The organism is Nonomuraea zeae (genome assembly GCF_005889725.1).
In the GTDB taxonomy this organism is placed as follows: domain Bacteria; phylum Actinomycetota; class Actinomycetes; order Streptosporangiales; family Streptosporangiaceae; genus Nonomuraea; species Nonomuraea zeae.
Genome location: NZ_VCKX01000030.1, coordinates 1 through 54,540, shown reverse-complemented (window position 1 = coordinate 54,540; position 54,540 = coordinate 1). Strand labels below are relative to the sequence as shown.

Annotated in this window: 58 protein-coding genes and 2 pseudogenes (1 of these 60 only partly in view); 40 read left to right on the top strand and 20 right to left on the bottom strand. The window is 71.4% G+C overall.

Annotated elements, in window-relative coordinates; translation table 11 throughout:
• Positions 1 to 395, top strand: partial view of a universal stress protein gene (locus tag ETD85_RS12895; protein WP_138689899.1) — the end only. It extends 457 nt beyond the left edge of the window; the window shows 395 of its 852 coding nt (coding positions 458-852); its start codon lies beyond the left edge, outside the window; it ends in the stop codon at positions 393 to 395.
• 503 nt (positions 396 to 898) lie between these two features.
• Here the strand turns inward: ETD85_RS12895 and ETD85_RS12890 are convergent.
• From ETD85_RS12890 to ETD85_RS12875, 4 genes are all read right to left on the bottom strand, one after another.
• Positions 899 to 1,594 carry a CBS domain-containing protein gene (locus tag ETD85_RS12890; protein ID WP_240779118.1) on the bottom strand — a complete coding sequence of 232 codons (696 nt, stop codon included), beginning with the start codon at positions 1,592 to 1,594 and terminating at the stop codon, positions 899 to 901.
• Positions 1,591 to 2,193, bottom strand: a complete 603-nt coding sequence (locus ETD85_RS12885) for a CBS domain-containing protein (RefSeq protein ID WP_138689898.1) — start codon at positions 2,191 to 2,193, stop codon at positions 1,591 to 1,593. Before ETD85_RS12885 ends, ETD85_RS12890 begins: the two co-directional genes overlap by 4 nt.
• A 2-nt stretch (positions 2,194 to 2,195) precedes the next feature.
• A complete protein-coding gene (locus ETD85_RS12880; protein WP_240779117.1) occupies positions 2,196 to 2,876 on the bottom strand; it encodes a CBS domain-containing protein in 681 nt (226 codons plus the stop codon).
• Between the two features lie 87 nt (positions 2,877 to 2,963).
• Complete coding sequence (locus ETD85_RS12875) at positions 2,964 to 5,549, bottom strand: bifunctional acetate--CoA ligase family protein/GNAT family N-acetyltransferase (protein WP_138689897.1); 2,586 nt, start codon at positions 5,547 to 5,549, stop codon at positions 2,964 to 2,966.
• 284 nt (positions 5,550 to 5,833) lie between these two features.
• Between ETD85_RS12875 and ETD85_RS12870 the strand changes: the two genes are divergently transcribed.
• Together ETD85_RS12870 and ETD85_RS12865 are read left to right on the top strand one after the other, a co-directional pair.
• Positions 5,834 to 6,673 (top strand): universal stress protein, encoded by an 840-nt coding sequence (locus ETD85_RS12870; RefSeq protein WP_170246649.1) that lies wholly within the window; start codon positions 5,834 to 5,836, stop codon positions 6,671 to 6,673.
• A 195-nt stretch (positions 6,674 to 6,868) separates the two neighbouring features.
• Complete coding sequence (locus ETD85_RS12865; protein ID WP_138689895.1) at positions 6,869 to 7,240, top strand: hypothetical protein; 372 nt, start codon at positions 6,869 to 6,871, stop codon at positions 7,238 to 7,240.
• Between the two features lie 49 nt (positions 7,241 to 7,289).
• On the opposite strand, the gene ETD85_RS12860 is transcribed toward ETD85_RS12865, so the two are convergent.
• Positions 7,290 to 8,006, bottom strand: coding sequence for a CBS domain-containing protein (locus tag ETD85_RS12860; RefSeq protein WP_338087140.1), 717 nt, complete (start codon positions 8,004 to 8,006; stop codon positions 7,290 to 7,292).
• 189 nt (positions 8,007 to 8,195) lie between these two features.
• Between ETD85_RS12860 and ETD85_RS12855 the strand changes: the two genes are divergently transcribed.
• The 3 genes from ETD85_RS12855 (at position 8,196) to ETD85_RS12845 (ending at position 12,078) form a co-directional block, all read left to right on the top strand.
• Positions 8,196 to 10,634, top strand: a complete 2,439-nt coding sequence (locus tag ETD85_RS12855; RefSeq protein WP_138689894.1) for a cation-translocating P-type ATPase — start codon at positions 8,196 to 8,198, stop codon at positions 10,632 to 10,634.
• An 88-nt stretch (positions 10,635 to 10,722) separates the two neighbouring features.
• Positions 10,723 to 11,454, top strand: coding sequence for a universal stress protein (locus tag ETD85_RS12850; RefSeq protein WP_138689893.1), 732 nt, complete (start codon positions 10,723 to 10,725; stop codon positions 11,452 to 11,454).
• Between the two features lie 105 nt (positions 11,455 to 11,559).
• Positions 11,560 to 12,078 carry a flavodoxin family protein gene (locus ETD85_RS12845; RefSeq protein ID WP_138689892.1) on the top strand — a complete coding sequence of 173 codons (519 nt, stop codon included), beginning with the start codon at positions 11,560 to 11,562 and terminating at the stop codon, positions 12,076 to 12,078.
• Between the two features lie 119 nt (positions 12,079 to 12,197).
• Here ETD85_RS12845 and ETD85_RS12840 read toward each other — a convergent pair whose 3' ends face one another.
• Entirely contained in the window at positions 12,198 to 12,698 is a 501-nt protein-coding gene (locus ETD85_RS12840; RefSeq protein WP_206058273.1) for a hypothetical protein, read from the bottom strand.
• Between the two features lie 282 nt (positions 12,699 to 12,980).
• On the opposite strand from ETD85_RS12840, the gene ETD85_RS63050 reads away from it, so the two are divergent.
• From ETD85_RS63050 to ETD85_RS12805, 8 genes are all read left to right on the top strand, one after another.
• Positions 12,981 to 13,118, top strand: a complete 138-nt coding sequence (locus tag ETD85_RS63050) for a hypothetical protein (RefSeq protein ID WP_170246648.1) — start codon at positions 12,981 to 12,983, stop codon at positions 13,116 to 13,118.
• A complete protein-coding gene (locus ETD85_RS12835; protein ID WP_138689891.1) occupies positions 13,115 to 13,822 on the top strand; it encodes a 4'-phosphopantetheinyl transferase family protein in 708 nt (235 codons plus the stop codon). Before ETD85_RS63050 ends, ETD85_RS12835 begins: the two co-directional genes overlap by 4 nt.
• Before the next feature lie 304 nt (positions 13,823 to 14,126).
• A complete protein-coding gene (locus tag ETD85_RS12830; protein WP_138689890.1) occupies positions 14,127 to 14,453 on the top strand; it encodes a carboxymuconolactone decarboxylase family protein in 327 nt (108 codons plus the stop codon).
• A gap of 8 nt (positions 14,454 to 14,461) precedes the next feature.
• A complete protein-coding gene (locus ETD85_RS12825) occupies positions 14,462 to 14,767 on the top strand; it encodes a cupin domain-containing protein (protein ID WP_138689889.1) in 306 nt (101 codons plus the stop codon).
• Positions 14,768 to 14,780: 13 nt separating this feature from the next.
• Positions 14,781 to 15,803: a zinc-dependent alcohol dehydrogenase family protein gene (locus ETD85_RS12820; RefSeq protein WP_138689888.1), complete on the top strand. Its 1,023-nt coding sequence runs from the start codon at positions 14,781 to 14,783 to the stop codon at positions 15,801 to 15,803.
• Positions 15,804 to 15,962: 159 nt separating this feature from the next.
• Complete coding sequence (locus ETD85_RS67475) at positions 15,963 to 16,334, top strand: SDR family oxidoreductase (RefSeq protein WP_206058277.1); 372 nt, start codon at positions 15,963 to 15,965, stop codon at positions 16,332 to 16,334.
• Between the two features lie 5 nt (positions 16,335 to 16,339).
• Positions 16,340 to 16,804: a hypothetical protein gene (locus tag ETD85_RS12810; protein WP_138689887.1), complete on the top strand. Its 465-nt coding sequence runs from the start codon at positions 16,340 to 16,342 to the stop codon at positions 16,802 to 16,804.
• Between the two features lie 167 nt (positions 16,805 to 16,971).
• Positions 16,972 to 17,160 (top strand): hypothetical protein, encoded by a 189-nt coding sequence (locus tag ETD85_RS12805; protein ID WP_138689886.1) that lies wholly within the window; start codon positions 16,972 to 16,974, stop codon positions 17,158 to 17,160.
• Positions 17,161 to 17,289: 129 nt separating this feature from the next.
• Here the strand turns inward: ETD85_RS12805 and ETD85_RS12800 are convergent, their stop codons facing one another.
• Positions 17,290 to 18,189 (bottom strand): AMIN-like domain-containing (lipo)protein, encoded by a 900-nt coding sequence (locus tag ETD85_RS12800; RefSeq protein ID WP_138689885.1) that lies wholly within the window; start codon positions 18,187 to 18,189, stop codon positions 17,290 to 17,292.
• Between the two features lie 221 nt (positions 18,190 to 18,410).
• On the opposite strand from ETD85_RS12800, the gene ETD85_RS12795 reads away from it, so the two are divergent.
• Entirely contained in the window at positions 18,411 to 19,226 is an 816-nt protein-coding gene (locus tag ETD85_RS12795; RefSeq protein ID WP_138689884.1) for a universal stress protein, read from the top strand.
• 82 nt (positions 19,227 to 19,308) lie between these two features.
• On the opposite strand, the gene ETD85_RS12790 is transcribed toward ETD85_RS12795, so the two are convergent.
• The gene (locus ETD85_RS12790) at positions 19,309 to 20,358 is read right to left on the bottom strand and encodes a zinc-dependent alcohol dehydrogenase family protein (RefSeq protein WP_138689883.1); all 1,050 of its coding nucleotides are present in this window, start codon (positions 20,356 to 20,358) and stop codon (positions 19,309 to 19,311) included.
• 200 nt (positions 20,359 to 20,558) lie between these two features.
• Here ETD85_RS12790 and ETD85_RS12785 point away from each other — a divergent pair, with 200 nt between their 5' ends.
• From ETD85_RS12785 to hypE, 6 genes are all read left to right on the top strand, one after another.
• Positions 20,559 to 20,972 (top strand): Hsp20/alpha crystallin family protein, encoded by a 414-nt coding sequence (locus ETD85_RS12785; RefSeq protein WP_138689882.1) that lies wholly within the window; start codon positions 20,559 to 20,561, stop codon positions 20,970 to 20,972.
• Between the two features lie 144 nt (positions 20,973 to 21,116).
• Positions 21,117 to 21,962, top strand: coding sequence for a universal stress protein (locus ETD85_RS12780; RefSeq protein ID WP_138689881.1), 846 nt, complete (start codon positions 21,117 to 21,119; stop codon positions 21,960 to 21,962).
• Positions 21,963 to 21,988: 26 nt separating this feature from the next.
• The gene (gene hypF, locus ETD85_RS12775; RefSeq protein WP_138689880.1) at positions 21,989 to 24,256 is read left to right on the top strand and encodes a carbamoyltransferase HypF; all 2,268 of its coding nucleotides are present in this window, start codon (positions 21,989 to 21,991) and stop codon (positions 24,254 to 24,256) included.
• Positions 24,247 to 24,480 (top strand): HypC/HybG/HupF family hydrogenase formation chaperone, encoded by a 234-nt coding sequence (locus tag ETD85_RS12770; protein ID WP_138689879.1) that lies wholly within the window; start codon positions 24,247 to 24,249, stop codon positions 24,478 to 24,480. The genes hypF and ETD85_RS12770 overlap by 10 nt, the downstream gene beginning before the upstream one ends.
• Positions 24,464 to 25,567 (top strand): hydrogenase formation protein HypD, encoded by a 1,104-nt coding sequence (gene hypD / locus ETD85_RS12765; protein ID WP_138689878.1) that lies wholly within the window; start codon positions 24,464 to 24,466, stop codon positions 25,565 to 25,567. Before ETD85_RS12770 ends, hypD begins: the two co-directional genes overlap by 17 nt.
• Positions 25,564 to 26,613 (top strand): hydrogenase expression/formation protein HypE, encoded by a 1,050-nt coding sequence (gene hypE / locus ETD85_RS12760; protein WP_138689877.1) that lies wholly within the window; start codon positions 25,564 to 25,566, stop codon positions 26,611 to 26,613. Before hypD ends, hypE begins: the two co-directional genes overlap by 4 nt.
• Before the next feature lie 2 nt (positions 26,614 to 26,615).
• On the opposite strand, the gene ETD85_RS12755 is transcribed toward hypE, so the two are convergent.
• The 8 genes from ETD85_RS12755 to ETD85_RS12720 form a co-directional block, all read right to left on the bottom strand.
• A complete protein-coding gene (locus tag ETD85_RS12755) occupies positions 26,616 to 27,065 on the bottom strand; it encodes a hydrogenase maturation protease (RefSeq protein ID WP_138689876.1) in 450 nt (149 codons plus the stop codon).
• Positions 27,058 to 28,341, bottom strand: a complete 1,284-nt coding sequence (locus tag ETD85_RS12750) for a Ni/Fe hydrogenase subunit alpha (protein WP_138689875.1) — start codon at positions 28,339 to 28,341, stop codon at positions 27,058 to 27,060. The genes ETD85_RS12755 and ETD85_RS12750 overlap by 8 nt, the downstream gene beginning before the upstream one ends.
• Complete coding sequence (locus ETD85_RS12745) at positions 28,331 to 29,080, bottom strand: NADH-quinone oxidoreductase subunit B family protein (RefSeq protein ID WP_138689874.1); 750 nt, start codon at positions 29,078 to 29,080, stop codon at positions 28,331 to 28,333. The genes ETD85_RS12750 and ETD85_RS12745 overlap by 11 nt, the downstream gene beginning before the upstream one ends.
• Positions 29,077 to 29,880: an FAD/NAD(P)-binding protein gene (locus ETD85_RS12740; protein ID WP_138689873.1), complete on the bottom strand. Its 804-nt coding sequence runs from the start codon at positions 29,878 to 29,880 to the stop codon at positions 29,077 to 29,079. Before ETD85_RS12740 ends, ETD85_RS12745 begins: the two co-directional genes overlap by 4 nt.
• Positions 29,877 to 30,950 (bottom strand): 4Fe-4S dicluster domain-containing protein, encoded by a 1,074-nt coding sequence (locus ETD85_RS12735; RefSeq protein ID WP_138689872.1) that lies wholly within the window; start codon positions 30,948 to 30,950, stop codon positions 29,877 to 29,879. Before ETD85_RS12735 ends, ETD85_RS12740 begins: the two co-directional genes overlap by 4 nt.
• 1 nt (position 30,951) lies before the next feature.
• Positions 30,952 to 31,344: a CBS domain-containing protein gene (locus ETD85_RS12730; protein ID WP_240779116.1), complete on the bottom strand. Its 393-nt coding sequence runs from the start codon at positions 31,342 to 31,344 to the stop codon at positions 30,952 to 30,954.
• A gap of 49 nt (positions 31,345 to 31,393) precedes the next feature.
• Positions 31,394 to 32,074, bottom strand: coding sequence for a CBS domain-containing protein (locus ETD85_RS12725; protein ID WP_240779115.1), 681 nt, complete (start codon positions 32,072 to 32,074; stop codon positions 31,394 to 31,396).
• Positions 32,075 to 32,225: 151 nt separating this feature from the next.
• Complete coding sequence (locus tag ETD85_RS12720) at positions 32,226 to 32,495, bottom strand: DUF1876 domain-containing protein (RefSeq protein ID WP_138689870.1); 270 nt, start codon at positions 32,493 to 32,495, stop codon at positions 32,226 to 32,228.
• 175 nt (positions 32,496 to 32,670) lie between these two features.
• Here ETD85_RS12720 and ETD85_RS12715 point away from each other — a divergent pair, with 175 nt between their 5' ends.
• The 4 genes from ETD85_RS12715 to ETD85_RS12705 all read left to right on the top strand — a co-directional run bounded on the left by ETD85_RS12715 (position 32,671) and on the right by ETD85_RS12705 (position 35,447).
• Positions 32,671 to 32,904 carry a hypothetical protein gene (locus ETD85_RS12715; protein WP_138689869.1) on the top strand — a complete coding sequence of 78 codons (234 nt, stop codon included), beginning with the start codon at positions 32,671 to 32,673 and terminating at the stop codon, positions 32,902 to 32,904.
• Positions 32,901 to 33,659, top strand: coding sequence for an NAD(P)/FAD-dependent oxidoreductase (locus ETD85_RS12710; RefSeq protein ID WP_138689868.1), 759 nt, complete (start codon positions 32,901 to 32,903; stop codon positions 33,657 to 33,659). The genes ETD85_RS12715 and ETD85_RS12710 overlap by 4 nt, the downstream gene beginning before the upstream one ends.
• A gap of 159 nt (positions 33,660 to 33,818) precedes the next feature.
• Positions 33,819 to 33,941 carry a hypothetical protein gene (locus tag ETD85_RS66805; RefSeq protein ID WP_276617220.1) on the top strand — a complete coding sequence of 41 codons (123 nt, stop codon included), beginning with the start codon at positions 33,819 to 33,821 and terminating at the stop codon, positions 33,939 to 33,941.
• Between the two features lie 57 nt (positions 33,942 to 33,998).
• Positions 33,999 to 35,447, top strand: a complete 1,449-nt coding sequence (locus ETD85_RS12705; protein WP_138689867.1) for a wax ester/triacylglycerol synthase domain-containing protein — start codon at positions 33,999 to 34,001, stop codon at positions 35,445 to 35,447.
• 122 nt (positions 35,448 to 35,569) lie between these two features.
• On the opposite strand, the gene ETD85_RS12700 is transcribed toward ETD85_RS12705, so the two are convergent.
• Both ETD85_RS12700 and ETD85_RS12695 read right to left on the bottom strand, forming a co-directional pair.
• On the bottom strand, positions 35,570 to 36,232 hold the full coding sequence (locus ETD85_RS12700) for a helix-turn-helix domain-containing protein (RefSeq protein ID WP_240779114.1): 663 nt from the start codon (positions 36,230 to 36,232) through the stop codon (positions 35,570 to 35,572).
• 142 nt (positions 36,233 to 36,374) lie between these two features.
• Positions 36,375 to 37,278, bottom strand: a protein-coding gene (locus ETD85_RS12695; RefSeq protein WP_206058276.1) for an IS5 family transposase whose coding sequence is annotated in 2 segments (ribosomal slippage) — positions 36,375 to 36,753 and positions 36,752 to 37,278 — 906 coding nt in all. Because the reading frame shifts where the segments join, the coding sequence is not laid out codon by codon here.
• A gap of 395 nt (positions 37,279 to 37,673) precedes the next feature.
• Between ETD85_RS12695 and ETD85_RS12690 the strand changes: the two genes are divergently transcribed.
• Complete coding sequence (locus ETD85_RS12690; protein WP_138689866.1) at positions 37,674 to 38,933, top strand: carotenoid oxygenase family protein; 1,260 nt, start codon at positions 37,674 to 37,676, stop codon at positions 38,931 to 38,933.
• 19 nt (positions 38,934 to 38,952) lie between these two features.
• Complete coding sequence (locus tag ETD85_RS12685; protein WP_138689865.1) at positions 38,953 to 39,822, top strand: TetR/AcrR family transcriptional regulator; 870 nt, start codon at positions 38,953 to 38,955, stop codon at positions 39,820 to 39,822.
• Between the two features lie 369 nt (positions 39,823 to 40,191).
• Here the strand turns inward: ETD85_RS12685 and ETD85_RS12680 are convergent, their stop codons facing one another.
• Positions 40,192 to 40,662, bottom strand: coding sequence for a hypothetical protein (locus ETD85_RS12680; RefSeq protein ID WP_138689864.1), 471 nt, complete (start codon positions 40,660 to 40,662; stop codon positions 40,192 to 40,194).
• A 430-nt stretch (positions 40,663 to 41,092) separates the two neighbouring features.
• Here ETD85_RS12680 and ETD85_RS12670 point away from each other — a divergent pair.
• Positions 41,093 to 42,432 (top strand): annotated as a pseudogene (locus ETD85_RS12670) (IS256 family transposase).
• An 80-nt stretch (positions 42,433 to 42,512) separates the two neighbouring features.
• Here ETD85_RS12670 and ETD85_RS12665 read toward each other — a convergent pair.
• On the bottom strand, positions 42,513 to 43,244 hold the full coding sequence (locus ETD85_RS12665) for an SDR family NAD(P)-dependent oxidoreductase (RefSeq protein WP_138689861.1): 732 nt from the start codon (positions 43,242 to 43,244) through the stop codon (positions 42,513 to 42,515).
• Positions 43,245 to 43,334: 90 nt separating this feature from the next.
• Here ETD85_RS12665 and ETD85_RS12660 point away from each other — a divergent pair, with 90 nt between their 5' ends.
• From ETD85_RS12660 to ETD85_RS67265, 12 genes and pseudogenes are all read left to right on the top strand, one after another.
• On the top strand, positions 43,335 to 43,760 hold the full coding sequence (locus ETD85_RS12660; RefSeq protein WP_206058272.1) for a MarR family winged helix-turn-helix transcriptional regulator: 426 nt from the start codon (positions 43,335 to 43,337) through the stop codon (positions 43,758 to 43,760).
• Positions 43,761 to 44,001: 241 nt separating this feature from the next.
• Positions 44,002 to 44,247: pseudogene (locus ETD85_RS12655) on the top strand (integrase core domain-containing protein); the annotation flags it as partial.
• A 274-nt stretch (positions 44,248 to 44,521) separates the two neighbouring features.
• Positions 44,522 to 45,178, top strand: coding sequence for a CBS domain-containing protein (locus tag ETD85_RS12645; RefSeq protein WP_138689860.1), 657 nt, complete (start codon positions 44,522 to 44,524; stop codon positions 45,176 to 45,178).
• Between the two features lie 153 nt (positions 45,179 to 45,331).
• Positions 45,332 to 45,772 carry a nitroreductase family protein gene (locus ETD85_RS64605; RefSeq protein ID WP_206058271.1) on the top strand — a complete coding sequence of 147 codons (441 nt, stop codon included), beginning with the start codon at positions 45,332 to 45,334 and terminating at the stop codon, positions 45,770 to 45,772.
• Positions 45,773 to 46,131: 359 nt separating this feature from the next.
• Positions 46,132 to 46,656 (top strand): hypothetical protein, encoded by a 525-nt coding sequence (locus ETD85_RS12635; protein WP_138689919.1) that lies wholly within the window; start codon positions 46,132 to 46,134, stop codon positions 46,654 to 46,656.
• A gap of 178 nt (positions 46,657 to 46,834) precedes the next feature.
• Complete coding sequence (locus tag ETD85_RS12630) at positions 46,835 to 47,800, top strand: sigma-70 family RNA polymerase sigma factor (protein WP_170246646.1); 966 nt, start codon at positions 46,835 to 46,837, stop codon at positions 47,798 to 47,800.
• A 26-nt stretch (positions 47,801 to 47,826) separates the two neighbouring features.
• On the top strand, positions 47,827 to 48,306 hold the full coding sequence (locus tag ETD85_RS12625; RefSeq protein WP_138689858.1) for a nitroreductase/quinone reductase family protein: 480 nt from the start codon (positions 47,827 to 47,829) through the stop codon (positions 48,304 to 48,306).
• Positions 48,307 to 48,405: 99 nt separating this feature from the next.
• On the top strand, positions 48,406 to 49,308 hold the full coding sequence (locus tag ETD85_RS12620) for an ABC transporter ATP-binding protein (RefSeq protein ID WP_138689857.1): 903 nt from the start codon (positions 48,406 to 48,408) through the stop codon (positions 49,306 to 49,308).
• The gene (locus ETD85_RS12615) at positions 49,305 to 50,906 is read left to right on the top strand and encodes an ABC transporter permease (RefSeq protein WP_138689856.1); all 1,602 of its coding nucleotides are present in this window, start codon (positions 49,305 to 49,307) and stop codon (positions 50,904 to 50,906) included. The genes ETD85_RS12620 and ETD85_RS12615 overlap by 4 nt, the downstream gene beginning before the upstream one ends.
• A 62-nt stretch (positions 50,907 to 50,968) precedes the next feature.
• On the top strand, positions 50,969 to 53,266 hold the full coding sequence (locus tag ETD85_RS12610; RefSeq protein ID WP_138689855.1) for a phosphoketolase family protein: 2,298 nt from the start codon (positions 50,969 to 50,971) through the stop codon (positions 53,264 to 53,266).
• A 169-nt stretch (positions 53,267 to 53,435) separates the two neighbouring features.
• Positions 53,436 to 53,627: a DUF1918 domain-containing protein gene (locus ETD85_RS12605; RefSeq protein WP_138689854.1), complete on the top strand. Its 192-nt coding sequence runs from the start codon at positions 53,436 to 53,438 to the stop codon at positions 53,625 to 53,627.
• On the top strand, positions 53,624 to 54,540 hold a 917-nt coding region (locus ETD85_RS67265; protein WP_138689853.1), incomplete at its 3' end, for an ATP-dependent metallopeptidase FtsH/Yme1/Tma family protein. The genes ETD85_RS12605 and ETD85_RS67265, both read left to right, overlap by 4 nt.

Sequence of the window (54,540 nt, the reverse complement as noted above, 5' to 3'; positions counted from 1 at the left end):
CACCGCAGGCACACCGGGTGCTGGAGTCCGCCTTCGCCGAGGCCGAGCTGCGCGGCGCGGTGCTGCGTACGGTGCGCGCCTGGGCCTGGCCGCACGTGAGCGGGTTCGAGCCCGCCGACGCCGAGGACGAGCGCCACCAGCTGCTCGATCTGAAGCAGACCATCGCCGGCCATCGAGAGCGCCACCCGGACGTGGTCGTCGTGGCGGAGGTCATCCACGGCCACCCGGTCGCGGTGCTGCGCGAGGCCGCGCAGGGGGCCGATCTGCTCGTGGTCGGCTCGCACGGGCACGGCACGTTCGCCGGGATGCTCCTCGGCTCCGTCAGCCAGGCGCTGGTGCAGCAGGCTCCCTGCCCGCTGATCGTGGTGCGCAGGGAGACGGTGGAGCAGAGCTGAGCCCGCGCGCGGCCGTGCGCGGGCTATGAGCCTGGTCAGTACGGCAGCGGACGCCCGGACGGCGTACGCAGATCGAGGTCCGGCCGAGGGCGAGCCGGTTTCGGGCGCAGCATCACGCGGGTGGTTCGCATCTCGGTCAACTCCTCGGTGGTTCGCTCCTTTGCTTGCTCGCTACTCTGCCGTGCGCCGGTCGCCGGCGGCAGGTGCCAACGACCTCGGAGCGGACGGCCCTTCGGCCCCGGTCCGCTGGGACTTCCGGCCCGAGTCAGACGGCCCGAGTCACGACGGTTCGAGTGAGACGTCCTGAGCCACGACGCGGAGGTTACGCCGTGGTGCGACGCCTTGGGGCCCTGGTGGCCGCATGCGAACGCCGCCGGTGACGGCGGCGTTCGCGGGCTTCGACGGGCGCCGAGCGGGGCTCGGAAGGGGCGCCTGGCCGGGACCGGCCGGGTCCCGGGCGGGCTCCCACAGGGTGCCGGTCGGCGCCGAGCAGGCCGGTCATGTCATGCGCCGCCCCAGACCGGCAGGTCGGCGATGTCGTCGTGCTTCCAGGTGAGCGTGTCGTGCACGGCCACGACGCCGTCCACGTTCTCGGCCAGCCGTCCCGCGGTGACCGCCTGGCTGTGCTCGGCCAGGGTGCCGGACAGGGTGACGATGCCGTCGGCGACGGTGACGTCCATGCTGTGCAGGTCGGTGCGGACGGCTTCTCGTACGTCCTGCTCGATGTCCCGGTCCGGGCGGAGGAAGACCTTGATGAGGTCGCGGCGGCTGACGATGCCGATCAGGCGGCCGTCGGGGTCGACGACGGGCAGGCGTTTGACGCCGTAGCGGTCCATGAGCCGGGCGGCGGTGACGACGGGGGCGTTGGCGTCGGTGACGTGGGCGGGTGAGGTCATCAGGTCGCCGGCGGTTTCGCCGAGTGATTTGCGGAAGCCGCTGCCTTCGCTGCCGGCGGTGTGGCGGATGCGGGCGCGCAGGGGTGGGCGGTAGTCGTCGCCGTAGTAGCGTTCTTTGAATTCTTCCTTGGCCAGCAGGTCGGCTTCGGAGACGATGCCGATGACGTGGTTGTCGTCGTCGAGCACGGGCATGCCGCTGACGCCTTTGCTGATGAGGAGTTCGGCGACGGTGTGGAAGGAGGCGGTCTGGTTGACGGCGGCCACGTCGGTGGTCATCACGTCCTGGACGGTTGATCTCATCATGTCCTCCTGAGATGCCTGACCCGGACGATGCCGGGCACGGTGCGGGCGAGCACGTCGGCGATGCGGTCGGCGTGCTCGTGTGGCGGCCCGCTCAGCTCGGCGACGCCGTTGTGCACGGCGACGTCCCAGCTCGGGCCGAACGGGTACTGCTCGTGCAGCGCGGCGACGACGGCCAGGCGCAACTCGTCGTCGGGACGGGCCAGCATGGCCATCAGATCACGACGGCTGACCACTCCGACGATCACCTCGCCGCGCAGGACGGGCAGGCTCTTGATGCGCTTGCCGACCATCAGGTTGATCACCGTGGTGACGTCGGTGGTCTCGGTGACCGTGAGGACGTCGCGCGTCATGACCTCCATGACGCGCCTGGGCGGCGGCTCGTGAGCCGCAGGGACGGGCCGCGCGGTGGCGCGAGGATCGGGCTCGAACTCGCCTCGCAGCAGGTCGAGCTCGCTGACCACGCCGACGAGGCGGTCGCTGTCGTCGACGACGGGGGCGGCGGTGATGTCATGGCTGTACAGGACCCGGATGGCCTGCCGCACCGGGTCGGTGCGGCGGACGGTGATGGCCGGGGCGGTCATGACCTCGCGTACGAGCATGGCTATCGGGCCTCCCACTTCGAGTCGTCGGTCTTCCAGGTCAGCTGGTCGACGACGTCGATCACGCCGTTGACGCGGGCGGTCATGCGGCAGGCGATGCCGCACTCGGTGCGGCGGTCCAGCCGGCCGGACAGGGTCACGACGCCCCGGCTCACCTCCACCTCCACGCCGCCGGCGTGCACCCACAGGGCGCGGCCGAGGATGTCGTCACAGACTTCCGCGGCGATCTCCTCGTCAGGGCGCACGAAGAGCTTCACGAGGTCGCGACGGCTGACGATGCCCTGCAGCCGGCCGTAGGGGTCCACGACGGCCAGCCGCTTGACGTCGCGCTCGTCCATCAGCCGGGCGGCGGTGATCACGGAGGACCGGGGGGTGATGACGACGGCGGGGCTGGTCATGAGCTCGGCGGCGGTGTCGCCGGCGGCCTTCTGCCGGCCCTTGGGGTGGCGCAGCCGGGCGCGCAGCGGCGGGCGGTAGCCCTCGCGGTAGAACTGCTCGCGGAACTCCTCCTTGCGCAGCAGGTCGGCCTCGGAGACCATGCCGATCACGTGGTTGTCGTCGTCCAGCACCGGCACGGCGCTGATGCCGCCGGCGATGAGCGCTTCGGCGATGTCCTTGAACGGGGTGGCGGCGGCGACGGAGACGACCTCGTCGGTCATCACGTCCGCGACGGTCATACGCATGCGTGCCTCCTTTGTCGCTGCCTTCATCAGAGCGTCCGCACGGCCCGGGAGGTAGAGGCGGAAGTCCCGGGACGTGACGGTCGTTGGTCAGCGCAGGCGGCGCAGCAGGGGAGAGGGCGGCGGATCGCAGGGGGCCACCCGGACGCGGGCGTCCACCGTGGTCGCGCCGTCCGCCGTGACGATGACCGGGTTGAGGTCGAGCTCGGCCACCTGCGGCAGGTCGTCGAGCAGCCGGCCGATGCGCGTGATCTGCTCCGCCAGGGCGGCGACGTCGGCGGGCTGCGTGCCGCGGTAGCCGTGCAGCAGCGGCGCGCAGCGCAGCTCGCCGATCATCGCGGCCGGGTCGGTGACGGGGGGCACGCGGAAGGCGCGATCGGCCAGCAGGTCGGCCATGACGCCGCCCATGCCGACCATGACGAGCGGGCCGAACACCGGGTAGTTGACGCCCCCGACGATGATCTCCACCCCGCCGGGCAGCATGCGCTGGACGATGGCCCCGCGGATCCCGAGGCGCCGCGACATGTCGAGATAGGCCTGCCGCGCCTCCTCCGAAGAGCGCAGGTCCAGCCGGACACCGCCGACGTCGCTCTTGTGCACCGGGCCGACGGCCTTGAGGACGACCGGCGGCCCCAGCCGTTCGGCCGCCACCGCGGCGGCGTCGGGGCCGTCCACGTCCACCGACTCCACCAGCGTGACGCCGTAGCAGCCGAGCAGCCGGGCGGTCTCCGCGGGGGAGAGCCAGCCGCCGTCGGAGTGCGCCGCCAGGCCGGCCTTGACGATCTCGCGCGCCTCTTCGACGCGGGCGGCGAAAGCCGGGGCGGCCGGTCCGGCGGGCCGGTCCCGCCACTCGGCGTAGCCCACCGCGTGCGAGAGGGCCTCGACGGCCTGCTCGGGGAACGCGTAGCTGGGCACCCGGCCGCCGATCATCCCGTCGTGGCCGACGACGCAGGCCAGCACGGTCTTGGGGGAGTTCTCGGCCGCCCGGGCGATCGCCTGGCGCGTCTCCTCCAGCCCTGAGCCGAAAGGCGGCGTATAGACGACGAGGACCACGTCGACCTCGGGTGAGGTGGTGAGGGCCGCGACGGCGGCGCCGATCTCGTCCGCCGACGCGTCCGCGGTCAGGTCGACGGGGTTGCCCAGCGCGGCGGACGTACGGGCCGTCAGCAGGCCGGGCGGCAGTTCGGGGACGCTCAGGCCGTGGCGCTCGCACGCGTCGGCGGCCATCGCCTGCGGCCCGCCCGAGTTGCCGACGATCGCGACCCGGCGTCCGGCCGGCAGCGGCCGGCTCGCCAGCAGCCGGGCGGTGTCGATCAGCTCGTGCACGCTGTCGAGCCGGATCACGCCGGAGGCGCGGGCCAGCGCGTCCACCGCCACGTCCGGGGTGGCCGCGGCGGCGGTGTGGGAGCGCACCGCCCGGTCGCCGGCCCCGCTACGGCCGCTCTTGACCAGCAGGATCGGCTTGCGCGCGCCGACGCGGCGCGCGATGCGGGCGAACTTGCGCGGGTTCCCGAACGACTCCAGATACAGCGCGATCACATCCGTGTCAGGGTCGTCCTCCCAGTATTCGAGCAGGTCGTTGCCGCTGACGTCGGCCTTGTTGCCGACGGACACGAACGTCGACACCTCCAGCCGCTCCAGCAGCGCCGCTCCCACGGCGCCCGACTGCGACAGCAGCGCCACCCGGCCCTGGACCGGGCGGTGCGGCAGGAAACTGGCGTTCAGCCGGGCCGCGGTGTTGACCACGCCCAGGCAGTTCGGGCCGATCAGGCGCATTCCGGCCGTGCGGCAGATCTTCCGCAGCTCCGTCTCCGCATCCGGCCGGCCGGCCTCGGCGAAGCCGGACGTCAGCACCACCAGCCCGGCCACCCCGGCCTCCGCGCAGTCGCGGGCCACCTCCAGCACGTGGCGGGCGGGCACCGCGACCACGGCCAGGTCCGCGCCCGCGGGCACCCTCGCGTGGCAGGCGAGCCCGGCCACCTCGGCCGCGTTCGGGTTGACGGGGTAGAGGGGGCCGGGGAAGCCGCCGTCGATGAGGTTGCGCAGCACCTTGTGCCCGACGGCGCGCTCGTCCCGGCTCGCGCCGATCACCGCGACCGAGCGCGGGGCCAGCACCCGGGCCAGCGACGCCCGCCCGGACTCGTGGTCGCGCGCCTCGATGCCCGCGCGCAGGCGGGGCGTGGCCGTGGCGGCGATGTCGAGGTGCAGCATGCCGCCCTCGAAGCGCTGCGTGAGGTCCAGGCCGAGATCCCGCAGCACCCGCAGCATCGGCTGGTTCTCGGCCAGCACGTCGGCGACCAGCTCGCGCACGCCGTGCGCGGCCGCGTCCAGGGCGAGGTGTTCGAGCAGGAGCGTGCCGAGGCCGTGCCCGTGCACGCCGTCGTCGATGAGGATGGCCAGGTCGGCCGCGCCGTCATCGCCGGGGATGTACTCGGCCACCGCCACCAGCCGCCCCTTCATGACGGCCACCAGCGCGCGGCCGGGATATTTGTCGCCGGTGAGCCGGTCCATGTAGGAGTGCGCGGTCTTCCTGCCGCCGGTGAAGAAGCGCAGGTAGGCCGAGCGCTCCGACGAGCGCTCCACCAGCTCGTGCAGCGCGGGGCGATCGGACGGGCTTAAGGGACGGACGTGCGCCATCCCACCGTCGCGCAGCAAAACGTCGTATCCCTCGGACATGCCGGATCATCCCTTCGCACGGTGCGGATCTCACCTCCGAGGCTGTCCCGGCGGCCGTTTCGCAGGCAGTGCCGTACGACCCGCGCCCGCAGGCCGAAGGTCCCCGCCCCCCGCCGGGCAGCTCGTCTTCGTGCCTGAGGCGTACGGCAGGAGCACTCGCTCCTTCAGCCCGGCACCGCGAATCCGCGACGGGGACCAAAGTCCCGACGATGGGAGAGGGAGGACTCTGCTCGGCGTCGCGGGCGCGATCGAAGGTGAAAGGGGGAAACGGCGAGGAGGCAGCCATGACGGAGCAGCTCGGTGTGGTGGTGGGCTATGAGGACTCGCTCTCGGCGAGGCAGGCACTGCGCTGGGGAGCGTACGAGGCCGCGCACCGGAAGACACCCTTGACCGTGTGCCACGCCTGGGAATGGCCGTATCACGAATGGCCGGGAGAGCTGGTGCCGTACCAACTGGCACGCCGCCCGGCACGGCGGCTGCTCAGGCACGCCGCGGCGTGGGTCGGGCGCCACTACCCCGACGTCCCGGTCAACACGCTGATCGACAGGGGGTCACCGTCGGACCTGCTGTCCGAGCTGTCCTGGGACGCCGAGCTCGTGGTGGTGGGCACGCACGGCCGCGGCACCCTCGAAGGGCTGCTGGCGGGCTCGGTGAGCGCCCACGCCGCGGCGCACGCCCGGTGCCCGCTGGTCGTGATGCGCGGGGAGCCCGGCGCACGCGACGCGCACCGGGTGATGGTCGGCTTCGACGGATCTCCGCCGTCCGTGGCCGCCCTGGGCTTCGGCGCCGTGGAGGCGCACCTGCGCGGCGCACCGCTCACTGCGGTGATCGCCCACCCGGGACGCGGCCCGGAGGCGGGTGTGCAGGACATACGCGTCCAGGCCGAAGGGCTCGCCTGGGAGGAGCTCCTCTCATGGCGGCACAGGTATCCGGAGCTGCAGTGCGACGTCGAACGTGTCGACGAGCCGGCGCGCCGGGCACTGCTGGACGCGGCGTGGAAGGCGCGGCTGCTGGTGGTGGGCGCGCGAGGTCTGGGCGAGGTGCGCGGGCTGCTGCTCGGCTCGGTGAGCCAGGCCATGGTGCATCACGCCCCCTGCCCCGTCGCGGTGGTGCACCGGCCGTGACCCTGACAAGGATCGGCCGCGAAAGTCCCTGACCGCGGGGGGCCGGCCGCGAACGTCCCTGACCGCGGGGGACCGGCCGCGAACGTCCCTGAGCGCAGGGACCGGCCGCGAACGTCCCTGAGCGCAGGGACCAACGGCACTGGCCGCACTGCCTTCCCTGGCAGACGCTCGAAGGGAAAGGAGGAGGTGGCAAGAATGCGGTTGACCTGGAAGGACGCTCTGGCGACAGTGGTCGCGGGCGTGAACGTCGCCGTCTACGTTGCCTTCACACAGGGCGCGGACGTCCCGATCATCGACAACGCGCGCGGCGCCACCGCGGTGATCCTGCTGCTGGGGATCGCCGGTGGGTGCGCCCTGAGCGCGGCCCCCGAGGAGTCCGAACGCAAGGGCACGTACGTCGTCGTGGCGAGCACGCTCGGCGGCATCGCGCTCATCGCGGGTGTCCTCGGGCTGATCACGGCGAGTGAGATGGCTGTCGGAGTGCTGTTCTACAGCGCCATCGCGCTGTGGTTCATCGCCACCGTGCGGCACGCGCTCGCCCCGTCGAAGACGGAGGCGCTCAGGTGAAGGCCGGGCCGGAGACCCTCTTCACCGAGGGTCTCCGGCCCGCATCCGCCTAGGGGCGATCCCAGGTGACCGGCAGGGTCACCAGGTCGTCCTCACGCCAGGTCAGCTCCCGGCGAACGTCCACGACCCCCTCGACCCGCCCGGCGGTGCGGACTGCGGCCATCGCCTCGCTGCGCCGATCCGCCTGCCCGGACAGCGTGACGATGCCGTCGCGGACCTCGACGATGATCCCGTAGCGATCGTCCCAGCGGGCGTGAGAGGGGATGCCCTCGACCACGCGGCGCCTGATCTCGTCGTCGTCGCGCAGGTACATCTTCAGCAGGTCCCGCCGGCTGACGATGCCCGCCGCCCGCCCCTGGTCATCGACGACGACCAGCCGCTTGACGCCGTGCTCGTCCATCAGGCGGGCGGCCCTGCTGATCGAGGCGAACGGGGAGACCGTCACCGCGGGCGCGTCCATCAAGCCGGCGGCGGTGTTCCCCGCCGCCTTCCGCGCGCCCTCCGCGTGCTGGCCGGCCTTCCACCACCGCAGCCGGGAGCGCCACGAGGGCCGGTAGCTCTCGCCGCTGTACTGCTCCCGGAACTCCTCCTTGCGCATCAGGTCGCCCTCGGACACCACGCCGACCACCCGGTCATCGCCGTCCACCACGGGTGTGGCGCTGATGCCGTTCGCGACCAGCACCTCGGCGATCTCCCTGAACGGGGTGTGCTCCCGCACGGTGGTCACTCGCCTGGTCATGACATCCTTCACTGCGGTCCGCATCATGGCTACTCCTTCGGTTCTCCCCTCTATGGCATCGCTTGACGTGGGGAGTCGCGTAGAGGCATAAGACCCTAAGGCTGAAGGCCTCCGTGAGCTGCGGCGTGGTGGGCGCGGCAGGCAGGGCCGGACGGCCCGGGAGTCAGGGCCCAAGGCCCCTGCCCGCCCAGCCGCCGGAGACCGAGGGTGGCAGGCATGACTACCATGTCGCCGGCCAGGCCGGGACTGGCCGCCGCCGAAGCCGCGGCGCGGCTGGCGGCCGACGGGCCGAACAGACTGCCTGCCGCCCGCCGGGTCCCGCCGGTGGTGCTGCTGTTACGCCAGATGGTGCACTTCTTCGCCCTGCTGCTCTGGGGCGCGTCCGTGCTGGCGCTGCTGGCCGGGATGCCGCAGCTCGCCGTGGCCATCTGCATCGTCGTGCTGCTGAACGGCGTCTTCGCCTTCGCGCAGGAGTACCGCGCCGACAAGGCGACGCAACGACTGGGCGAGCTGATCCCGGCGAACGCGGTGGTCCGCAGGGACGGCAGGCGCTGCCTCGTCAGCGCCGCCGATCTCGTGGCCGGTGACGTGGCGCTGCTGGAGGCGGGCGATCGCGTCTCGGCGGACCTGGAGCTGGTGGAGGTGCACGCGCTGGCCGTCAACGAGTCGATGCTGACGGGGGAGAGCCGTCCCGTCCGGCCCCAGCTCGGCGACAGCGCGTACGCGGGCACGTTCGTGGTGGAAGGCCAGGCCGAGGCGGTCGTGGTGGCCACCGGGCAGCGCACCAGGCTGGCCGCGATCGCCAAGCTCACGAGAGAGGCGAGCCGGCCGCCCAGCCCGCTGGCCGTCCAGCTCGGCAAGGTGGTCCGCATCGTCGCGGGCATCGCGGTCGCGGTCGGGGCGGCGTTCTTCGGGCTGGCGCTGCTGCTGGGCATGGAGCCGGGGCAGGGTTTCCTGTTCGCCATCGGTGTCACGGTGGCGCTGGTTCCCGAAGGGCTGCTGCCCACGGTCACCCTGTCGCTGGCCAGGGCCGCGCAACGCATGGCGGCCCGCAACGCCCTCGTACGCCATCTGGAGGCGGTGGAGACGCTGGGCTCGGCCACGTTCATCTGCACCGACAAGACGGGCACGCTCACCCGCAACGAGATGACCGTCGCCGACGTGTGGACGCCGGGGCATCCCGTGGCCGACGTGCTGCGCTCGGCCGTGCTCAGCTCCACCGGCCGCATGAGTGACGGCAAGCCGGTGGGCGATCCGATGGAGGTCGCGTTACACGTGGAGGCGCTGCGGCTGGGCGCCGACCTGTCAGGCGAGATCTCCGCGCGGTTCCCCTTCGACCCGGTACGCCGCCGCGCCTCCGTCGTGGCCGACGGCCACCTGCACGTGAAGGGCGGCCCGGACACCGTGATCCCGCTCTGCGGCGCCGTGTCCGGCGTGGAGGAGGCTCTGGACCGGATGAGCCGTCGCGGCCTGCGAGTGCTGGCCGTCGCCAGGGGCGGCACGGAGGAGGAACGCGATCTCGAGCTTCTCGGCCTCGTCGGGCTGCACGATCCGCCGCGCGACGACGTGGCCGAGGCCATCTGGAAATGCCGGATCGCCGGGATCAAACTGGCCATGGTCACCGGCGACCATCCGGGCACCGCGCGCGCCATCGCCGTGGAGGTCGGGCTGCTCGGCCCGGACGAGCTGGTCGTCACCGGCGCCGACCTGCCCGGCGACGACGCGGCGCTGGGCGAGCTGCTGGATCGGGACGGCGTGGTCGTCGCTCGCGTGACCCCTGAGGACAAGCTGCGCATCGCCCGCGCGCTGCGCTCGCGTGGCCACGTCGTGGCGATGACCGGCGACGGGGTCAACGACGGGCCCGCGCTGCGCGAGGCCGACATCGGCATCGCCATGGGCGCCTCCGGCACCGACGTCGCCCGCGAGGCCGCCGACCTGGTGCTGCTCGACGACCACTTCGCCACCATCGTCTCCGCGGTCGAGCTGGGCCGGGCCACCTACGCCAACGTGCGCCGCTTCCTCACCTACCACCTCACCGACAACGTCGCCGAGCTCACCCCGTTCGCGGTCTGGGCGTTGTCCGGCGGCACCATCCCCCTCGCGCTCAGCGTGCTCCAGGTGCTGGCCCTCGACATCGGCACCGACCTGCTGCCCGCCCTCGCCCTGGGCGCCGAGCCGGCCAACCCGCGCACCATGCACGGCCCCGCCCGGACCGGCAACCTCATCGACCGCCGTCTGCTTGTCCGGGTCTTCGGCGTCCTCGGCCCGGCCCAGGCGCTGGCTGAAATGGGGGCCTTCATGGGGATTCTCTGGCTGGGCGGCTGGCAGCCCGGAGCCGCTCCAGGCCCCGTCCTGCTCGCCGCCGCGTCCGGCACCGCCTTCGCCGCCGTGGTGCTCGGGCAGTTCGCCAACGCCTTCGCCTGCCGCAGCGAGTCCCGCTGGATCGGCCGGCTGCGCTGGCGCGCCAACCCGCTGCTGCTGGGCGCGCTCGCCTTCGAGGCCGTCATGCTGCTGCTCTTCCTCGGCCTGCCGTCCGTCGCCGGGGTGCTCGGCGGCGCCTTCCCGCCGCCGGAGGGATGGTTGCTGGCCACGCTGGCGATCCCGGTCATGGTCCTGGCCGACGCGGCGCACAAGGCGTGGCGGTCCAAGAGGTGACGAACGTCCCGCCGAGTCAGGGCCGCTCGGCCCTGGGGGGCGGGCACGCCCGGGCGGAGGCTGGAGGAGGAAGGGAGGCTTCACGGACATGGACCACATCGTGCTCGGCTACGACGGCTCGGACTTCTCGGTGCAGGCCCTGGACTGGGCGCTGGACGAGGCCGAGCTCAGGAAACTGCCCCTGACCATCGCCCACGCCTGGCAGTGGCCCTACGGCGAGGCGGAGGAGGACGCCAAGGCCCACCTGCGCAAGGCCGCCGAGCACGTGCTGTGGCACGGCGCCGACTGCGCCCGGCAGACCAGCTCGGGCATCCGCATCGAGACCGACCTGTACGAGGGCCCCGCCGCCCAGCGGCTGGTCGAGCTCTCCAGCGGCGCCACTCTCGTCGTGGTCGGCTCCCGCGGCCTGAGCGCGCTGCCACGCGCGGTCGTCGGCTCGGTGGCCGGCTACACCGCGGCCCATGCCGGCTGCCCGGTCATCGTCGTACGCGGCCCAGGGCCCCTGCCCGCCGCGTCCGATCCGGGACCGATCATCGTGCCGGAGGCGGAACCGGACGCGTCCGTCCTGGAGTTCGCCTTCGGCGAGGCCGCCCTTCGCCGGCTCGCCCTGCATGCCTCCGGAGAGACGACGGACTGGGCGGCGCGCTACCCGGACGTCCGGATCCAGCGGGGTGGCGCCGCCGCCCACGCGACCCTGCTGGTCGTCGGCCGCAGGCGGGCCGGGGTGAGCTTCCTGCACAACGCGCCCTGCCCCGTCGCGGTGGTGGCCGAAGACGAGCCATCACCTGAGAACGCCGCCGGAAACGGGGGCTCGAAGTGAGGACCGACGCCATCGTCATCGGGGACGGTGAGCCGGGCGAGGTGATCCGCGGGAGGTTCCGCCTGGAGCCCGTCCCGCCCACACGAAGCTGGAGAGAGGTCTGACATGGAAGCGCTGGTCGTGTACGAGTCGATGTACGGCAACACCCGGCAGATCGCCGAAGCGGTGGCCGATGGGCTGGGGACGCGGATGCGGGTCGTGGTGGTGGAGGTCGGGTCCGCTCCCCGTCTCGTCGGGGGAGAGGTCGGGCTGCTCGTCGTGGGCGGTCCCACCCACGCCTTCTCCATGAGCCGGTCGTCCACCCGCCAGTCCGCCGCCCAGCAGGCCACCGGGCCGCTGGTCTCGCGTGGCGACGGCGTACGCGAATGGCTGGCCGCGCTGAGCACCTCCTCGGCCGCGCTCGCCTCGGCCGCCTTCGACACCCGCATCGCCAAACCGCGCATGCCCGGCTCCGCCGCGCGCGGCGTGGCCAGGAGGCTGCGCCGCCTCGGGATCAGGTCGGTAGCGCCGGCCGAGAGCTTCTACGTCATGGGCACGCAGGGCCCGCTGGCGGACGGCGAACTGGAGCGGGCCAAGCAGTGGGGCGAGCACCTCGCCGCCTCGGTCCCGGCCGCGGCGCCCTGACCTGCCGCTCGGGCCGCGGCCTGGCCGATCGGCGGCGGTGGCTCACCAGGGGCCCGACTCGGTGCCGGCGGGTGTGTGACGCAGGCCCGAGTAGGCGTCCTTGGCAGTGGTCTCGCCCGTCAGGACCCGGTTGATGATCCGAGATCAGCGAGGCCGGTCAGGCCGGCGAACGTGGCCGCTCGTCCCCCCATCGCCACCCCGAGCTGGGTGAGCTCGGCCAGCCCTCTGGTGATCACCGCGGCCCGGGTGTTGTCTCCCACGCCGAGCCCTTCCGCCATTCCGGCCGCGATCGCCACGACGTTCTTCAGCGCGCCGCCCAGCTCGCAACCGGCCACGTCGTCGTTGGTGTAGACCCGTAACAGGCCGCGCCGGAGAATTCCCTGCAGCAGGGTGGCCACGGACGGGTTCTCGGTGGCGATGACCGTGGCCGCGGCCTTGCCCGCCAGGATCTCCCTGGCCAGGTTGGGCGCGGTCAGCAGATAGACCTGGTTGTGATGCTTGTCGTTGATCTCTTCGGCGATGCCGGCGTCACGCGTCCAGAGCAGCGTGTCGTGCCGTTTGCAGACGAGGGTGGCCACCGTGGTACCCCACGAACCCGCGCCGAGGATGGTGATTCTCATGCATCCATCCCAGCCGCCGCTCACGGGAGATACAGGGCCGAAGGTCCTGCCGGGGGAGCCGGAACGGCCTTTTCCCGGGGCCGATCACCCAGCTTGGTGAGTGTGTCCCGGGCGTTCTCCTCTTTCGCCGGGTTGATCCGGGACGCGGGTTGATCCGGGACGAAGGTCCCAGCCGGAAAGGACCTCCGCACCTGCCCCGGCCTGGCGACCCGGCCTAGGTTGCCGGGTACCCGCCCAGGCAGCCGCTTCGATCCCAGGATCGGCGGCCTCACAAGGAGAGTCATGGCGAGCGGAATCGACCCCGGAACCCTCGGCCTCATGCCGGACGACTCCGCCGGTGCCGAGATCCCCGGGAGACGCCGGCTGGAGCCCGGCGGCCGCGCGGCCGAGGCGGCGAAGCGCGGGACGGCCGCGTCATGAGATGGCTGGCGCGCGGCGAGCAGCATCTTCCCCTCGGGAACGACTGGCTGTCCCCGGAGGAGGCCAAGCGGGCGGCCGGCCTGCGCTTCACCAAGCGGCGCACCGAGTTCCTGGTCGCCCGCTGGACGTCGAAGGAGGCGATGCGGCTGCTCTACCCCGCGCCCCCGTACGAGCTGGAGGTGCGTCACCACCCGAGCGGCGCGCCCGAGGCGTACCAGGCCGGACGGCCGCTCCCGGTTGGGATGTCGCTGACCGATCGGGCCGGTTGGGCGGTGTGCCTGCTCGGACTGACACCCGGTGCCGTCGGTTGCGACCTCGAACTGGTCGAGCCGCGCAGCCCGCGCTTCGTCGCCGACTACTTCACGCCGCAGGAGCAGAAGGTCATCGGGACGGACCCGCTGCTCGCCAACCTGCTGTGGTCGGCCAAGGAGAGCGCGCTCAAGGTGCTGCGCACGGGCTTGCGCAGGGACACCCGCTCCGTCGAGGTCTCACTCGGTTGCGGCCGGCCTTCAGCGGGATGGAGCCGGCTCACCGTGCGTGCCGTGGAGGGGAGGGTGCTGTACGGATGGTGGCGGCGGTTCGGCGACTTCGTGCTCACCATGGCGGCCGATGAGGTGACCTCGGCGCCGTCCTGCCTGGAGGACCCGCCCGCGCTCGCCTCCGCCGCTCCGGCGCACACCTGGCCGGCGCGCCCGCTCGCCTGAGCCGGCGCGCGGCGCGCGGCGCGCGGCGGGGGACGCGGACGCGCTCTGTTCGGGCGAGCCGGTGAGGTCCGGCTGACCGCTTCCGGGTGCATGACCAGGCCGTCCGTACCGGGTGTCCTGCGGCCAGGCGGCGTGATCCGGCGTCGGTCATCGCGTCCAGCCGGTTTCCTGGGTGTGGTCATACGCGGTGCCGTGCTTGCGGGGGCGGCAGGGCAAAGGAGCGCCGTGGAGGAGGTCATCTTGTTCCCGGCCGCAGACCATCCGGCCCGTTTTCGGAAAGTAAGGCGAGAAAAGGGAGATGCCGATGTCGAACGACAAGCCGTCGGGTGCACAGGTCATGTTCGGGGATTTCGCGCCGACGCTGGTGCATCTGACCGATGACGTGCTGTTCGGCGAGGTGTGGCCGGATGAGGGCCTGTCCCGGCGGGACCGGAGCCTGGTGACGGTGGCGGCGCTGGTGGCCCTGTACCGGGGCAACGAGCTGCCCTTCCATCTGAAGACGGCGATGGACAACGGGTTGAGCGCCGAGGAGTTGAAGCACGCGATCACCCATCTGGCGTTCTACGCCGGCTGGCCGAACGCGATGACCGCCATGACCCAGTTGAAGAAGATCGTCGAAGAGGGGAGCTGACCTCCAGGATGCAGCTGATCAAGCAGCCGCCGACCAGCAAGGCCCCGGCGGAGCTGTTCACCGGGGACGCCTGGTGGGACGTGATCTACCAGGGTGAGGAGCCGTCGCGGGCGCGCGCGAACATGGCGCGTGGCGGGCGGCTGATCGAGGCCCACCCGGGCGACATCGTGCACACCCCGCCCGGCGAGGAGCACTGGCACGGCGCCGCCCCCGACCGTTTCATGATCCATCTGGCGCTGTGGGAGGGCGACGAGACCACCTGGCTGGAGCACGTCAGCGACGCCGAGTACGGGGCCACGCGCTCCACTGTCTGAAAGGAGATCCACCATGCGTGGAGCAGTTCTGTACGCCCCGGGCCACATCCGTGTCGAGGACCGCCCGGACCCGGCGATCATCGAGCCGACTGATGCGATCATCCGCCTGACCGCCACCTGCATCTGCGGCTCCGACCTGTGGCCCTATCGCGGCATCGAGAAGGTCGATGGACCCACGCCCATCGGGCACGAGTACGTCGGCGTCGTGGAGGAGGTGGGTCCCGAGGTCCGTGCGATCCGGCCGGGCCAGTTCGTGGTCGGCTCGTTCTTCGCCTCCGACAACACCTGCGAGATCTGCCGGTCGGGCTACCAGAGCGGCTGCGTGAACCGCGTGCCCATGAACCCCATCGGCACCCAGGCCCAGTTCGCCCGCATCCCGTTGGCCGACGGCACCCTGGTGGCCACCCCCGGCATGCCGGACGCGGACCTGGTGCCGAGCCTGCTGGCCGCCTCCGACGTGCTGGGCACCGGCTGGTTCGGCGCCGTCGCCGCCGCGGCGGGGCCGGGCAAGACCGTCGCCGTCGTCGGTGACGGCGCGGTCGGCCTGTGCGCCGTGCTGGCCGCCAAGCAGCTCGGAGCCGAGCGGATCATCGCGATGAGCCGCCATGCCCCGCGGCAGGAGCTGGCCCGTCACTTCGGCGCCACCGACATCGTCACCGAACGCGGCGACGACGGCGTCAACGTGATCAAGGACCTGACGAACGGCCTGGGCGCGCACAGCGTCGTTGAGGCGGTCGGCACCCAGGAGTCGATGATGCAGGCCATCCGCTCCACCCGCCCCGGCGGCCACGTCGGCTACGTCGGCGTCGCCCACGACGTGGCCCTGCCCGGCGACGAGCTGTTCTTCTCCCTGGTGCACCTGCACGGCGGCCCCGCTCCGGTACGCCAGTACCTGCCACAGCTCATCGACCTGATCAGCGAGCGCAAGATCGACCCCGGCAAGGTCTTCGACCTCACCCTGCCCCTGGACCAGGCCGCCGAGGGCTACCAGGCCATGGACGAACGGCGTGCCATCAAGGTCTTGCTCCAGCCCTGACCCGTGTCCGGTGCCGGTCGGCAGTCCGCGGCCGCCGCCCCTAGGAGGCTGACCGGCACCGGACCAGGAACATCACGTCCATCAAGAGGAAGCACGGCATGAATCCCCATCTACGACTTCACCGGCCAGGTGGCCGTCGTCACCGGAGCCGGTTCCGGGATGGGGCTGGCCACCGTACGCGCCTTCGCCGAGTCCGGGGCAGCCGTCGCCCTCACCGACGTCAACGAGACCGCCCTGAACGCGGCGGCGAAGGAGCTCACCGACGCGGGCCACCGCGTGCTCACCCTCACCTGCGATGTCACTGACGAGGACCAGGTCGCCGCCGCCATCGACCGTACCGTCGAAGCTTTCGGGCATCGGCGGACGAGGTATGTGACCCTTACACCCCTGTGTCGCGCGACAATTCTGCCGGAATCTGCCGGAATCGGGACGAAGGGCTCTGCCTGCCGTTCGCCCTCCTGCCGAAGGATGAGGACACGGGCGCGAATCGGGCAGACAGCCCGCTATCGCCCCTTCCTGTCAGGGAGGTGAGCGCGATGGCCGTATCGGCTGGGCGCACGTACCAGATGGGCACCGCTGTGGCCTGGGTGGCCATGTGGACCGGCGCGGCCATCCTCCTGCGTGCCGACGCGGACGCCTTCGGCCGGATGCTCCCCCTGCTGGCCGCGGGCAGCCTCGTCGGGCTGGCGCTGCCGGGACACGACGGGGTGCGGACGTACCTCATCGGGACGCTCGCCGTGTGGAGCACGCTGATCGCCGGGACGGCGATCCTGCTCGCGGGGACGGAGGCCCTCCGGCCGATGCTGGGCCTGTTCGCCGCCGGAGCCGGCTACTTCGTGATCGTCGTGCCGGTCTTCCTGACCGTCTCATGGTCGGCGAGGGAGCACGGTGCGCGGCGTGGGCGCGCGCAGGAGCACGGTGCGCGGCGTGGGCGCGCGCAGGAGCACGGTGCGCGGCGTGGGCGCGCGCAGCAGCACGGACCTGCCGAGGGCGCGGATTGACGGCTACGGCCGGGCGGCGAGGGCGCCGCTTCTCGCGGCGTTCTCGGGCCCGGACCGGCATGTGACTTAGGTCACCAGGAGTCCGAGTCGTTCGCCTCCGGCGCGGGGCCGGGCCCCGGGAGAAGGTGGGGTCACGACGGAATCCTGAGCGAGTAAGGGTGATCGAGATGGCTGTTCTCCTGGGCGTGACCCACATCGAGCCCGACCCGCTGAGCGAGACGTACTTCACGAGAGCCGCCGGCGCGCTCGACGCGCACCGCGCCGATTCCGCGCACGCATGCGTGTCCTGCTCCGCCGCCTGGCCCTGCGCGCCGGCCCTGGCCGCGGCCTTCATGCTCGAACTGCACGCCGCCTGATGGCGCGCACAGGCTTGGGGGCTCGTTGCGACGGCCGCCCGCGTTCGCCGAACGCGGGCGGCCGTCGGCTGTTGTGCGGCTACGACCGGCTGTTGTGCGGCTACGACCTCACCACCGGCTCCGGAGTGCTCACGGCTCCAGCGACTGCGGGATGGAATCCGACAGGCCGTTCGGTCGCTGGGTCGTCCCCGCGGCGTCGTAGATCTTCACCCACTTGACCGAGGGGAACTGCTTGAGTGTCGGCCTGATCTCGTCGGCGATGGTGAAGGTGGATCCTCCGCTGGTGACGCGGCCGGTCAGGTAGACCCGGGCCACGCCGTGCCTGATGGTGAGCTTGCTGAACCCGGTGGCCTTGGAGCTGACGAAGCGCAGCCCGAGCGCCTTCTCGGCCTGGGTCGGGCCGGCGAACAGGCGCTGCAGCGCCCCGTACGCGGTGGCGGGCGGGATCACCGGCCGCTGCACGGCCGCGGTGTACGGCCGGCGCCCGGCGTTGTAGCCGGCGGTGTTGAAGAAGTAGTCGCGGACCGGCGCCGTACGGTAGCGCGTGACGAGGTCGACGACGACGCGACTCGGCCGGACGAGCGTGTAGACCCGATAGGGCACGCCCTTGGCCAGCCCGACGCCGAAGGTCAGCGTCGACTCGAAGTCGCCCGTGTTGACGACCTGGATGACACCGGGCAGCGCGTACGTCCGGCGGGCCGGCCCGTAGGTGACGTTGCCGTGACGGTCGTGGCCGTCGGCCCGGCCGAAGCGGATCTGCAGCAGCGCGTCGCCCACGGCGTTCACCGGCCGGCCGGACCCGTCGGCGATCAGCTTGGACACGTAGCGCACGTCCCGCTGGGCGGGAACGCGACCGCGGAACTCGAAGACCAGCCGGTCCAGGCCGGGCTGGTGCGCGGCCCGGATGCCGGCCAGCGTGGGCGTGGCGGCGGTCTGAGCCGCGGCCTGCGCCGGTACGGCGAGCAGCCCGGTGGAGGTGGCCACCATCGCGGTGGCGATGAGGGGGCGGATCGGGAGCATGGCGATCATCTCTTTCCCCGTGAGTGCTCCTGATCCCAGGATGACCTCCGCGGCCGCCGGGCGACACCGGCGAAAGTCCCCTCCTGCCGGCTTTCCAGCCCTTGGGGGGACCAAACGTACTCGCCACCTCAGAGAGGACCAAAGGCACTCGTCTGGGGGACCTCGTCCCCGGGCGCCGGCCTTCCCGTCGGACGACGCTGAACATGACAGACCAAGTAGTGGAGGTTGCGATGAACCGACACATCGTCGTGGGCGTGGACGGATCCGCTCCGGCAATGGCAGCGGTGGAATGGGCCGCGGCGGACGCCCGGCGGCGTGGCGCCGGCCTGCGGATCGTGCACGTGTGCGGCCAGTGCCCGCAGGGCGAGCACTGCGCGCGAGCCCTGGCCGCGGCGGGTGACCGGGCGCGCGAGCTGGCCGATGACGTCGAGGTGAGCACGGAGGTGCTCCCCGGGAGCGCGGTCAAGGTCCTGATCGCCGAGTCCGGATCCGCCGACACCGTGGTCCTCGGGACCCGGGGGCTCGGCGGGTTCGCCGAAATGGTGGTCGGCTCGGTCAGCATGGCCGTCGCCGGGCACGCCGAAGGGCCGGTCGTGGTCGTGCACGCTCCCTCTGTGGCGCCGCACGGCCGGGTGGTGGTCGGCTACGACCGCTCGGAGAACTCCGAGGCGGCCATGGAGTACGCGATCGAGCAGGCCCGGGCGCGAGGCGTTCCGCTGGATGTCGTCTTCGCCTGGCAGACTCCCGTCTTCTCGCCGTACATGGCCGCCTACAACAGCCTGCTGGTGGACGTCTACCAGGCGGACACCCGGGCGGTGGCCGAGAGCGTGGCTCTGTGGCGGGAGAAGAATCCCGACGTCGAGATCACCCACGAGCCCGCAACCGGGCACCCGGTGAGCGTTCTCGCCAAGGCGGGGGAGAGCGCCGACCTCGTCGTGGTGGGCTCGCGTGGGCGGGGCGGGCTGGCCTCCACCGTGCTCGGCTCCGTCAGCCACGGCGTGCTGCACCACGTGACCTGCCCGGTCGCGGTGGTGCGGCCTCGGTGACCGCCGGTTTCCCCTTCACTCAGATCGGATTTCGCCCGGATCGGATGAGGACCCGCTCATCCGATCCGGGCAGGGTCCGGCGTCAGTCGTCTGCGTGGCGGGACAGGACGACCTTCAGCGCTCCCGTGCCGGCCGGGTCGGAGAACGTCTGGTAGGCGGCGTCCATGTCGTGCAGCTCGTAGCGGTGGGTGATGAAGGTGGTGGGGTCGAGCCGCCCGGCGGCGATCATGTCGAGCAGGGCCGGGGTGGAGCTGGTGTCGACGAGGCCGGTGGTGATGGTGAGGTTGCGGATCCACAGGTCTTCGAGGTGCAGGGTGGCGGGCGCGCCGTGGACGCCGACGTTGGCGACGTGGCCGCCCGGGCGCACCAGCCGGGTGCAGAGCTCGAACGTCTCCGGGATGCCGACGGCCTCGATGGCCACGTCGGCGCCCAGGCCGCCGGTCAGCTCGGAGACCGCGGCGGCGGCGTCGTCGCCGGCGCCGACGAGCAGGTCCGCGCCGAGCCTCTTGGCGGCCTCCAGCCGCGAGGCGGCCGGGTCCACGGCGATGATGTAGCTGGGCGTGAACAGCCGCGCGGTGGTGATGGCGGCCAGGCCGATCGGCCCGGCGCCGACCACGACGACGGTGTCGCCGGGCCGGACCCGGCCGTTGAGGACACCGACCTCGTAGGACGTCGGCAGGATGTCGGCGAGCATGAGCGCGGCCTCGTCCGTGACGCCGTCGGGCAGCAGGTGGGTGGAGGTGTCGGCGAACGGGACGCGGACGTGCTCGGCCTGGGTGCCGTCGATGCGGTGGCCGAGGATCCAGCCGCCGCCGCCCAGGCATTGGCCGTACGTTCCCGTGCGGCAGTAGCGGCAGCGGCCGCAGGCGGTGATGCAGGAGACCAGGACCCGGTCTCCCCGCTTGACAGTGGTGACCGCGCCGCCGGTCGCGGTGACCGTGCCGACGGCTTCGTGGCCGAGTATCCTGCCCGGCTCGACCGTGGGGACGTCGCCTTTGAGTATGTGCAGGTCGGTGCCGCAGATCGTAACGGCGTCCACGCGTACGATCGCGTCCGTCGGCTCGATGACCTGCGGATCCGGGGCGTCTTCCCAGGTGCGCCGGCCTGGCCCGTGGTAGATCAGCGCCTTCATGGTGACCTCCTGTCCTATTCTCCCACCCTCTCTCCGCGACCCACGGAGAGGTAGGGGCGAAGGCCCCGGACGCCCCGCCGGCCGGGAGCGGGGGCGTGCCGAAGGTCCCTGACCTGAGAGGACTTCGTCCTCTGGGGGTCGCCCGATGCCGGGTGTGTGCTGGAGACGTGGGAATCAGGACCCCACGGAAGGAGGTCGCGATGAGCCTGCCTGAGCGGAGAGAGATGAGGCTCCCCTTCCCGGAGCTGTTCGAGTGGATGGAGAGCCCGATGTTCGGGTTCCGGCCCTTCGGACAGATCGTCCGGGTCGAGGACTACATCGCCGACGGCCGGTACGTGCTGCGGGCCGAACTGCCCGGCATCGACCCTGACAAGGATGTCGAGGTCACCGTGAGCGGTGGCCTGCTCCACATCCGGGCCGAGAAAGCCAGGAAGACCACCGATCCGCACCGTTCCGAGTTCGCCTACGGGTCGCTCTCCCGGACGGTCACGCTGCCCGCCACGGCCAAGACCGATGACGTCAAGGCCGTCTACAAGGGCGGCATCCTGGAGGTCAGCGTGGGGCTGGCCGAGGACAAGAAGGCCGAAGGCCGGCGGATCACCGTCGAGCACTGACGCCAGGCCGGGCGCGGGCGGGTCCCTGCCCGCGCCCGATCTCCCCCCGCGAGAGGCGGTCCTTGGGCCTTCATCGCCGGGACCAACGGCCCTGCACACCCATTCTCAGCCGCGCTTCGCTGGTGTGATGACAGAGGAGGAACCATGATCGTTGTAGGTGTCGACGGCTCCGTGCCCGCACGCGCCGCAGTCGACTGGGCCGCCGGTGACGCTGTCCGCATGCACCAGTCGCTGCTGCTCGTCCATGCGGTGGACCGCACGCCGTACCAGATCGCCAAATTCCCGGGCCCCGACCGGCCCGACACGTTGCTGCGGGCGAGTCACAAGGTGTTGCAGGAGGCGGTGGCGCTCGTCCACGAGCGGCAGCCGACCGTCGAGGTGACGACACAGGTGGTGGAAGGGGCGCCCGCGGCGGTCCTGCTCGATCAGGGCAGAACGGCCACCGAGCTGGTCGTCGGCAGCCGGGGTCTGGGCGGGCTCGCCGGAGCGCTGCTCGGCTCGGTCAGCGAACACGTCGCCGGGCAGGCCGACTGCCCGGTCGTGGTGGTGCACGGCGACCGGCGACCCAAATACGGCGAGGTCGTGGTGGGCGTGGACGACTATCCCGAATCCCAGCCCGCCCTGGCCTACGCCTTCGAGCAGGCGGCCCTGCGCGGAAGCACCCTGCGGGCCCTGCACATCTGGCAGCTGCCGGTGCGCGTGTTCGCCACCGAGCGTCCTCATGAGATGCACGAGACCCGCACCGTTCGGCAGCGGGCCGTCGCGGACCGGCTGTCGACTTTCCGGGCGGAATACCCGCAGGTGACGATCGCCGAGGACGTCCGGTGCGGACACGCGGTCGATGCGCTCACGCAGGCCTCCCTGCACGCCGATCTGCTGGTGGTGGGCTCTCATGGGCGCGGCACCGTCCGCTCGGCACTGCTCGGCTCGGTCAGCCGGGCCACCCTGCACCACGCGCGCTGCACGGTCGCCGTCGTTCGCGGGACCTGAGGCGCGCTCACGCGGAGGAGGGGCTCATGGACGTGGCCTGGCGCATCGAGGTGTACGGAGCCGTGCAGGGCGTGGGGTTCCGGCCGTTCGTCCATCGCCTGGCGACCGGGCTGGGGCTCCGGGGGGACGTACGGAACGCCGGCGGGCACGTGGTGATCAACGCCACCGGCTCCCGAGCCCGCCTGGAGGCGTTCCTGTCCACGATGACATCGGACCAGCCCGGCGCGGCGCAGATCCGCGACCTGGTGGTGACCCCCGACCGCCCGGACGGGCGGCCGGCCGGCTTCGAGATCGTCGAGAGCGAGGCCGTGCCGGGCCGGGCCCGGGAGATCCCGCCCGACCTGGCCACCTGTGCGGATTGCCTGCGCGAGCTGTTCGATCCGGCCAACAGGCGTCACCGCTACCCGTTCATCAACTGCACGGCCTGCGGGCCGCGGGCGACCATCGTGGAAAGCCTCCCCTACGACCGCGTCCGCACCACGATGCGGGCGTTCGAGATGTGTGCCGCGTGCGCCGCCGAATACCACGACCCCGCCGACCGCCGCTTCCACGCCGAACCCATCGCCTGCGGCTCCTGCGGCCCCCGGCTGCGCTTCACGAGCGTGGAGGGGGATGCCGCGCTGCGGGCCGCCGTCGAGATCGTCTCGGCCGGAGGCGTGGTCGCGGTCAAGGGGCTCGGCGGCTTCCAGCTCGTCTGTGACGCGCTCGACGGCGCGGCCGTGGCGCGGATACGCCAGATCAAGGGGCGGGAGGCGAAACCGCTGGCGGTCATGGTCAGGGACGTCACGGCGGCGGATGCGCTCGCGGTGCTCACCGAGCCCGCCCGGGCCCTGCTGCGGGGACCGTCGGCGCCGATCGTGCTGGCGCCGCGGCGGCTCGGGGTGCTGGCGCCCGAGGTCTGCAACGGGCTCGCGGACGTCGGGTTGTTCCTGCCGTACACGCCGCTGCACCACCTGCTGCTCGACGGGCTGCGCGGCCCGCTGGTGGTCACCAGCGCCAACCACGCCGACAGCCCCATGTGCGTCGAGCCGCCGTCCGGGCTGGACGTGGACGGCGTGCTCACCCATGACCGGCCCATCGCGGCCCGCTACGACGACTCGGTGATCCGCTCGTTCGGGTCGCGTTCGACGGTGATCCGCCGCGCCCGCGGCCTGGCGCCGGCGCCGCTGCGCCTGCCGATCAGCACGCCGGAGCCCCTGCTCGCCGTCGGCGCCCAGCTCAAGAGCACGTTCACGCTGGCCGACGGCGAGCACGCGGTCCTCGGGCCGCACATCGGCGACCTGTCCGACGCCGAGACCCTGGACGCGTACGAGGCGGCGCTCGGGAGCCTGAGCCGCATCCACGCCATCGATCCCGTCCACACCGTCCACGACCTGCATCCCGGCTACCTGTCCACCCGCCTGGCCCGGCGCCTGCCCAGCCGCATCGCGGTCCAGCACCATCACGCGCACGTGGCCGCCGTGGCCGCCGAGCACGCCCTGCGACCGCCGTTCCTCGGCGTCGCCTACGACGGGCTGGGTCTGGGCGACGACGGCACGTTCTGGGGCGGCGAGCTGCTGCTGGCCGGCTACACCGGCTACCGGCGGCTCGGCCGCTTCTCGCACGCGCCGATGCCCGGCGGGAGCGCGGCCGTACTCAGGCCGGCCCGCATGGCACTCGGCTACCTGCTCGGCGGCGAGACCATCGGCGAGCCCATACCCGATGGCCTCGCCGCCGGGCTGCCCGACCGCGACGTCATCCGGCGCATGATCACGCGAGGGGTGAACTGTCCCGTCGCCTCCAGCGCGGGCCGGCTGTTCGACGCCGCGGCGGCGCTCCTGGGGGTGTGCGACGTCAACGGCTTCGAGGGCGAGGCGGCGCTACGCCTGGAGCAGGCGGCGGCCGAGTTCCCCGGGGCCGAGCCGCTGGCCTGGCGGCTGGAGCGGCGGGACGGCGTGTGGGTGTACGACGGCGTCGCCACGCTGCGGCACCTGCTGGAGGCCAAGGCGGACGGCGAGCCGGCCGGCCGGCTCGCCGCCGCCTTCCACGCCACCGTCGCGGCGGTCACCGTGCTGCTGTGCGAGCGGGCCGCCGCCGAGCACGACGTCACCCAGGTGTGCCTGTCCGGCGGCGTGTTCCAGAACCGGCTGCTCGCCACGGACGTGCTGGCCAGGCTGTCGGCGGCCGGGTTCGAGCCGTACATCGGCGAGCGGGTCCCGGTCAACGACGGCGGCATCAGCTACGGCCAGGCGGCGATCGCCGCGGCGCGCCTGTCGGGCCGGACCGGCGGCGATGCGAGGTCGTCATGTGCCTAGGAGTGCCGGGCCGGATCGTCGGCCGCGACGGCGAGATGGGGACGGCCGACTTCGACGGGCTGCGGCGTGAGGTGTGCCTGTCGTACACGCCCGAGGCGCGGCCGGGCGACTACGTGATCGTGCACGTCGGGTTCGCGATCTCGCTGCTGGACGAGGACGAGGCGCTGCGCACGCTCGAGGTGCTGCGCGCGATCCCGGGAGGGCTGGATGAGGTATCTCGATGAGTATCGGGACCCGGTGCTCGCCCGGAGGCTCGTGGCCGAGATCCGCGCCGCCGCGACCCGGCGGTGGTCGGTCATGGAGGTCTGCGGCGGGCAGACGCACACCATCGTCAGGCAGGGCATCGACGAGCTGATCCCGGTACGCATGGTGCACGGCCCCGGCTGCCCGGTCTGTGTGACACCGCTGGCCACCATCGACCGCGCCCTCGCCATCGCGGACCACCCAGAAGTGATCTTCACGTCGTTCGGCGACATGCTGCGCGTCCCCGGCTCCGGCGGCGACCTGCTGTCGGCCAAGGCCCGGGGCGCGGACGTACGCGTCGTCTACTCGCCGCTCGACGCCGTGCGGGTGGCCGCGGCGAACCCCGGCCGGCAGGTGGTGTTCTTCGCGGTCGGATTCGAGACCACGGCGCCGGCCAACGCGATGGCCGTGCTGCGCGCCGCCGAGGAGGGGCTGGCCAACTTCAGCGTGCTGGTCAGCCACGTCCTGGTGCCGCCGGCGATGGCCGCGATCATGGAGTCCGCGCCGGCCGCCGACGGCGGCGTGGACGCGTTCCTGGCGGCCGGTCACGTCTGCGCCGTCATGGGCTGGACCGAGTACGAGCCGCTCGCCGCGCGCTACCGGGTGCCGATCGTGGTCACCGGGTTCGAGCCGCTCGACCTGCTGGAAGGCATCCTCATGGCCGTGCGGCAGCTGGAGGAGGGGCGCTTCGAGGTCGAGAACCAGTACGCGCGGGCGGTCCGCCGCGACGGCAACACCTTCGCCCGGGACGCGCTCCGAAGGGTGTTCCGGGTGAGCGACCAGACGTGGCGGGGGATCGGGGAGATCCCGGCCAGCGGGTTGGTCCTCGCACCCGAGTTCGCGGCCTTCGACGCCGCCGCACGCTTCGAGGTGCGCGGGCTGAGCACGGCCGAGCATCCCGGCTGCATCGCCGGGGAGATCCTGCGCGGCACCCGCACGCCGCTCGACTGCTCCTCCTACGGGACGCTGTGCACGCCACGCCGCCCCCTGGGCGCGCCGATGGTCTCCGCCGAGGGCACCTGCGCCGCCTTTCACAACGCCGGCCGTACGAGACGGGAGCCGCCATGAGCACGGCATACGATCCGATCGCCGCCACCTGCCCGGTCCCGCACGCCGAGGGCGAGCGGGTGCTGCTCGGCCACGGCTCGGGCGGGCAGCTCATGGCCGAGCTGCTCGCCGACCTGACTCCGCGCCTGGGCGCCCGCGCCACGGAGGATGCCGCGGTCGTCGTCACCGGCGCGCCCGAGGTCGTGATGTCCACCGACGGGTTCGTGGTCACGCCGCGCTTCTTCCCCGGCGGTGACATCGGCTCGCTGGCCGTGCACGGCACGGTCAACGACCTGGCCATGATGGGGGCGGTGCCGGTCGCGCTCAGCCTGGCCTACATCGTCGAGGAGGGCCTGCCGCTGGAGGAGCTGCGCCGCGTCACCACGTCGGTCGCCGAGGCGGCCCGCGGCTGCGACGTCCGGGTCGTGACCGGCGACACCAAGGTCGTCGGCAGAGGCGCGGCGGACGGCCTCTACCTCACCACGACCGGGATCGGCATCCGGCTGCCCGGCGCGGCCCCGGCCGCCGCGAACGGCCGGCCGGGTGACGCGGTGCTGCTGTCCGGCCCGATCGGGCTGCACGGCGTCACCATCCTCAGCACCCGCGAGGGCCTCGGCTTCGAGAGCGAGCTGACCTCCGACAGCCGGCCGCTGCACCGCCTGGTCGCGGCGATGATCACGGCGGGACGTTGCGGCGTGCACGTGATGCGCGATCCCACCAGAGGCGGTCTGGCCAGCGCGCTCAACGAGCTGGCCGCCGCCTCGGAGGTGGGCGTGGAGCTGGAGGAGTCCGCCGTTCCCGTCCCGGCCCAGGTGGCCGCCGCCTGCGATCTGCTGGGCCTGGACCCGCTGCACGTGGCCAACGAGGGCTGCCTCGTGGCGTTCGTGGACCCGGCCAGGGCCGGCGAGGTCCTCGCCGCGATGCGCGAGCTGCCGGAAGGCGCGGGCGCCGAGCGCATCGGCACCGTGGTGCCGGACCATCCGGGCCGCGTCGTCATGCGGACCCTGGTCGGTTCCAGGCGGGTCGTCGACATGCTGGTGGGCGAGCAGCTTCCCCGGATCTGCTGAGGTCACGCGCGCGCACGGGGCTCGCCCAGATCCCGTGCGATCGTCCGGGCGAGGTACGACACGGCCGCGGCGGCCGGCTCCGACATCCCGGCGCCCAGGCCGAACCCGGCTCCTTCCACGGTGTAGACGATCAGCTCCCCGGGAAGCCGGCCGAGCGTCCCGGCCAGTGTCACGGCGTCGGCCAGCGAGAGGGCGTGGGTGCTCGCGCCGCCGCCGGGCAGGTGGCCGAGAGCGCGGTGGCACCGTACGGTGCCCGGCGGCTCGCCCGAGCTCGCGGCGTCGATCACGATGGCGACGTCGGCACCCGTCCAGGCCTCGATGAGCTCGGCCGGATCGCCGCCGTTCTCGACGGCGGGCACGCCCATGCCGCGCAGCAGCCGGGCCACGGCGAGTCCGGCCCCGTCGTCTCCCCGGTAGTCGTTGCCGAGCCCGATGACCACGGTCCTAGCCATGGCGGAGACGCAGGTCGAGGAAGTGGGCCGAGCAGGAGATGCACGGGTCGTGGTTGCGGATCGCGCGCTCGCACAGCTCGGTGAGCTCGGGGACGGGCAGGCTGAGGCGAGGCTCGACGAGGGCGTGCAGGTCGGCTTCGATGCGGGCCTGGTTCTGGGCGGTCGGCGGGACGATGTCGGCCTCGGCGATCAGGCCGGCGTCGTCGATCCGGTAGCGGTGGTAAAGGGTGCCGCGCGGGGCCTCGGAGGCGCCGTGGCCCTCGCCGGAACGGGCTGTGACAGGCAGCGCTGCCTGGTCCGGCGGGGTGTATCGCTCGATGATGCGAAGCGCCTCCTCGCAGGCGTGCACGATCTCCACGGCGCGGACGACGATGCTGCGGAACGGGTTGCGGCACACCGGCCCGAGCCCGGCGTCAGCGGCGGCGCGCGAGGCCAGCGGGGACAGGCGCGCGGCGTTGAGCGCGTAGCGGGCCAGGGGCCCGGTGAGGTAGCCGGGACGGCCGTCGAGGCGGGCGTGCAGCGCGGTGGAATGCGGCACCTGCTCCTCGACGACGTGGCGTGGCCAGTCGGCGACGGGGAAGGAGGTGCCGTCGCTGACGGCGACGTCGCCGGACAGGATGGCGTAGTCGGTGGGGTGACGCAGCGCGAGGAAGCGGTAGTCGTGCTCGACGCCGGGGAAATCGAAGCCGCTGACCCACTCGACGGTGGCCAGGGCCGCTCGCAGCGCGTCCTGGAGGCGTTCGGCCACGGGCGTGAGATCGCGGGGCGCGTGGTAGAAGCCGCCCACCCTGACGTTGATCGGGTGGATGGCGCGCCCGCCGACGGCGGCGACCAGCTCGTTGCCCGCCTTCTTCAGCGCCAGGCCGCGCTCGACCAGCGGCCGGTGGTCGGCGGCCATGGCGAGGCCGCTGGGATAGCCGAGGAAGTCGGGGGCGTGCAGCAGGTAGATGTGCAGGGCGTGGGACTCGATCCACTCGCCGTAGTAGAGCAGGAGCCGCAGGTCGCGTAGCGGGCCCTCGACGGTGACGCCGCAGGCCGACTCCAGGGCCTGGCAGGCGCTCATCTGGTAGGCGACGGGGCAGATCCCGCAGACGCGGGCGGTGATGTCGGGCGGCTCGGTGAAGGCGCGCCCGCGCAGCAGCGCCTCGAAGAAACGCGGCGGCTCGTAGATGCGCAGCTGCAGGTCGGTGATGCGGCCGCCGCGGGCGCGGACGAGCAGCGCGCCTTCACCTTCGACCCGGGTGAGGCCGCCGACACGGATGGTCTTATGCGTCACTGCTGCTCCCGGAGGTGGTGACGGTGAAGGTTCGGTAGACGCGGGCGAGCTCGTCGTCGTCCATGCCGGCCGCGCGCAGACGCGCGTTCAGCGCGGCGGCGTTGGGCGTTTCCATGGGGCCGAAGCAGCCGAAACAGCCGCGGTTGAACGCCGGGCACAGCGCGCCGCAGCCGGCCTGGGTGACCGGGCCGAGACACGGGGTGCCGTGGGCGACGAGTACGCAGGGGTTCCCGCGGGCCTTGCACTCGACGCAGACGCTGTGGGCGGGCACGACGGGCCGCCGCCCGGCCAGGAAGGCGCCGATGACCTCCAGGAGCTGCCGCTTGTCGATGGGGCAGCCGCGCAGCTCGAAGTCGACGGGCACGTGCGCGGAGACCGGGGTCGAGCGGTCCAGGGTCTCGATGTAGTCGGGCCTGGCGTAGACGACGGAGGCGAACTCGCGTACGTCCGCCAGGTCGCGCAGCGCCTGCACGCCGCCGGCGGTGGCGCAGGCGCCGATGGTCACCAGGTGCTTGGAGACGCGGCGGACGTGTTCGATCCGCTTCAGGTCGGCGGGGGTCGTGATCGACCCCTCCACCAGGGACAGGTCGTAGGGGCCCGGGCCCTGGGCGCTGGAGGCTTCCAGGAAGTACGCGATGTCCACCCTGGCGGCCACGGCCGGCAGCTCGTCCTCGCAGTCGAGGAGGGTGAGCTGGCATCCGTCGCACGAGGCGAACTTCCAGACGGCGAGTTTCTTCACAGTTGCCGCACCTCCAGCAGATCGGCGACCTGGTCATAGGTGAGCACGGGGCCGTCCAGGCAGGTGAACAGGGGACCGAGCTGGCAGTGGCCGCAGCGGCCGATGCCGCACTTCATGTTGCGCTCCAGTGACAGCGCGATCCGCCCGGCCGGTACGCCGCGCCGCAGCAGGTCCTGCGCGGTGGCGCGCATCATGACCTCCGGGCCGCAGACGAAGGCGTAGGTGCGGCTCGGCTCGAAGACGACCCTGCCGATGAGCTTGGTGATCAGACCGACCGGGCCCTTCCACGCCCGGTCGGGGTGATCGACGGTGACCTGCACGTCGAAGTCGCGGCCCCAGCGGGCCAGCTCGCGCGGATAGATCAGCGTGGCCGGGGTCCGGGTGCCGGTGATCAGGCTGATCCGGCCGAAGCGGGCGCCGTGCGCGGCGAGCTCGCGGATCACCGGCCGCAGCGGGGCCAGGCCGAGCCCCCCGGCCGCGACCACCACGTCCAGGCCGGCCGCCCGGGAGAGGTCGAAGTGGGTGCCGAAGGGGCCGCGTACCCCGATGACCGCGCCGCGGGGCGTGCGGCAGAGGGCGCGGCTGACGGCGCCCACCGCGCGGACGGTCTGCACGTAGCCGCCCGAGCGGGCGTGCCCGCTGATGGAGATGGGGATCTCGCCGACGCCGGGGGCGTACAGCATCGTGAACTGGCCGGGCAGGAAGGGCGGGCACCTACCTTCGACCGGCTCCAGGGTGAGGGTGACGGTGTCGGCCCGGTCAGGCCGGCGCGAGCGCACGCGGTACGGAACGGGGATCATCGCAGCCGCTCCAGCTCTTGGGTGAGATCGATGCCGGTCGGGCACCAGGTGATGCACCGGCCGCAGCCGACGCAGCCGTAGGTGCCGAACTGGTCGACCCAGGTGGAGAACTTGTGGGTGAGCCACTGCCGGTAGCGGGCCGCGCCCGAGGAGCGGACGGGTGCGCCGCCCAGCTCGGTGAACTCCAGCGCGAAGCAGGAGTCCCAGCGTTCGGAGCGTTCCGCGGTGCCGTCGGCGAGGTCGGTGCCGTCCTCGATCGTGACGCAGAAGCAGGTCGGGCAGACCATGGTGCAGTTCGTGCAGGTCAGGCAGCGGGTGGCGATCTCGTCCCAGACGGGGGACTCGCGCCGCTCCGCCAGGCGTTCCTTGACGCCGTCGAGGTCCACGTGGCGGCCCATCCGCCGCCGGGCGGTCTCGCCGGCCTGCCGGGCGGCCTCGTGGTCGGCGCCGGTGGCGGGCCGGGACGGCAGAGCCGCAAGGAGCCTGCCGCCGTGCTCGCTGCCCGGCTCGGCCAGGAACCGGTGCGGGCCGGTCAGCTCGGTGAGCGCCAGGTCGAAGCCGGAGGTCGCCTGCGGTCCCGTGCCCGTCGAGGCGCAGAAGCAGGTCCCGCCGGGGACCGCGCAGTTGACCGCGATGAGGAACAGCGCCTCCCTGCGCTTGCGGTAGGCCTCGTCGGGGTGCCGGCCGCCCAGGAACACCCGGTCCTGTACGGCCAGCCCGGCCAGGTCACAGGCCCGCACGCCCAGCAGCGCCACCTTGGGCGCGGCCACGGGGCTCTCCTCCGGCACGCCGTCCCGCATGCGGAACAACGTGCTGCGGGGCGGGTGGGTGAACCGCTTGACGGAGTCGGGGCTGGCGGCGAACCCGAAGACCAGCTCGTCCGCCCCTTCGCGCAGCCGGTACGAGCCCGGCGCCTGCTCATCCGTCCAGCCCGCGGGCAGGTCGGCGGCCGACTCCAGCTCGGTGAAGCGGATCACGCCGTCGTGGACCGCCGGGCCCACGACGGCGTACCCGCGCTCGCGCAACGCGCCGATCAGCGCGTCCAGCGAATCGAGGACGACGGGCCCCATGTCATGCTCCGCCCCACATCGGCAGATCCGCGATGTCGTCGTGCTTCCATTCGAGGGTGCCGCGGACGGAGCCGACACCGTCCACGCTCTCGGTCAGGCGGACGGTCGTGAGCGCCTGGCTGCGCTCGGGGAGGTTCCCCGACAGGGCGGCCACGCCCTCGGTCGCCATGACGTCCAGACCGGCGGCGTCGGCGCGGACGGCTTCTCGGACGTCCTGCTCGATGTCGTGGTCCGGGCGGAGGAAGACCTTGATGAGGTCGCGGCGGCTGACGATGCCGATGAGGCGGCCGTCGGGGTCGACGACGGGCAGGCGTTTGACGCCGTGGCGGTCCCTGAGCCGGGCGGCGGTGACGACGGGGGCGTCGGCGTCGGTGACGTGGGCGGGTGAGGTCATCAGGTCCTCCTGAGGTGCCTGACCCGGACGATGCCGGGCGTGCTCCGGGCTACTTGGCATCCCACTTGGAGTCGTCGGTCTTCCAGGTGAGCTTGTCGACCACGTCGACCACGCCGTTGACCCGGGCGGTCATGCGGACGGCGATGCCCGTCTCCGTGCGGTGCTCCATCCAGCCGGACAGGGTCACGATGCCCTGCTCCACCTGCACGTGCACGCCTTCGGTGTTCACCCACAGCTCGCGGTCGAGGACGTCGGCGCGGATCTCGGCGGCGATCTCCTCGTCTCCCCGCAGGAACAGCTTGACCAGGTCGCGGCGGCTGACGATGCCCTGCAGCCGGCCGTTGTAGTCGGTGACGGCGAGCCGCTTGACGTCGTGGGCGTCCATGAGACGGGCGGCGGCGACGGCCGAGGCCTCGGGGTAGACGGTGACGGCGGGGCTGGTCATGAGCTCGGCGGCGGTGTCGCCGGCGGCCTTCTGCCGGCCCTTGGGGTGGCGCAGCCGGGCGCGCAGCGGCGGGCGGTAGCCCTCGCGGTAGAACTGCTCGCGGAACTCTTCCTTGCGCAGCAGGTCGGCCTCGGAGACCATGCCGATCACGTGGTTGTCGTCGTCCAGCACCGGCACGGCGCTGATGCCGCCGGCGATGAGCGCTTCGGCGATGTCCTTGAACGGGGTGGTGGCGGTGACGGAGACGACCTTGGTCGTCATCACGTCCGCGACGGTCATGCGCATGGCGGGTCAGCTTCCTTCTGGGTTCTGTGCCGTCTTCCTCTTGTTCGGTGGTCCCATCACAGCTCGGGTCGCGAGCCGGACGTAGGGCCGGAAGTCCCGATCCCTTGCGGTCCTTGGTCGGCGCGTCGCCCCTGCCGCCACCCGAACGGGCTCACCACGAGCGCACCGATGCCGGGCCGGCGGCGAGGTCTCCGATGTCGCGCCGCGTGACGACGGCGAGCTTCTCGGCGAGGTCGGCCAGCGCGCGCGAGGCGGCCAGCTCGTCGCCGATCTCCGGCACCGCGGGATCGGACGGGTTGCGCCGGGCACGCCCCGTGCCCGCCAGCTCGGTGCGATCCCGGGTGGTCAGAACGGCTCTCGCATAGGTGTCGTCGCCGTCCTCGGCGAGGTAGATCTGCACGGTCCACTGCTTGGCTTCCATGTCCTCGGCCTCCTCCTCGTCAGTCGTTCGTCTCCATCTCACGCCCGCGCGCGGCCGTCCCGGCAGAGGCGAAAGTCCGCGAGCCGAGCGGGACCATCGCCGCCCGGCTCGGGACCTTCGCGCGTACCCCGCCCGGAGGCCGCTTGCCAAGGTGGAGTGCAGGACGGTGATTCACATGCGGAAGAAAGTGCTGGTCCTGGGCGGCAACTTCGCCGGGCTGCACGTCGCGCTCGGTGTCCGGCACGAGCTGGACGGGGATGTCGACGTCACGGTCGTGTCGGAGTCGGACCGCTTCCTGTTCACCCCGTCGACGGTGCCGACGGCGCCCACACGATCACCACGCTGGCCGATGCCGTGCGGGCGGGGGAGGGGTGGCGCGGCTACCTCGATGATCCCGGCCCGGTCGTGATCGGTGCGACGCAGGGCGCGGGGTGCTTCGGCGCGGCCTACGAGTTCCTGTTCAACACCTCGTACCAGCTCAAGAAGGCGGGGCTGCGCGGCCGGGTGCCGCTCACGTACGTGACCGCCGAGCCTTTCCTCGGCCACTTCGGCATCGGCGGGCTGCCCGGCGGCGAGAAGCTGCTCAGGCTCTTCCTGAAGAAGGAGGGCATCGAGGCGGTCACGGGGGTCGCCATGGAGGAGATCGCGCCCGGCAAGCTGCGCCTGGCCGACGGCCGGAACCTGCCCTACGCGTACGCGATGATCGTGCCCCCGTTCACCGGCCAGGAGGTCGTGCGGAGCGTGCCGGGACTGGCGGACGAGAGCGGTTTCGTCCCCGTGCGCGACACCTACCAGTCACGAGGCTTCCCCGACATCTACGCGGTGGGCGTCGCGGCGGCGGTCAAGGTGCCGTGGACGGCCGCCATCCCGGTGGGCGTGCCCAAGACCGGTTTCCCCACGGAGGTCCAGGCCCGCGTGGCGGCGGCCAACATCGCGGCACAGATCCGCGGTGAGGAGCCGGCCGCGCACAAGGAGTTCGGCGCGATCCCGGCCGTCTGCGTCATGGACGCGGGCAACAACGGCGTGCTGATCCTGGCCGACCGGATGCTGCCGCCGCGCAAGTTCGGCGTGATGATCCCAGGGCCGCAGTCGCATGCGGCCAAGGTCATGTTCGAGAAGTACTTCCTGTGGAAGACGCGCCACGGCTACGTCCGCCTGCCTTGATCGACAGGCTGTGCCCCGCCGGGGACCGGCACCTGTACACGAATGCGCCGGCCGGGGAGGGCCGGTGCTCGGAGCCGACAAGGAACGGAGCCCAGATGAAATTGACGGAACTGCTCGGAGACGAGGCCGGTTTACCTGCTCGAACACCGAGCCTCGGGCGTGGCCCGCGAGTCGCTGCACGTGCCGGGACCGGACTTCGTGGACCGCGTCGTGGCCTGCACCGACCGCAGCCCGGCGGCGCTGCGTACCTCGACCCCGACGTCACAGTGGCCTGAGGTGTGAACGCCTGGACACAGGACCGAGATCCTTCCTTTTCGGAGCGGAGACGAGGAGTTCGCCATGAAGGTGACCGCACGAGATCGGCTGTTCCGCGCTCGTCCCGGCAGATGCCCGGTGATCCCGCCGCTGGGCACGCCACGTGGCGACAGCCGGCGGAAGCGCGCCGTGGGAGGCGGAGCGGTGATCGACCGCGCCAGCCCATCGGACGTCGCCATGCTCGCGATGGGCGCGGGCGCCTCGCTGTCGCAACGGGCGGGCGCCGTCCTGCTGCTGGACCCGGGGACGGGGTTCTCGGTGGCACAGGCGACGGCGCTGGTGGCGGACCGGATCCGATCCGTGCCGCGGCTGCGGCGGCGGCTGGTACGCGTGCCGTTCGGCGGCGGCCGCCCGGTATGGGTGGACGATCCGCGCTTCGACCTCGATCTGCACGTACGGGAGCGCACATGTCCCGCGCCGGGAGACGAGCGGGCGCTGCTGGACCTGGCCGCCGAGGTGCTGACCGGCCCGCTCCCGCCCTCGCGGTGGACGGCGGTCTTCGTCACCGGGCTGAGCGACGGCGCGGTGGCGCTGATCGTCGCCTTCGACCACGTGCTGGCCGACGGGATCGGCGGCCTCGCCCTCCTGGCGGCCCTCGTCGATCCGGCGCGACGGCCCGCGCCCGGCGGCTTCCCGGTGCCCCCGCCGTCCCTGCGGAGCCTCGCCGCCGACGCTTTCGCCGAACGGCTGCGCGCGCTCGGCCGAGTGCGCGGCTACGCGCGGGACGCGAAGACGGCCATGGCGGCGACGGGCGGGCTGTGGCCTGAGCCCATCGCCCGCTGTTCGCTGTTGCGGCCGACCGGCCCGCGCCGGAGATTCGCGGTCGTACGGGCGGACCTCGCGGCCGTGCGATCCGCGGCCCACCGCCACGGCTGCACCGTCAACGACGCGCTCCTGACGGCGATCATCGGAGCGCTGGGCAGAGTGCTGCGGCGGCGTGGCGAGCACGTCGGCGAGCTGTCGGTCTCGGTGCCGGTGTCGGCGCGGCCCATCGCCTCCTCCAGCGAGCTCGGCAACCGGTTCGGCGTGCTGATCGCCGCCCTGCCCGTCGCCGGCCTGCCGGGGCAACGGATGGTGCGGATCGCCGCGCTGCTCGCCGGGCGGAAGAAGGCGGCCGCGGAAGCCTCCGCGGCCGGGCTGTTCGGCCCCATGTTCCGGGTGCTGGCCGCGTTCGGGGCCTACCGGTGGTACCTGCGCCACCAGCGCCGCATCCACACCCTGGTCAGCAACGTGCGCGGCCCTGGCCGGCCGCTGACCTTCGCCGGCGCCACCATCCGGCAGATGATTCCCGTGGCGGTCGCGGAGAGCGGCAACGTGACGGTGAGTTTCGAGGTCCTGTCCTACGCGGGCACGCTGACCATCACGGTCATCGCCGACCCCGACGGCGTCCCGGATCTGGACGAACTCGTCGCCGGGCTGCGGCACGAGCTCGCCGGCGCCGCGGTGCCCGCACTGCCGGCGCCGGCCACCTGAGGCAGGTCGCGGGTTCTCCAGGCCGGCGAGGCGAGCAGCGGCGAGCGTCCCCGGCCGGCCGGGCGGAGCCGCCCACCGCCCGGCGAGTGTCCTCGCCTGCTCCCCGGGCCCGGAGGGCGGGGTCAGAGGCCGTGGACGCGGCGGCCGGTGATCTGGTGCGGTACGACGCGGATGTACAGGTGGCGTTCGCCGCCGGCCCAGGGCGTGACCCCGGCCTCGCTCACGGTGGCCACTTCGTCCTCCGGCACGTGGTGCGCCGGCCCTTGGACGAGGACGCTCCAGCCGCCGCGCTGGGCCTCGTCGATGCGGTCCACCTGGAAACCGATCTTGATGTCCACGCCTTCGAGCCCGGTGCGCAGATCCTGGTCCATGGGGCCGCCGCGGGCGGTGCGGAAGACGATGGCGCCGTCGTGGATCTTGTAGTTGACGGGCAGCACCGTCGGCCCGTGCGAGCCGTTGAAGGCGACCCGGCCGATCCCGCCCGGCGCGATCAGGCGCAGGCACTCCTCGGGCTCCAGCACCTGCAGGACCGGGTCGGCCGTGGCGGGCCCCGGGCCCGGCGGGCGGTCGCGGCCACCGCCCAGCAGGTCCTCCACGGTGGTCTCAAGAGCCTTGGCCAGCCGGGTCACCGTGCCCCTGTCGGGCGTCTCCAGATGGTCCTCCAGGTACTGGACGTATCCGGCAGACATGTCCGCGCGATCGGCGACCTCCTTCAAGGTGAGGTCGAGTCTCGTACGGTGATGGGTGATGCGACGTCCGAAGTCGCCGGCGTGTGTCATGAGCATGCCCTTCGTAGTGATGACAGGACTGGAGCCCAACGCGCTGCCCCGCAGGAGGCTACCCATTCGCCCGGCGTACCGGACAGGGTCCTTCGGCCCCGGATCGCCGGGCTCTCCGGGGACCTAAGGCGGTGTTTCATAAGTTGGGTCAGAGCCACTCGTTGATCGCGGTGATGCTCAGGGTGGCCTGGTAGCGCACGGCGAGTTTGTCGTACCTGGTGGCCATGCCGCGGTTGCGTTTGAGCTGGTTGATACCGCACTCCACGGCATGGCGTTGCTTGTACCGCCCGGGGTCGAAGGCCGGCGGGCGTCCGCCCTTCGACCCCAGCTTGCGCCGGTTGGCGGCCTGGTCGGCCTTGGTCGGGATCGTCGCCCGGATCCCGTGCCCGCGCAGGTAGGCCCGATTGGCTCTGGCCGCGTACGCCTTGTCAGCCAGGACCCGATCTGGCCGGGTCCGGGGCCGACCGCCACCCAGCCGAGGAACTCGAATGCGTTGCAGGACCGGCACGAACTGCGGGCTGTCACCACTGACCGCCGGTCAACAGCAGCGACAGCGGCTTGCATCCCTGCTCGCAAGCGAGATGGACCTTCGTGGTCCGCCCGCCCCGGGAACGCCCCAACGCGTGGTCGTCTGGCTCGGTGTCCACCCCGCCAGGCGGCTCCTTCTGCGCCGCACCGTCTCGGCGGGCGCCGGCGGCATGCTGATGGGCGCGGGCCGTGGTGGATTCCACGCTGACATCCCCGCGGATCCGTCCGGCCGCATCGGCGTGCGCCTGCAACGCGGTCAGCAGCAACTGCCAGGTTACGTCCCGCTGCCAACGGCGAAACAACCCATACAACGTCTGCCAGGGCGCGTACTCGGCCGGGACGTCCCGCCACGGCGCACCAACCCTGATCCGCCACCGGATCCCGTCAATCAGCTGCCGTTTACTCCATTTTGGCGGACGACCCTTCGCCGAAGCTACAGGCAGCAACGGGGCGAGGACCGCCCACTGCGCGTCGTTCAGGTCGTGCCTCCTCGTCACCGGTAGGGTGATCACGAGGTCTCCGATTCTTGGTGCGTCTTGGTCGATATACCAGATTCCGGAGACCTTGCTCGTTATCGGTCAACGCCACGCCGTGCCCCAGCCGGCGCCGGGCGATCACCGCCCGTCCGGACACGACACCGGCGACGACGGTCTTGTCAGCCAGCACGTCGACCGTGTTCGGCAGAGCGTGGGTGAGGTCGAGCGCGACCGCCTCGACCGGCGCCCCGGCGAAGCGTGGGCAGGGCCTCGTCCGCTCAGCCGAACACCGCCGCCACCAGCACCTTCGGTCGGTGGTCCGGTTCCATCGTCCGTGCCGCGAGAGCCTTTTTCGGGCGGGCTCATGCTGTTGCACTAGTGCACAGCAGGGCATTTCCCATCGCGGCCGCAGGCTCAGGCATTCTCCTGCGTACGGTGTTCACATGAGGTATCTGGAAGGGCCCTTCGCGCCCGTCACTGAAGAGGTCACCACCTATAGTCTCCCGGTCACCGGGCGGATCCCGGCCGAGCTCAACGGCCGCTACTTGCGCAACGGGCCCAACCCGCTGGGCGTGGAAGACCCCATTGTGCACATCTGGGGCATGGGCCAGGGCATGGTGCACGGGGTGCGACTGCGTGACGGCCAGGCCGAGTGGTACCGCAATCGCTTCGTGCGCACACCGGGCTTCGCGCCCATGGTGCACGTGATCGAGCACGCCCAGCGTACCTTCGCCATGGCGGAGGGTGGCCTGCCGCCCGCTGAGCTGGACGAAGAGCTGAACACCGTGGGCGTGTGCGATCTGGGAGGGACCGCGGAGGGGTTCACGGCGGGGGCGCACTCCAAGCACGACCCGCTCACCGGCGAGCTGCATTCGCTGTCGTACATGCTGGGCCGCGACTTCGTCCAGTACATCGTGACCGACGTCGGGGGAAGCGTCGTCCAGACCACCGCTATCCCTATGACGCGGACGCCGTTCATGCACGACTTCGCGCTCACCGAGAACCACGTGGTGTTGTGGGACACGCCGCTGGGCTTCGACGGGTTCGACTGCCGGTGGCTGCCGGAGCACCCGACGCGAGTGGGCGTCATGCCGCGGACTGGTGGTGACGTGCGCTGGCTGGACATCGACCCGATCCATGTGAGCCACACGCTCAACGCTTACGACGACGGAGACTCGGTCGTGGTCGACCTGGTCACGGCCGAAGGGCCGTTCGATCCCGCCGCCCCTGGGGCGATCCGGCCCACGCTGGACCGCTGGACGATCGAACCGGACAAGATCCACCAGCGGCGCATCGACGACCGGCCGCAGGACTTCCCGCGCGTGAACGAGGCGCGTACCACCCGCCCGTACCGATATGGCTACTCGGCCGCGACCGCCCTGTACGGAATCCCGTTCGCACCCGCGGGCATGCCGCCAGACGACGCCTTCACCAACGCCCTGGTCAAGCATGACCTGGAACGGGGGACGGCCGAGGTGCACGGGTTCGGCAAGGACGAGGCGGTCGGGGAGGCCGTGTTCGCCGCCGCCGGGCAAGGGGAGGACGAGGGGTACCTGCTCACGTACGTGCACAACCCCCTCCGAAACGCCAGCGACCTAGTGATCCTCTCGGCCCAGGACTTCACCGGCGAGCCCGTCGCGCGCGTCCAACTCCCTGTCAGGGTGCCGCTCGGCCTGCACGGCAACTGGCTGCCTGACCGCTGAGGCGTGGCAACATGGCCTCGTGAACGATCCGCAACCGCCGTACCTCCGGATCGTCGCCGACATCGAGCGACGCATCGCCGATGGACAGTTGCGGCCCGGCGATCCCATCCCCACCACCAGGGCGATCATGCATGAGTGGGGCGTCGCCATGGCGACGGCCACCAAGGCGCTGGCCGCGCTCAAGCATGCAGGTGCCATCGAGTCTGCCTCTCGGGTCGGCGCCGTGGTCGCTCCCCGGAGACTGCCCTCGCGTTCGGCCGGGGGTCTCGAACGCGACCGGGTCGTCCACGCGGCCATGGAGATCGCCGACGCCGACGGCCTGGCCGCGCTGTCCATGCGGGCGGTGGCGGCCAAGCTCGGGGTCGCCACCATGACCCTCTACCGGCACCTCGAGGCCAAGGCCGAGCTCACTCAGTTGATCGCCGACGCCGCGTTCGCTGAGATCAGCTATCCGGAGCCGCCACCGGGATGGCGTTCCCACCTGCGGGTTGCCGCTCAGCTGCAGTGGGCGACCTACCAGCGTCATCCCTGGTTGCCGCGGCTGGTGTCCATCACCCGGCCGGTCACGCTCCCGGGGCTGCTGGCATACGGGCTGTGGACCCTGCGCGCACTCGACGGCCTCGGCCTGGACTCGAGTACTCGAATGCACACCTACGCCACGATGGTCAACTATGTGCGAGGGACGGCGGTGAACATCGAAAGCGAGGTCGGCGCCGAGCTGGACACGGGTATGACCAGCAGGCAGTGGAGCACGGCTCGGCTCTCCATCGACGGGCCGCTGATCGCTCAAGTCGCGGAGCCGGGCACGGAGCTCGATTTGGAGTCGCTGTTCGCCTTCGGCCTCGAACGCCTGCTCGACGGCCTGACCATCCTGATCACGCGCCCGTGACCGGACCTTTACCGGAGTCAGCACGTCGAGCGGCAGCCGGAGCGGCCCGGTGAAGGATGGGCAGCATGAACCCTGGTCATCGTCCAGCAGCTCGGCCGTGCGCACCCGCTGCCCGGCGCCTTGACGACTTCCTCACCGATCTGGCCAACACCGGCGCAACGGGCAGCAACAGCTGCAGCACCGCCCACTGCGCGTCGGTCAGATCGTGCCGTCTCGCCGCCGGTGTCGTGGCCACGAGGTCTCCGGTGTTCAGTTCTGTCTTGGACGACGAACCTTCTACTGAAGACCTCGCCAACTATCGACCGCCGCCACGCAGCACAGTCACACGCAGCCCACTTCTGAAACACGCCTTAGTCGCCGCGAACAACTTCATACCTGGCGACTGGCCAACCAGTTCAGGACGGAATTGCGGAACGGCATGAACGTCTCGGCAAAGCGTGGCGCAACAGTTCCTGCGGCCTCGACGCCCCTCGTGCTCGCTGCCATGAGCTCCCCGAGGACTGCTTCCACGTCTTCGAGATCTTTAACGAGTTGGTCGGCGAAGGTCACATCGACGCTTGCGATACAGGCAGCAGCGCTCAGCACATCAGCATGGAACGACACCGAAAGGGCTGGCCCCTCAGCCGCCCACTGATCGTCACTGATGCTACTGAATCGATCTATGAGAGCGGAACAGGCGCCAATCAGCCTCATCGCCGCTGCGCGCGACTCCATCTCTAGGGCGAGGCGCCGATCGTTCTGCCGTGTTGCACGAACTACCAGCCACGCCGTCAGCGCAGCTACCACGCCGCTGATCACCGCCGAGATGGCGCCCTGCAACAGATTCGCCCACCAGTTCACCGGCTGACATCCCCATGGCGAGACCGTAGATGTTGCCGACCACACCACGATAGGCCCAACATCATGAAAGCGACGCCTTGTCATTCCCGGCCATGTCGTGCTCGACCCCAGCTACCACGGCGAGCGTACAGGCGAGGCTGGCCCCGCCCGTGCGATGTCCGTCCACACGGCCCGCTACGGCCTGAGGGTCATCGAGGTTACAGCTCAGCACGGCGACAGTGACCAAACGCACTCCTACCTGGCCCGACGGGCGCGCCGGTATGTCGCCATCGCGAACCGCCTTGAGGACCTGACGAATGCCCTGGACACTGCCCAAGACCCTGCACTTCTCGTGCACACGGGGCGGCGTCCTGAAGCCGGTGTAAATGAGGAACGGGCGTAGGTTCCAGCTTCGAGACCTGCGAAGTTTCGAAGGAAGGGACCCGCACCCGTGTCCGCACGAGTATCACCGACCGACCGTGTCCGCGTCAGGATCGATGCTCTGTTCGCCTCCGATCGTGAGTTGCCTGAGATTCTGGAGGAGGTGGCCCGACTTGGGGCGCAGCTGCTGCTTCAAACGGCGCTGGAGGCCGAGGTGACCGAGTTCCTGGGCCGCAACCACTACCAGCGGGCCGCCTCGGTCCCCGACGCCCAGCCAGGTTCGCGTAACGGCTACCGGGAAGTGACGGTGAAGACCACCGCCGGGCCCATCCAGCTGGAGCGGCCGAAGCTGTGCGGCACGACTGCCGCGTTCGCCTCCCGCCTGTTCGGCAAGCACGTCACCAAGACCCACGCCTTGGAGTCATGGTGATCGCCTCGTTCGTGCGCAGCTTGTCCGTCCGTGACGTCGAGGCCACTCTCGCTGACGCGCTCGGCGACCAGGCCGCGATCTCCAATTCCACCGTCAGCGAGGTCTGCAAGGCCATCAGAGCCGAGTACGACGCCTGGGCCCGCCGGCGGCTGGATGACGTCGTAGTGGACTACCTGTTCCTGGATGCCTCGTTCTTCCGGATGCACCCTGGTTCGCCGGCCGAACCGATCCTGGCGGCATGGGGCATCACCACCGACGGCAAGCCGGTCTTCGTCGGCCTCGCCCCAGGATCGGGCGAGTCGACCGACGCATGGGCTGACTTCATGACCGACCTGCGCGACCGTGGGCTGGCCTGCCCGCTGCTAGTCATCTCTGACGGCGCCAAGGGCCTGATCGCCGCGATCGAGCAGGTCTTCCCCGCCGCGCTGCGCCAAAGATGTCTGATCCATCGCCTGCGCAATGTCATGGCGAAGACTCCTGCGGGGATGCAAGCCGAGATCCGCGACCGCTATTGGGCCGTCTTCGACACCAACGACCTGAAGACCGAGCCCGGTCCGCAACTGGTCGAGCTGATCGACCACCGCCTGAGCGAGTTCATCGACCGCTACCGCGCCACCTACCCGGCCGCGATGAAGATCCTGGACACCGACCGCGAAGGACTGACCGCCTACCTACGCTTCCCCGCCGAGCACCACCAGCGGATCCGCCACTCCAACTTCATCGAGCGCACCTTCGGCGAGACCCGCCGCCGCGCCAAGGTCATCGGCCGGTTCCCGGGTGAGACCAGCTGCGTCAGCATCGCCTGGGCCGTCCTTGACCGCGCCTCCCGCGGCTGGCGCGGACTGACTATGACACCCGCCGGGCTCGGGCTCCTGCAGGACCTGCGCCACTCGCTCCTCGACCCGCCTCGCCAGCTCCAACCCCGACACGCCGCCCCACTCCACCCTGCCGATCACCAGACCATCACCGCGACCGCGTAACCAGCTTGCGGACGGTCCGGTGATCGTGGCCAAGGTCTCTAGGATTGTGCGCCATCCGGCCCTGGCCCGGCGCCAACTCGTTAGATCATGCCTCCGGCGGCGTTGATGGTCTGGCCGGTGATCCAGCGGGCGGCGTCGGAGGCCAGGAACGCGACGACGTCGGCGATGTCGCCTGGTTCGCCCAGGCGGCCCAGCGGTGTGCGGGCCTTGGCGTCGTCAATGACGTGCGGGGGCACGGTGTCGATGACGTCGGTGCGGGTCAGGCCGGGCAGGACGCTGTTGACCGTGACGGATCTGGAGCCCACCTCCCAGGCCAGTGTGCGGGCGAGCTGGTCACCGGCGGCCTTGCTTGCGGCCAGCAGCGCCATGCCGGGCAGCGGCGACACGGTCAGCGCGGAAGAGATCAAAATGATCCGGCCGTGGTCGCTGATGCGCTGCGCGGCCTCGCGCAGAGCCACGAACGTGGACCGCACGTTGGCGTGCAGGTACTGGTCGAAGTCGTCATCGGTGGCGCGGGCCAGCGGCCCAGCGGTCGCCGTGGCCGCGTTGCTCACCCACACATCCACCCGGCCGTACTGGCTCTCGGCCGCATCGAACAACTCCTTGACCGCCTCGGGGCGGGTGATGTCAGTGCGGACCGCGGTGGCCAGCCCGTCCGCGTCCTTGATCTGGTCCACCGCCTGCGCGGCCGCCTCCTGGTCGCGGGAGCCGATGACGACGCGCATCCCCGCCGCGGCGAGCCGGTCGCTGATCGCCCGTCCGATGCCGCGCGATCCGCCGGTGACGACTGCGACCCGATCCTCGATACGCATAACCCCTCCAATTGGTCGATCCTATGGATAGTCCATAGGATCGACCAATTTGGTAGAGGGTGTCAACTGTCCAGGTAGTAGACTGCTGTCATGGCCTCCGCACTCAATGACGAACTCGTCGAGGCGCTGATCGGCGTCTTCATGGAGATCGACGGCCTGTTCAGCACGGCGAGCCGCCGGCTGGGACTAACCCCCCAGCAAGCGCAACTGCTGTGCTTCGCCCAACATCTGCAGCCGTCCTTCGGCGAGCTCGCGACCCTGCTGCACTGCGACAAAACCAACATCACCGGCCTGGTCGACCGGCTTCAGCGACGCGGCCTGCTCACCCGCCAACCCGACCCCAACGACCGCCGGATGACCCGGGTCCACCTCACCCCCCAGGGCGAGGTAGTCACCGGCCAGTTCCAGCAGGCCATCAACACCACCCTGGCCACCCGCTTCAGTTCCTGGCCCAGCACCCAACGCGACAGCCTCGTCCACCTGCTCCAATCCGCCACAACAGCACTACGTCCCTGATCTCAGCGACCACCTCCGACTCCAACACGCCACCAGCCCCGCAGAGCCGATCACACCGAACCGCCATCGCACCGCGTAACCTCACCATGAAGCCGGAACCCCGCCCCCGATTTACACCGGACTCCGGACGCCACCTCGTGCACCGTGCCTTTCTTACTGAGCTAAGCCCGGTGATCAATGGGGCGTCTGGACTTGCCCATAAACCACCAGGGTCTGTCAGGTGTAGGGGGCGAAGACGCGCGTGCGTCAGTCCATGGGAGCCGTCGGCACCAGCGCCGACAACGCCGCGGCGGAGGCGTTCAACGCCACCCTCAAACGCGAAACACTGCAGGGCGCCAAGCGCTGGCCCTCGGCGCGCGAGGCCCGCCTGGCCGTCTTCAAGTGGATCACCCGCTACAACACCCGGAGAAGACACTCCACCCTCGGCTACCTCAGCCCTATCGACTACGAGCAGCAAACCACCGATAAGGTGCTGCTCGCCGCATAACAACCCGTGTCCACACTTCGGGGGCAGGGCCCGCTTCCGCTTCGCCCAGACCGGCGGACGGCCCGCCGTCCTGCCTACCGGCAACAGCGGCTCCAGCATCGCCCACTGCGCGGCGCTCAAATCACCCCGACCCACACAAAGATCATCTCGGAAGTGGACCACCCAGGTGATCCACTTCTGAAGCAGGCCCTAGGGCCTCGGACTCCGGGACCTTCGCCGCTGCCGGTCCGGCGCTGATCGGGGGAGCGTGGGAGGTGAAAGTGAGGAGGACATCATGTCGATCGAAGTCAGGGACGTCATGGGCCGTGTGGCCATCGCGGTGCTGGAAGGCTCGTCATTCGCGGAAATCGTGGCCGCCATGAAGAGGTTCGCGGTCGGCGCGGTCACCGTGATCGACGCCGACCGGCGGCCGGTGGGAGTGGTCTCCGAGGACGACCTCCTGCTCAAGGAAGCCGATCCGGTACGGCACAGCACGACGATCTTCGAATCACGCAGGCAGCGTCAGGAGCAGCACAAGGCCGCGGCGGTGACCGCGAGCCAGCTCATGACCTCGCCGGCGATCACCGTCACACCGGGCGCCCCTCTGCGGGACGCGGCCCGGCTGATGCACGACAGGCGCATCAAGCAGCTGCCCGTGATCGATCCGGTCACCGGGCGGATCGTCGGCACCCTGCACCAGCGGGACGTCCTGCGGGTCTTCACCCGCCCCGCCGACGAGCTCAAGGCGGAGATCAGGTCCGTGCTGGCGGAGCCGGACCGGTTCTCCATCGAGGTGGACGGCGGCGTGGTGACGATCAGGGGTGAGGCCGGGACGCGGTCGCAGGCCACCGCCCTCGCCGAAGCCGTCAGGGCGGTCGAAGGCGTCATTGACGTGGTGTGCGAGGTGACCGCGAGCAAGGACGACCTCTTCCTCGTCCCGCCGCTGTTGTAGCGCCGGCCGGCGCTACAACAGCGCCGATGCTCCTTCGCCTGGCATCGGGACCGTACGACGCGACGCCCAGGGCCTGGCGAGCAACGGGCGGGCGCGCTTCACCGGACGCCTCAGCTGTGATGCGCTGAGCTCATCGTCTCCTGGAGGTGGAGCATGAGCATCCGATCGCCGAAGCAGGCACTGGACGCGACGGCGGAGGCAGGCCGCTGGGCCCCGTCAGTGCACAACACCCAGCCCTGGACCTTCGCCGTCTCCGGCGAGGAGATCAGCCTGGGGGCCGACACCGCCAGGAAACTGCAGGTGAGCGATGTCACGATCAGGCCGGGCGACGAGGTCGAGGCCGGCGAGCACACCTGGGTGCTCGGCGGCGAGATCCAGCGGCGCCGCACCCACCGGGCCGGCTTCGCCGAGGTGCCGGTCCCGGGTGAGCTGATCGAGTCGCTGGTCAAGGCAGCACCCGCACCGACGGGGTGCCGGCCGCGAGTTACCCGCAAGAGGTGGCTCCGACGGACTCGGGCTTCCCCCAGCGTCACTACGACTGGGGTGGCGAAGCCGACGAGAGGGCGACGGCGACCGGGATCGTGGCCGTGCTGAGCACGCCGGGGGACAGCCGCGAGGAGTGGATCGCGAGCGGCCAGGCGCTGCAGCGCGTCCTGCTGCACGCCTCCGCGCACGGGGTCAGCGCCGCCTTCCACACCCAGGCGCTGGAGATGGAGCCCCTGCGCGAGTTCCTGCGCCAGGAGCTCTTCGCCGGCGAGCACCCCCAGATGATCATGAGGCTGGGCGTCACCCTCGACGCCAAGGACGTGCCCCGCCGTCCGGTGCCCGACATCGTGGAGCGAGAGGACCAAGGTCCCGCCGGCGAGGGCCGTACGGCACTGAACGCGGGCGGCCGGAATCGCTGTGATGGAGGTGCACAAGGACATACGCCACAACAGAAAGGGAGGCCCGCCATGGCCACCACCATCAGCAAGCCCGCGATGGACCCCGGCGTCGGCAAGGCGACGCCCCCCGTCGACTACGTCTGGGCGGCCGCCCGGATCGCGATCGGCTGGATCTTCCTGTGGGCGTTCCTGGACAAGACGTTCGGCTGGGGTTTCGCCACCCCCGCCAACCGGGCCTGGATCGAGGGCGGCAGCCCGACGACCGGGTTCCTCAAGGGCACCGGCGAGAACGCGCTGGGTGGCTTCTTCTCCGGCCTGGCCGGGCAGGGGTGGGTGGACTGGCTGTTCATGGCCGGCCTGCTGGGCATCGGCCTCGCGCTCGTCCTGGGCGTCGGCCTGCGGATCGCCGCCGTCACCGGCACTCTCCTGCTGGTGCTGATGTGGGCGGCCGAGCTGCCCCTGGCCAACAACCCCTTCCTGGATGACCACCTCATCTACTCCATCGTCCTCATCGGACTGGCCCTGGCCGGCGCGGGGACCACGCTGGGACTGGGCAACCTGCCCATCGTCCAGCGCACCCCCTGGCTCAAGTAGCGGCCCTCTCGACTCGCCCATCCCCGCCACCCGGGGGTGGGTGTCTCGTCGTGTCGGGGCGGCGCGGACGGGTCGTGAGGACGGCGGCCTCGGGGCGAAGGTCCCCATTCATGGGGTCTTTCGGCGCTTGGCCGGGAGAGATCTTCGGCGTGTCCTGTGAGAGATGAAGGGAGGAGAGATGACCGTTACCGGATCGAACGGCTCACGGCCCGCTCGCCGGGGGCAGGGCGGCACGACGGCCGTCCAGGCGAGCTCGTGGGACCAGGTGGGCGACTATCTGGCCAGGATCGGCGCGACCCCGCTGCTGACCGCCGACGAGGAGACCGCGCTCGCCAGGCGGATGGAGGCCGGAGCCTACGCCGCCCACCTGATCGAGCAAGGATCCGCGGACCCCGAGCTGGCGGCCGTGGCCGCCGACGGGCGGGCCGCCAGGAAGCATATGATCGAGGCGAACCTGCGGCTCGTCGTGTCGATCGCCAAACGGTACGCCAACCGCGGCATGTCCCTGGCGGACGTGATCCAGGACGGGAACCTCGGGCTGATCGAGGCCGTCGACCGCTTCGACCACACCCGGGGCAACCGCTTCTCCACGGTCGCCACCTGGTGGATCCGCAAGGCCATCCAGCGCGGACTGGAACACGCGCACGCGGTGCGGCTGCCGATCGCCGTACAGGACCAGCTCATCAAGATCGCCCGGGTGGAGGCGGATGCCGCCCATCGGCTCGGGCGGGCCCCGACAGAGCGGGAACTGGCTGAGGAGGCACAGCAGGAGCCGGCGAAACTCACCGCACTGCGCCAGCTGCCGTGGACCTGCCTCAGCCTCGACCTGACGACGGGGGAGGGGGCGCAGCGCTACACCCTGGGGGACCTGCTGGAGGACGACCAGTGCCGTGCCACGGAGCGGCTCGTCGAGGAGAAGGCGCTCAGGCAGGTGATCGACTCCCTCGTCGCGGGGCTGGCACCGCGGCAGGCGCTCATCCTGCGGCTGCGTTTCGGGCTGGACGGGCATGGCCGGCACACACCCCGGCAGATCGCCACGAAGCTCGGGCTGACCCCGCAATGGGTCCGCTTTCTCGAGAAGGAATCGCTGGCCCGGACGCGCAGCTCCGGACGCCCGCAAGGGCTGCGCGCATGGGCGAGCTGACCCGCGACTCTGAAGCAGGTGGAATCATGAAACACGATTCAGGGCTATGGCAGCGCTGGCACCACTGGCTCTATCCGGGCGGCCGGCCGAACCGCGTTGCCCGGGCGATGAACCTGGCCTGGAGGGGGCTGCACTCGACCGGGTGGGTGGGACGAGCGGTGACCCTGGAAGTCCGCGGACGGCGCACCGGCCGCGTCATCGCCTTCCCGCTTGTGGCCGCCGACTACGAGGGCGAGCGGTATTTGGTGTCGATGCTCGGCCAGGACGCGAACTGGGTGCTCAACGTGCGCGCGGCCGGCGGGCGGGCGGTGCTGCGGCACGGCCGGCGGGTGAAGGTCCGGCTGGAAGAGGTCGAGCCCGGGGCGCGGGCACCCGTGCTGCGCCGCTATCTGGACCTCGCGCCGGGTGCGCGGCCTCACGTGCCCGTGGACCGGCGCGCGCCCCTGGCGGAGTTCGAGCGGATCGCGGGTCAAGTCCCGGTCTTCCGCATCACGGAATCCCGCTGAGAGATCACTGATCCCGCTGAAGGCCCGATGGCGTGCCTTTCGGCCCTGTCCGGACCGCCTGGCCGCCGCCGAACCTGAAGGTACGCGGAAGGAGCGAACATGTCGGCGGTGATCGTACAAGGACTGACCAAGACCTACGGAACGGTGAAAGCCGTCGATGAGGTGAGCTTCACCGTCGAGCGAGGAGAGGTCTTCGCGCTGCTCGGACCGAACGGCGCGGGCAAGACCACGACGGTGGAGATCCTGGAAGGGCACCGTGACCGGGACGCCGGCGAGGTGTCGGTTCTCGGGTTCGACCCGGCAACCGGCGGTCGCGGCTACCGCGAGCACATCGGGATCGTGCTGCAGGAAGCCGGGTTCGAGGAGGAGTTCTCCGTCGTCGAACTGCTGCGGTTGTACGCCGGCTTCTACCCCTGTCCCCGGGACCCGGACGAGGTCATCGAGCAGGTAGGGCTCAAGGACAAGCGCGACGCCCGCGTACGGACGCTGTCCGGCGGCCAGCGCCGCCGCCTGGACCTGGCCCTCGGCCTGGCCGGGCGGCCCGAGCTGCTGTTCCTGGACGAGCCGACCACCGGCTTCGACCCCTCGGCCAGGCACCGCGCCTGGGAGCTGATCGAGGGGCTGCGCTCGTCGGGCACGACCATCCTGCTCACCACCCACTACATGGACGAGGCACAGCACCTGGCCGACCGGGTGGCGGTCCTGCGAGAGGGACGCCTGGTCGCCGCCGGCGCGCCGGAAGCGCTGATCGGCGCCGGGCACACCAGCGTGCTGTCCTTCCGGCTGCCCGCGGGGACGATGCCGGCCGATCTGCCTGCCCTCACCGGCCACGTCGAAGCACGCGGTCCCGTCGTGTCCATCGAAACGGCCCAGCCGGCCCGGGACATGCACACGCTGACCGGCTGGGCGCTGGACCGCGGCACCGAGCTGACCTCGCTGACGCTGGCCCGGCCATCGCTCGAGGAGGTCTATCTCGACCTGGTGGGCGAGGCGACATCATGATCACCCGGTTGGTCCGGCACGAGATCGCCTCCTTCTTCCGTACTCCGATGGCGGCCGTCTTCACCATCGCGATGCCCCTGCTGATGACGGTGATCGTCGGTGCCGCGGTGGGCAACGCGATCGTGGGACCCGGCACCGGCGTGACAGTCATGCAGTTCGTCATCCCGGTCATGATGGTGTTCGGCGTCGCCCAGGGCTGCTTCGGCGCGCTGGCCATCCATCTGGCCGACCTGCGCGATCGCGGCTGGCTCAAGCGGCTGCGCGGCACGCCGGTGCCCGCTCTCGCGGTGCTGGCCGGGCTGATCGGGGCCGCGCTGGTGACCGCTCTGCTGACGGCCGCCCTGCTGCTGACCGCGGGCCTGCTCTTCTACGACGTGCAGATCGTCTGGCGCACGCTGCCCGCGTTGCTTCTCACCCTCCTGGCCGGGGCGGTCTGCTTCGCCGCGCTCGGCTTCGCCGTGGTCGGGCTGGTGCGCAGCGCGGCGGCCGTGCAACTCATCGGCACCGGGCTGCTGCTCGCCCTGGCGTTCATCTCCGACATCATCCTCGTCGGCGCCCGGCTGCCGGCCTGGCTGGACGCCCTGGGCTGGATCTTCCCGCTGCGGCATCTGGCCAACGCCGTCCGCGACGCCATGAACCCGTTCCTGGCCGGCTCCGGCTTCCACACCGGCCACCTGGCGGTGCTGGCGGCCTGGGGGATCGGCGGAGCGGGCGTGGCCGTATGGCGCTTCCGCTGGGACCGTCCGGCGGCCCGGTCCGCCACGGCTCGTGCGGCGACCCGCCGGCCGTCGCGACGGCCGGGCCGCCCCACGCCGTGGCGCCTGCTGACCGGGCAGGCGGGGCACGCGTGGATCGGACTGGCCCGGAACGCGTCCACGGCCTTCTTCACGCTGGTCCTGCCGGTGCTGCTCCTCACGCTGATCTCGCTGATCTTCGGCGGGGCGCGGGCCTCGGGCGTGCCGCTGCCGGTCTTCATGCTCGCCGCGATGACCACGTACACGGTGGGGGTGGCCTCCTTCGTCAACATCGCCGAGACGATCGCGGGCGACCGCGAGCGCGGGGTGCTCAAACGGCTGACGGGCACCCCGCTTCCGCGCTGGGCCTACTACGCGGGCAACCTCTCCGTCGCACTCCTGGTCACACTGGCCACCACTGCCGTGCTGGCGGCGGTGGCCGCGCTCGGCTTCGGAGCCGGGATCGGACCCGCCATGATCCCCGGGGCGCTCGCCGCGATCGTGCTCGGCGGCGCCTGCTCCGGCGTCCTCGCCGCCGTGGTGGTGGCGTTCGTGACCAGGCAGCAGGCCGTCAACGCGATCACCCTCGGCACCTTCCTCCCGCTCGCCTTCGTCTCGGACGTGTTCGTCATCGGCGGCGAGCTGCCCGGCGTGCTGCGCCTGGTCGGCGAGGTCTTCCCTCTCAGGCACATCTCCCACGCGCTGCTCGCCGTGCTCGACCCGGCCGGCCGGCCGTTCCCCTGGGCCGACCTGGCCGTGGTGGCCGCCTGGACACTCGCCGGTACGGCGATCCTCGCCCTCAAGGAGCTCAGGCTGCCCGTGGGCCGGCGCCGGACGGGGCATCCGGCAGCCGGAACCGTGTGACCCGCGAGATCGAGGACCAAGGTCCCTAGGCCGCAGGCCGCCCCTTCGACAGCATCGAAGACATGACGACGATGCAGAGAATCGATGCTTACTGGCGCGCCGCGAACTACCTGTCCGTGGGGCAGATCTACCTGCTGGACAACCCGCTGCTCACCGAGCCGCTGCGGCCCGAGCACATCAAGCCGCGCCTGCTCGGCCACTGGGGCACGACCCCTGGCCTGAACTTCTGCTTCGCCCACCTCAACCGGATCATCGCCGAGCGCCACCAAGAGATGATCTACATCGCCGGCCCCGGGCACGGCGGCCCGGCGGCGGTCGCGCACGCCTGGCTGGAAGGCTCCTACTCGGAGAAGTACCCCGAGATCTCCCAGGACGCCGACGGCATGCGCCGGTTGTTCCGGCAGTTCTCCTTCCCCGGCGGGATTCCCAGCCACGTGGCGCCGGAGACGCCGGGATCCATCCACGAGGGCGGCGAGCTGGGCTACTCGCTCGCGCACGCGTACGGCGCGGCCTTCGACAACCCGGACCTGGTCGTGGCCTGCGTGGTCGGCGACGGCGAGGCGGAGACCGGCCCGCTGGCGGCCAGTTGGCACTCCAACAAGCTGCTCGACCCCGAGCGCGACGGCGTCGTGCTGCCGATCCTGCATCTCAACGGCTACAAGATCGCCAACCCGACCGTGCTGGCCAGGATCCCCGAGGACGAGCTGGTCAAGCTCATGGAGGGGTACGGCTACCGCCCCCACATCGTCGGCCCATCGCACGAGGAGATGGCCGGCACCCTGGACACCGTGTTCGACCAGATCGCCTCCTACAAGGACGGCCGGTCCGCCAGGCTCCCCATGATCATTCTGCGCACGCCGAAGGGCTGGACCGGCCCGCGCGAGGTCGACGGGCTGCCCGTCGAAGGGACGTGGCGAGCCCACCAGGTGCCGCTGTCGGGTGTCCGCGACGACCCTGAGCACCTGGCGATGCTGGAGGAGTGGCTGCGCTCGTACCGGCCGGAGGAGCTGTTCGACGCCGCGGGCCGCCCGGTGCCCGCCCTGCTGGAGACGGTCCCGGAGGGGCCGCTGCGGATGAGCGCGAGCCCGTACGCCAACGGTGGCGAACTGCTGGCCCCGCTCACGCTGCCCGACTTCCGCGACTATGCCGTGGAGGTCAAATCCCCCGCGTCGCAGTCCACCGAGCCGACCCGGGTGCTGGGCGCCTTCCTGCGCGACGTGATCGCCGCCAACCCGCGCACGTTCCGGCTGATGGGACCCGACGAGACCGCCTCCAACCGGCTGCAGGCCGTCTTCGACACCACCGCCAGGGCCTGGAACGCCGGGATCGAGCCGACCGACGAGCACCTGGCCGCCGGCGGGCGCGTCATGGAGGTGCTGAGCGAGCACCTGTGCCAGGGCTGGCTGGAGGGCTACCTGCTGACCGGCCGGCACGGGCTGTTCAACTGCTACGAGGCGTTCATCCACATCATCGACGCCATGTTCAACCAGCACGCCAAGTGGCTGGAGACGGCGAAGAAGATCCCGTGGCGGCGGCCGGTGGCCTCGCTCAACTACCTCCTGTCCTCCCACGTCTGGCGCCAGGACCACAACGGCTTCAGCCACCAGGACCCCGGCTTCCTCGACGTGGTGGTCAACAAGAAGGCCGAGGTCGTCCGGGTCTACCTGCCGCCGGACGCCAACACGCTGCTCTCCGTCGGCGACCACTGCCTGCGCTCGCGCGACTACGTCAACGTGATCGTGGCGGGCAAGCAGCCGGTGCTCGACCTGTTCACCATGGACGAGGCCATCGCGCACTGCACCCGCGGGCTGGGCATCCTGCCGTGGGCCTCCACCGACGAGGGCGCCGAGCCCGACGTCGTGCTGGCCTGCGCCGGGGACGTCCCCACGCTGGAGACGCTGGCGGCCGCCGCGATCCTGCGCGAGCACCTGCCCCAGCTCAAGGTACGCGTCGTCAACGTCGTGGACCTGATGCGCCTCCAGCCGCCGTCCGAGCACCCGCACGGCATGTCGGACGCCGAGTTCGACACGCTCTTCACCGTGGACAAGCCGGTCATCTTCAACTTCCACGGCTACCCCTGGCTCATCCACCGCCTCACCTACCGCCGCCGCGGCCACGCCAACCTGCACGTACGCGGCTACAAGGAGGAGGGCACCACCACCACGCCGTTCGACATGTGCATGCTCAACGACATCGACCGCTACCACCTGGTCATGGACGTCATCGACCGCGTCCCCGGCCTGGGCACCACGGCCGCGCACCTGCGGCAGCAGATGGCGGACGCCAGGCTGCAGGCGCGCGCCTACACCCGCGAGCACGGGGAGGACCCCGCCGCGATCCGCAACTGGTCCTGGGGCTGACGAAGGTCGCCTCTGCCCGGCCCGTGACCAGGCGATCCTTCCCACCGGGAGCGAGCCCCAGGTTTCGGGCCGAAGGTCCCGCGCCCCGCTGACTTCCGGCCCTGCTGCCCGGCAGGCGGCCGGGACAGGGTGGGAGTGACAGGTACGGATGAGGACGGAGGCGATCGCGATGCGAGCGGCAGCAGGCGACAAGCTGATCGTTGAAGGGACGCACGGTGGTGACAACCGCCGCGAAGGGGTGATCGTGCACGTCGGTCATGCCGACGGCTCACCGCCTTACACCGTGCGCTGGCTGGACAGCGAGCGGGAGACCCTGGTCTTCCCCGGCCCCGACGCACGCGTCGTGCAGAGCGTGAGATGACCCGTCGCGGCGCGCCGATCTCGCGTCTCACCCCGCTGCGGCATCCCACCCGGACCGCGCGGCCCGGGCCCGAGAGGAAGCCCACGCCGCCTGCCGGGACGCCGGCCAAGGGCGGCGGGCGGTGGTTGTGGGCCGGCGCTCTGCTGGTGTTGCTGGCCTGGCTGCTGGGGCCGTTGTTGCTGGCGATGCAGGTGCCCGCGAGCACGCCGTACAGCGATTTCGTGGCCAAGGTCGAGAGCGGCGAGGTGCGGGCCGTGACGATGGACGACGCCGGCGCGACCTCGGTCACGCTGAAGAACGGCGACACGTTCGACACCCAGATCCCCACTGCGCTGGACGTCCGTGACCTCGACAGCCTGCTGCGGGCCAGGCAGGTGCAAGTCACCGCCACCTCCTCCAGCGGCGGCTTCGGCCCGCTGCTGACCTCCTTCCTGCCGCTCATCGTGATGGGCGGGCTCTTCTGGTGGATCCTGCGCGGCTCGCGAGGAGGCGTGTCGCGTGGAACGAGCGGGTTCGGCCGTTCCAAGGCGAAGATCATCGAGGCGGAGCGGCCGGCCACCCGCTTCGCCGCCGTGGCCGGGTACGAAGGTGTGAAACAGGAGATCGGCGAGGTCGTGGACTTCCTGCGCGATCCGGACCGCTACGCCGCGGCCGGTGCCAAGCCACCCCGGGGTGTGATCATGGTGGGGCCGCCGGGAACCGGCAAGACCCTGCTGGCCAGGGCGGTGGCAGGCGAGGCGGGCGTGCCCTTCTTCTCGATCTCGGGTTCTGACTTCGTCGAGATGTTCGTCGGCGTCGGCGCCTCGCGGGTTCGCGGCATGTTCGAACAGGCCAAGAAGAACGCTCCCTGCATCATCTTCATCGACGAGATCGACGCGGTCGGTCGTCACCGGGGCGCTGGCCTGGGCGGCGG

Coding starts and splice junctions, on each gene's coding strand:
- ETD85_RS12870 (WP_170246649.1), top strand. CDS start 5,834: ATGACGGAGCAGCTCGGTGTGGTGGTGGGCTATGAGGACTCGCTCTCG.
- ETD85_RS12700 (WP_240779114.1), bottom strand. CDS start 36,232: ATGCTCATGACACACGCCGGCGACTTCGGACGTCGCATCACCCATCAC.
- ETD85_RS12805 (WP_138689886.1), top strand. CDS start 16,972: ATGGCTGTTCTCCTGGGCGTGACCCACATCGAGCCCGACCCGCTGAGC.
- ETD85_RS12825 (WP_138689889.1), top strand. CDS start 14,462: ATGCAGCTGATCAAGCAGCCGCCGACCAGCAAGGCCCCGGCGGAGCTG.
- ETD85_RS12860 (WP_338087140.1), bottom strand. CDS start 8,006: ATGATGCGGACCGCAGTGAAGGATGTCATGACCAGGCGAGTGACCACC.
- ETD85_RS64605 (WP_206058271.1), top strand. CDS start 45,332: ATGAGCATCCGATCGCCGAAGCAGGCACTGGACGCGACGGCGGAGGCA.
- ETD85_RS12720 (WP_138689870.1), bottom strand. CDS start 32,495: ATGGAAGCCAAGCAGTGGACCGTGCAGATCTACCTCGCCGAGGACGGC.
- ETD85_RS12770 (WP_138689879.1), top strand. CDS start 24,247: ATGTGCCTAGGAGTGCCGGGCCGGATCGTCGGCCGCGACGGCGAGATG.
- ETD85_RS12740 (WP_138689873.1), bottom strand. CDS start 29,880: ATGATCCCCGTTCCGTACCGCGTGCGCTCGCGCCGGCCTGACCGGGCC.
- ETD85_RS12820 (WP_138689888.1), top strand. CDS start 14,781: ATGCGTGGAGCAGTTCTGTACGCCCCGGGCCACATCCGTGTCGAGGAC.
- ETD85_RS67475 (WP_206058277.1), top strand. CDS start 15,963: ATGGGGCTGGCCACCGTACGCGCCTTCGCCGAGTCCGGGGCAGCCGTC.
- hypF (WP_138689880.1), top strand. CDS start 21,989: ATGGACGTGGCCTGGCGCATCGAGGTGTACGGAGCCGTGCAGGGCGTG.
- ETD85_RS12875 (WP_138689897.1), bottom strand. CDS start 5,549: ATGTCCGAGGGATACGACGTTTTGCTGCGCGACGGTGGGATGGCGCAC.
- ETD85_RS12620 (WP_138689857.1), top strand. CDS start 48,406: ATGTCGGCGGTGATCGTACAAGGACTGACCAAGACCTACGGAACGGTG.
- ETD85_RS12705 (WP_138689867.1), top strand. CDS start 33,999: ATGAAGGTGACCGCACGAGATCGGCTGTTCCGCGCTCGTCCCGGCAGA.
- ETD85_RS12690 (WP_138689866.1), top strand. CDS start 37,674: ATGAGGTATCTGGAAGGGCCCTTCGCGCCCGTCACTGAAGAGGTCACC.
- ETD85_RS12615 (WP_138689856.1), top strand. CDS start 49,305: ATGATCACCCGGTTGGTCCGGCACGAGATCGCCTCCTTCTTCCGTACT.
- hypD (WP_138689878.1), top strand. CDS start 24,464: ATGAGGTATCTCGATGAGTATCGGGACCCGGTGCTCGCCCGGAGGCTC.
- ETD85_RS12865 (WP_138689895.1), top strand. CDS start 6,869: ATGCGGTTGACCTGGAAGGACGCTCTGGCGACAGTGGTCGCGGGCGTG.
- ETD85_RS12725 (WP_240779115.1), bottom strand. CDS start 32,074: ATGCGCATGACCGTCGCGGACGTGATGACGACCAAGGTCGTCTCCGTC.
- ETD85_RS12850 (WP_138689893.1), top strand. CDS start 10,723: ATGGACCACATCGTGCTCGGCTACGACGGCTCGGACTTCTCGGTGCAG.
- ETD85_RS12810 (WP_138689887.1), top strand. CDS start 16,340: ATGGCCGTATCGGCTGGGCGCACGTACCAGATGGGCACCGCTGTGGCC.
- ETD85_RS12735 (WP_138689872.1), bottom strand. CDS start 30,950: ATGGGGCCCGTCGTCCTCGATTCGCTGGACGCGCTGATCGGCGCGTTG.
- ETD85_RS12635 (WP_138689919.1), top strand. CDS start 46,132: ATGGCCACCACCATCAGCAAGCCCGCGATGGACCCCGGCGTCGGCAAG.
- hypE (WP_138689877.1), top strand. CDS start 25,564: ATGAGCACGGCATACGATCCGATCGCCGCCACCTGCCCGGTCCCGCAC.
- ETD85_RS12625 (WP_138689858.1), top strand. CDS start 47,827: ATGAAACACGATTCAGGGCTATGGCAGCGCTGGCACCACTGGCTCTAT.
- ETD85_RS12630 (WP_170246646.1), top strand. CDS start 46,835: ATGACCGTTACCGGATCGAACGGCTCACGGCCCGCTCGCCGGGGGCAG.
- ETD85_RS12665 (WP_138689861.1), bottom strand. CDS start 43,244: ATGCGTATCGAGGATCGGGTCGCAGTCGTCACCGGCGGATCGCGCGGC.
- ETD85_RS63050 (WP_170246648.1), top strand. CDS start 12,981: ATGGCGAGCGGAATCGACCCCGGAACCCTCGGCCTCATGCCGGACGAC.
- ETD85_RS12755 (WP_138689876.1), bottom strand. CDS start 27,065: ATGGCTAGGACCGTGGTCATCGGGCTCGGCAACGACTACCGGGGAGAC.
- ETD85_RS12785 (WP_138689882.1), top strand. CDS start 20,559: ATGAGCCTGCCTGAGCGGAGAGAGATGAGGCTCCCCTTCCCGGAGCTG.
- ETD85_RS12885 (WP_138689898.1), bottom strand. CDS start 2,193: ATGCTCGTACGCGAGGTCATGACCGCCCCGGCCATCACCGTCCGCCGC.
- ETD85_RS12780 (WP_138689881.1), top strand. CDS start 21,117: ATGATCGTTGTAGGTGTCGACGGCTCCGTGCCCGCACGCGCCGCAGTC.
- ETD85_RS12845 (WP_138689892.1), top strand. CDS start 11,560: ATGGAAGCGCTGGTCGTGTACGAGTCGATGTACGGCAACACCCGGCAG.
- ETD85_RS12730 (WP_240779116.1), bottom strand. CDS start 31,344: ATGACCTCACCCGCCCACGTCACCGACGCCGACGCCCCCGTCGTCACC.
- ETD85_RS12610 (WP_138689855.1), top strand. CDS start 50,969: ATGACGACGATGCAGAGAATCGATGCTTACTGGCGCGCCGCGAACTAC.
- ETD85_RS12660 (WP_206058272.1), top strand. CDS start 43,335: ATGGCCTCCGCACTCAATGACGAACTCGTCGAGGCGCTGATCGGCGTC.
- ETD85_RS12605 (WP_138689854.1), top strand. CDS start 53,436: ATGCGAGCGGCAGCAGGCGACAAGCTGATCGTTGAAGGGACGCACGGT.
- ETD85_RS12855 (WP_138689894.1), top strand. CDS start 8,196: ATGACTACCATGTCGCCGGCCAGGCCGGGACTGGCCGCCGCCGAAGCC.
- ETD85_RS12790 (WP_138689883.1), bottom strand. CDS start 20,358: ATGAAGGCGCTGATCTACCACGGGCCAGGCCGGCGCACCTGGGAAGAC.
- ETD85_RS12830 (WP_138689890.1), top strand. CDS start 14,127: ATGTCGAACGACAAGCCGTCGGGTGCACAGGTCATGTTCGGGGATTTC.
- ETD85_RS12800 (WP_138689885.1), bottom strand. CDS start 18,189: ATGATCGCCATGCTCCCGATCCGCCCCCTCATCGCCACCGCGATGGTG.
- ETD85_RS12835 (WP_138689891.1), top strand. CDS start 13,115: ATGAGATGGCTGGCGCGCGGCGAGCAGCATCTTCCCCTCGGGAACGAC.
- ETD85_RS12890 (WP_240779118.1), bottom strand. CDS start 1,594: ATGATGAGATCAACCGTCCAGGACGTGATGACCACCGACGTGGCCGCC.
- ETD85_RS12715 (WP_138689869.1), top strand. CDS start 32,671: ATGCGGAAGAAAGTGCTGGTCCTGGGCGGCAACTTCGCCGGGCTGCAC.
- ETD85_RS12880 (WP_240779117.1), bottom strand. CDS start 2,876: ATGCGTATGACCGTCGCGGACGTGATGACCGACGAGGTCGTCTCCGTC.
- ETD85_RS12645 (WP_138689860.1), top strand. CDS start 44,522: ATGTCGATCGAAGTCAGGGACGTCATGGGCCGTGTGGCCATCGCGGTG.
- ETD85_RS12795 (WP_138689884.1), top strand. CDS start 18,411: ATGAACCGACACATCGTCGTGGGCGTGGACGGATCCGCTCCGGCAATG.
- ETD85_RS12840 (WP_206058273.1), bottom strand. CDS start 12,698: ATGAGAATCACCATCCTCGGCGCGGGTTCGTGGGGTACCACGGTGGCC.